Origin of the sequence: Halalkalibacter okhensis (genome assembly GCF_000787375.1) — a bacterium.
GTDB classification, from domain to species: domain Bacteria; phylum Bacillota; class Bacilli; order Bacillales; family Bacillaceae_D; genus Halalkalibacter; species Halalkalibacter okhensis.
The window spans coordinates 57,672-115,342 of the sequence record NZ_JRJU01000011.1; the positions used below are offsets into that span (position 1 = coordinate 57,672).

At 37.3% G+C, this 57,671-nt stretch carries 51 protein-coding genes and 1 pseudogene (2 of these 52 cut by a window edge); 4 read left to right on the top strand and 48 right to left on the bottom strand.

Annotated features, from left to right (window positions below; all coding sequences use genetic code 11):
• From LQ50_RS09965 to LQ50_RS09975, 3 genes are all read right to left on the bottom strand, one after another.
• On the bottom strand, window positions 1-1,083 hold the 5' portion of the coding sequence (locus LQ50_RS09965) for a S8 family peptidase (RefSeq protein WP_034628755.1). Its footprint begins 237 nt before the window's first position; 1,083 of the gene's 1,320 nt are visible here — the first part of the coding sequence; it begins with the start codon at window positions 1,081-1,083; its stop codon lies off the left edge, out of view.
• A gap of 165 nt (window positions 1,084-1,248) precedes the next feature.
• Entirely contained in the window at window positions 1,249-3,852 is a 2,604-nt protein-coding gene (gene adhE / locus LQ50_RS09970; protein WP_034628757.1) for a bifunctional acetaldehyde-CoA/alcohol dehydrogenase, read from the bottom strand.
• A gap of 50 nt (window positions 3,853-3,902) precedes the next feature.
• Window positions 3,903-4,130, bottom strand: coding sequence for a hypothetical protein (locus LQ50_RS09975; RefSeq protein ID WP_034628759.1), 228 nt, complete (start codon window positions 4,128-4,130; stop codon window positions 3,903-3,905).
• Window positions 4,131-4,361: 231 nt separating this feature from the next.
• Here LQ50_RS09975 and LQ50_RS09980 point away from each other — a divergent pair, with 231 nt between their 5' ends.
• On the top strand, window positions 4,362-4,712 hold the full coding sequence (locus tag LQ50_RS09980; protein WP_034628761.1) for a hypothetical protein: 351 nt from the start codon (window positions 4,362-4,364) through the stop codon (window positions 4,710-4,712).
• A gap of 50 nt (window positions 4,713-4,762) precedes the next feature.
• On the opposite strand, the gene LQ50_RS09985 is transcribed toward LQ50_RS09980, so the two are convergent.
• The 4 genes from LQ50_RS09985 to LQ50_RS10000 form a co-directional block, all read right to left on the bottom strand.
• Window positions 4,763-7,462 (bottom strand): hypothetical protein, encoded by a 2,700-nt coding sequence (locus LQ50_RS09985; RefSeq protein WP_034628763.1) that lies wholly within the window; start codon window positions 7,460-7,462, stop codon window positions 4,763-4,765.
• Between the two features lie 229 nt (window positions 7,463-7,691).
• Window positions 7,692-9,134 carry a carbon starvation CstA family protein gene (locus tag LQ50_RS09990; protein WP_034628765.1) on the bottom strand — a complete coding sequence of 481 codons (1,443 nt, stop codon included), beginning with the start codon at window positions 9,132-9,134 and terminating at the stop codon, window positions 7,692-7,694.
• 206 nt (window positions 9,135-9,340) lie between these two features.
• Entirely contained in the window at window positions 9,341-10,075 is a 735-nt protein-coding gene (locus tag LQ50_RS09995; protein ID WP_034628767.1) for a LytR/AlgR family response regulator transcription factor, read from the bottom strand.
• Window positions 10,072-11,826 (bottom strand): sensor histidine kinase, encoded by a 1,755-nt coding sequence (locus tag LQ50_RS10000; protein ID WP_034628769.1) that lies wholly within the window; start codon window positions 11,824-11,826, stop codon window positions 10,072-10,074. The genes LQ50_RS09995 and LQ50_RS10000 overlap by 4 nt, the downstream gene beginning before the upstream one ends.
• Before the next feature lie 419 nt (window positions 11,827-12,245).
• On the opposite strand from LQ50_RS10000, the gene LQ50_RS10005 reads away from it, so the two are divergent.
• Entirely contained in the window at window positions 12,246-12,452 is a 207-nt protein-coding gene (locus tag LQ50_RS10005) for a hypothetical protein (RefSeq protein WP_152608195.1), read from the top strand.
• 80 nt (window positions 12,453-12,532) lie between these two features.
• Here the strand turns inward: LQ50_RS10005 and LQ50_RS10010 are convergent, their stop codons facing one another.
• From LQ50_RS10010 to LQ50_RS10055, 11 genes are all read right to left on the bottom strand, one after another.
• Window positions 12,533-13,771: a Zn-dependent hydrolase gene (locus LQ50_RS10010; protein WP_034628773.1), complete on the bottom strand. Its 1,239-nt coding sequence runs from the start codon at window positions 13,769-13,771 to the stop codon at window positions 12,533-12,535.
• Between the two features lie 244 nt (window positions 13,772-14,015).
• On the bottom strand, window positions 14,016-14,114 hold the full coding sequence (locus LQ50_RS24920) for a YjcZ family sporulation protein (protein WP_084138710.1): 99 nt from the start codon (window positions 14,112-14,114) through the stop codon (window positions 14,016-14,018).
• A 238-nt stretch (window positions 14,115-14,352) separates the two neighbouring features.
• Complete coding sequence (locus LQ50_RS10015; RefSeq protein WP_034628774.1) at window positions 14,353-14,682, bottom strand: hypothetical protein; 330 nt, start codon at window positions 14,680-14,682, stop codon at window positions 14,353-14,355.
• Window positions 14,683-14,788: 106 nt separating this feature from the next.
• On the bottom strand, window positions 14,789-15,457 hold the full coding sequence (locus LQ50_RS10020) for a hypothetical protein (protein WP_034628775.1): 669 nt from the start codon (window positions 15,455-15,457) through the stop codon (window positions 14,789-14,791).
• A 272-nt stretch (window positions 15,458-15,729) separates the two neighbouring features.
• Window positions 15,730-16,443 (bottom strand): gamma-glutamyl-gamma-aminobutyrate hydrolase family protein, encoded by a 714-nt coding sequence (locus LQ50_RS10025; RefSeq protein WP_034628776.1) that lies wholly within the window; start codon window positions 16,441-16,443, stop codon window positions 15,730-15,732.
• Window positions 16,444-16,601: 158 nt separating this feature from the next.
• A complete protein-coding gene (locus LQ50_RS10030; RefSeq protein WP_034628777.1) occupies window positions 16,602-17,519 on the bottom strand; it encodes an NAD(P)/FAD-dependent oxidoreductase in 918 nt (305 codons plus the stop codon).
• Window positions 17,520-17,599: 80 nt separating this feature from the next.
• Complete coding sequence (locus LQ50_RS10035; RefSeq protein WP_034628779.1) at window positions 17,600-18,037, bottom strand: peptidylprolyl isomerase; 438 nt, start codon at window positions 18,035-18,037, stop codon at window positions 17,600-17,602.
• A 156-nt stretch (window positions 18,038-18,193) separates the two neighbouring features.
• Window positions 18,194-18,829: a bifunctional 4-hydroxy-2-oxoglutarate aldolase/2-dehydro-3-deoxy-phosphogluconate aldolase gene (locus LQ50_RS10040; protein WP_034628780.1), complete on the bottom strand. Its 636-nt coding sequence runs from the start codon at window positions 18,827-18,829 to the stop codon at window positions 18,194-18,196.
• A gap of 47 nt (window positions 18,830-18,876) precedes the next feature.
• Window positions 18,877-20,400 (bottom strand): tagaturonate reductase, encoded by a 1,524-nt coding sequence (locus LQ50_RS10045; protein ID WP_034628781.1) that lies wholly within the window; start codon window positions 20,398-20,400, stop codon window positions 18,877-18,879.
• Between the two features lie 37 nt (window positions 20,401-20,437).
• Window positions 20,438-21,934: a UxaA family hydrolase gene (locus LQ50_RS10050; protein ID WP_034628783.1), complete on the bottom strand. Its 1,497-nt coding sequence runs from the start codon at window positions 21,932-21,934 to the stop codon at window positions 20,438-20,440.
• A gap of 101 nt (window positions 21,935-22,035) precedes the next feature.
• Window positions 22,036-23,004, bottom strand: a complete 969-nt coding sequence (locus tag LQ50_RS10055; RefSeq protein ID WP_034628784.1) for a bile acid:sodium symporter family protein — start codon at window positions 23,002-23,004, stop codon at window positions 22,036-22,038.
• Between the two features lie 103 nt (window positions 23,005-23,107).
• Between LQ50_RS10055 and LQ50_RS26255 the strand changes: the two are divergent.
• Both LQ50_RS26255 and LQ50_RS26260 read left to right on the top strand, forming a co-directional pair.
• Window positions 23,108-23,245: pseudogene (locus LQ50_RS26255) on the top strand (LacI family DNA-binding transcriptional regulator); the annotation flags it as partial.
• Between the two features lie 162 nt (window positions 23,246-23,407).
• Window positions 23,408-24,106 (top strand): substrate-binding domain-containing protein, encoded by a 699-nt coding sequence (locus tag LQ50_RS26260; protein WP_373279187.1) that lies wholly within the window; start codon window positions 23,408-23,410, stop codon window positions 24,104-24,106.
• 155 nt (window positions 24,107-24,261) lie between these two features.
• Here LQ50_RS26260 and LQ50_RS10065 read toward each other — a convergent pair whose 3' ends face one another.
• The 30 genes from LQ50_RS10065 to asnB form a co-directional block, all read right to left on the bottom strand.
• Window positions 24,262-25,215: a sugar kinase gene (locus tag LQ50_RS10065; protein WP_034628787.1), complete on the bottom strand. Its 954-nt coding sequence runs from the start codon at window positions 25,213-25,215 to the stop codon at window positions 24,262-24,264.
• 29 nt (window positions 25,216-25,244) lie between these two features.
• Window positions 25,245-26,528: a Gfo/Idh/MocA family protein gene (locus tag LQ50_RS10070; protein ID WP_034628788.1), complete on the bottom strand. Its 1,284-nt coding sequence runs from the start codon at window positions 26,526-26,528 to the stop codon at window positions 25,245-25,247.
• 78 nt (window positions 26,529-26,606) lie between these two features.
• Window positions 26,607-27,266, bottom strand: coding sequence for a YesL family protein (locus LQ50_RS10075; RefSeq protein WP_034628789.1), 660 nt, complete (start codon window positions 27,264-27,266; stop codon window positions 26,607-26,609).
• Window positions 27,267-27,293: 27 nt separating this feature from the next.
• Window positions 27,294-27,827 (bottom strand): hypothetical protein, encoded by a 534-nt coding sequence (locus tag LQ50_RS10080; RefSeq protein WP_034628794.1) that lies wholly within the window; start codon window positions 27,825-27,827, stop codon window positions 27,294-27,296.
• Window positions 27,828-27,946: 119 nt separating this feature from the next.
• Window positions 27,947-29,056: a glycoside hydrolase family 88/105 protein gene (locus tag LQ50_RS10085; RefSeq protein WP_034628795.1), complete on the bottom strand. Its 1,110-nt coding sequence runs from the start codon at window positions 29,054-29,056 to the stop codon at window positions 27,947-27,949.
• Between the two features lie 31 nt (window positions 29,057-29,087).
• Window positions 29,088-30,653: a glycoside hydrolase family 43 protein gene (locus LQ50_RS10090; RefSeq protein ID WP_034628797.1), complete on the bottom strand. Its 1,566-nt coding sequence runs from the start codon at window positions 30,651-30,653 to the stop codon at window positions 29,088-29,090.
• A 20-nt stretch (window positions 30,654-30,673) separates the two neighbouring features.
• Window positions 30,674-31,687 carry a dienelactone hydrolase family protein gene (locus LQ50_RS10095; RefSeq protein WP_034628798.1) on the bottom strand — a complete coding sequence of 338 codons (1,014 nt, stop codon included), beginning with the start codon at window positions 31,685-31,687 and terminating at the stop codon, window positions 30,674-30,676.
• 33 nt (window positions 31,688-31,720) lie between these two features.
• Window positions 31,721-33,247 carry a glycoside hydrolase family 28 protein gene (locus LQ50_RS10100; RefSeq protein ID WP_052144684.1) on the bottom strand — a complete coding sequence of 509 codons (1,527 nt, stop codon included), beginning with the start codon at window positions 33,245-33,247 and terminating at the stop codon, window positions 31,721-31,723.
• Window positions 33,248-33,273: 26 nt separating this feature from the next.
• Window positions 33,274-33,588 (bottom strand): cupin domain-containing protein, encoded by a 315-nt coding sequence (locus tag LQ50_RS10105; protein ID WP_034628800.1) that lies wholly within the window; start codon window positions 33,586-33,588, stop codon window positions 33,274-33,276.
• 15 nt (window positions 33,589-33,603) lie between these two features.
• Window positions 33,604-34,803, bottom strand: a complete 1,200-nt coding sequence (locus LQ50_RS10110; RefSeq protein ID WP_052144685.1) for an MFS transporter — start codon at window positions 34,801-34,803, stop codon at window positions 33,604-33,606.
• A 22-nt stretch (window positions 34,804-34,825) separates the two neighbouring features.
• Window positions 34,826-35,935: a prenyltransferase/squalene oxidase repeat-containing protein gene (locus LQ50_RS10115; RefSeq protein WP_034628803.1), complete on the bottom strand. Its 1,110-nt coding sequence runs from the start codon at window positions 35,933-35,935 to the stop codon at window positions 34,826-34,828.
• Window positions 35,936-35,974: 39 nt separating this feature from the next.
• Window positions 35,975-36,850, bottom strand: a complete 876-nt coding sequence (locus tag LQ50_RS10120) for a carbohydrate ABC transporter permease (RefSeq protein WP_034628805.1) — start codon at window positions 36,848-36,850, stop codon at window positions 35,975-35,977.
• A gap of 80 nt (window positions 36,851-36,930) precedes the next feature.
• On the bottom strand, window positions 36,931-37,824 hold the full coding sequence (locus LQ50_RS10125) for an ABC transporter permease (RefSeq protein ID WP_373279189.1): 894 nt from the start codon (window positions 37,822-37,824) through the stop codon (window positions 36,931-36,933).
• A 516-nt stretch (window positions 37,825-38,340) separates the two neighbouring features.
• Window positions 38,341-39,879 (bottom strand): extracellular solute-binding protein, encoded by a 1,539-nt coding sequence (locus tag LQ50_RS10130; RefSeq protein WP_084138717.1) that lies wholly within the window; start codon window positions 39,877-39,879, stop codon window positions 38,341-38,343.
• Window positions 39,880-40,283: 404 nt separating this feature from the next.
• Complete coding sequence (locus LQ50_RS10135) at window positions 40,284-42,587, bottom strand: AraC family transcriptional regulator (protein WP_034628809.1); 2,304 nt, start codon at window positions 42,585-42,587, stop codon at window positions 40,284-40,286.
• A 286-nt stretch (window positions 42,588-42,873) separates the two neighbouring features.
• Window positions 42,874-43,710 (bottom strand): sugar phosphate isomerase/epimerase family protein, encoded by an 837-nt coding sequence (locus LQ50_RS10140; RefSeq protein WP_034628811.1) that lies wholly within the window; start codon window positions 43,708-43,710, stop codon window positions 42,874-42,876.
• A gap of 15 nt (window positions 43,711-43,725) precedes the next feature.
• The gene (locus LQ50_RS10145; protein WP_034628812.1) at window positions 43,726-45,279 is read right to left on the bottom strand and encodes a glycoside hydrolase family 28 protein; all 1,554 of its coding nucleotides are present in this window, start codon (window positions 45,277-45,279) and stop codon (window positions 43,726-43,728) included.
• Complete coding sequence (locus LQ50_RS10150) at window positions 45,279-45,965, bottom strand: rhamnogalacturonan acetylesterase (protein ID WP_034628814.1); 687 nt, start codon at window positions 45,963-45,965, stop codon at window positions 45,279-45,281. Before LQ50_RS10150 ends, LQ50_RS10145 begins: the two co-directional genes overlap by 1 nt.
• A 202-nt stretch (window positions 45,966-46,167) precedes the next feature.
• Complete coding sequence (locus LQ50_RS10155) at window positions 46,168-46,911, bottom strand: NAD-dependent epimerase/dehydratase family protein (RefSeq protein WP_034628815.1); 744 nt, start codon at window positions 46,909-46,911, stop codon at window positions 46,168-46,170.
• Between the two features lie 175 nt (window positions 46,912-47,086).
• Window positions 47,087-48,490 (bottom strand): glucuronate isomerase, encoded by a 1,404-nt coding sequence (gene uxaC / locus LQ50_RS10160; RefSeq protein ID WP_034628817.1) that lies wholly within the window; start codon window positions 48,488-48,490, stop codon window positions 47,087-47,089.
• A 43-nt stretch (window positions 48,491-48,533) separates the two neighbouring features.
• Window positions 48,534-49,364: a 5-dehydro-4-deoxy-D-glucuronate isomerase gene (kduI, locus tag LQ50_RS10165; protein ID WP_034628819.1), complete on the bottom strand. Its 831-nt coding sequence runs from the start codon at window positions 49,362-49,364 to the stop codon at window positions 48,534-48,536.
• 22 nt (window positions 49,365-49,386) lie between these two features.
• Window positions 49,387-50,145 (bottom strand): 2-dehydro-3-deoxy-D-gluconate 5-dehydrogenase KduD, encoded by a 759-nt coding sequence (gene kduD / locus LQ50_RS10170; protein ID WP_034628820.1) that lies wholly within the window; start codon window positions 50,143-50,145, stop codon window positions 49,387-49,389.
• A gap of 111 nt (window positions 50,146-50,256) precedes the next feature.
• Window positions 50,257-51,030: a DeoR/GlpR family DNA-binding transcription regulator gene (locus tag LQ50_RS10175; RefSeq protein WP_034628822.1), complete on the bottom strand. Its 774-nt coding sequence runs from the start codon at window positions 51,028-51,030 to the stop codon at window positions 50,257-50,259.
• A 150-nt stretch (window positions 51,031-51,180) separates the two neighbouring features.
• Window positions 51,181-52,500 (bottom strand): diaminopimelate decarboxylase, encoded by a 1,320-nt coding sequence (gene lysA, locus LQ50_RS10180; protein WP_034628823.1) that lies wholly within the window; start codon window positions 52,498-52,500, stop codon window positions 51,181-51,183.
• A 307-nt stretch (window positions 52,501-52,807) separates the two neighbouring features.
• Window positions 52,808-54,295 (bottom strand): spore germination protein, encoded by a 1,488-nt coding sequence (locus LQ50_RS10185; RefSeq protein WP_034628825.1) that lies wholly within the window; start codon window positions 54,293-54,295, stop codon window positions 52,808-52,810.
• Window positions 54,279-54,854, bottom strand: a complete 576-nt coding sequence (spoVAEA, locus tag LQ50_RS10190) for a stage V sporulation protein SpoVABEA (RefSeq protein ID WP_034628826.1) — start codon at window positions 54,852-54,854, stop codon at window positions 54,279-54,281. Before spoVAEA ends, LQ50_RS10185 begins: the two co-directional genes overlap by 17 nt.
• Before the next feature lie 8 nt (window positions 54,855-54,862).
• A complete protein-coding gene (gene spoVAE / locus LQ50_RS10195) occupies window positions 54,863-55,216 on the bottom strand; it encodes a stage V sporulation protein AE (RefSeq protein WP_034628827.1) in 354 nt (117 codons plus the stop codon).
• Entirely contained in the window at window positions 55,209-56,222 is a 1,014-nt protein-coding gene (gene spoVAD / locus LQ50_RS10200; RefSeq protein ID WP_034628829.1) for a stage V sporulation protein AD, read from the bottom strand. Before spoVAD ends, spoVAE begins: the two co-directional genes overlap by 8 nt.
• A 14-nt stretch (window positions 56,223-56,236) precedes the next feature.
• Complete coding sequence (spoVAC, locus tag LQ50_RS10205; protein WP_034628830.1) at window positions 56,237-56,701, bottom strand: stage V sporulation protein AC; 465 nt, start codon at window positions 56,699-56,701, stop codon at window positions 56,237-56,239.
• Between the two features lie 181 nt (window positions 56,702-56,882).
• Window positions 56,883-57,671 carry the end of an asparagine synthase (glutamine-hydrolyzing) gene (gene asnB / locus LQ50_RS10210; protein WP_034628832.1) on the bottom strand. 1,110 nt of this gene lie beyond the right edge of the window, so only the last 789 of its 1,899 coding nucleotides appear in the window; its start codon lies off the right edge, out of view — the gene reads right to left on this strand; the stop codon is at window positions 56,883-56,885.

A 57,671-nucleotide genomic window follows, 5' to 3' on the forward strand; every position in this document is an offset into this window, starting at 1 on the left:
GCTTGGTGCTCGTAGTGAAACGATATTTACTCCAGGAGCAAGCACATCCGGCTTTTGTGCTCCATAGATAGTTGGCCCGCGACTCGAAAAGCTAGCTACATCATCATCGCTACGATCGACCGTATTACGGTCATCAAGTGCTCCGACCGTTATTACTTGTTGACTTACCCCTGGACTTGCTATCGTTTGTGCTTCTGGCCCCTCATTGCCGGCTGCAACGCAAACAACTATTCCACTTTGCCAAGCCCTCTCAACGATACGTACCATTGGATCCTCACTTTCGTTTCCATAACGCTGAGCAGGCGCTCCTAATGACAAATTTAAAATATGAATGGGGCGATCTGGATTTCGATCATTATAATCAATACACCACTGAACTCCTTGCATGACGGTTTCCAATGACCCTGAACCTTGCCTATCTAAAACTTTCACCCCTATTACATGCGCTCCTGGTGCTGGCGCCATATAAACTCCGCCAGAGGAAGCCCCATTACCAACAGCGTCTCCAGCACAATGAGTACCATGACCATTATCGTCATATGGTTCACTTCTTTGATTAATAAAGTCTACAAAATCAACGATTCTTCCAGAAAGATCATTGTGAGGATAAACACCTGTGTCAATGACCGCTACGGTAACCCCTTGCCCCGTCAATTCTGCATCATTTCGAATCACGTTTCTAGCATTTGCAGAAACAACTGCTGTGTCGAGTAGAGCATGAACCTCATAATTTAAGGACACCTTTTTAATTTGAGGACAGTTCATGAGTAACTCCTCTAAAACTGCAGGTGTAAGATCGGCACTACAGCAAGAAATGCCTGTAAACTCACTTCTCAATTTACACCCATAATGATGGTTGAATACTTGATTCATATTCAGGCACCCTTCTTTGTAACAACCTTCATCAAATTCTATGATCACTCTCATTTTTCTCGTTCTTTTTAAAAAACCTTCAAATATAGGATGCAAAAAGCAAGGTGTCCATTTTAACGGCTTATACAAATGTAAAACTTTATCACGTAATGTTTTATCGAGTTTGTGTGAATACGTTCTCACCATCTTTACCATTTGAAAACCAAACACATTGAAAACCTCCTTAGATTAAGATCCTACTAATCTATGAAGGGGAAAGAAACTTTGATTTGGTACCTGTCTCTCTTTCTACTAAAATATGCTAGTATCTATACAACCAAAAAGGCGTTCCATTAGTCTAGAGAGACCTTTGGAACACCTAGTTTCCTATTGAATTTACACACCTTTATATGCCAAACGATAAACTTCTGCTAATTCACTTACTAAAGGAAGCTTCGGATTCGCAGTTGTACATTGATCTTCAAAAGCACGCTCGGCAAGGTAATCGACTTTGCTCTCGAACTCTTTCTCATTTACTCCATTTTCTTTTATGCTCATTGGTATATCCATTTCTTTTGCTAGCTTAATAATGGCTTGAACGAGACTCTCTACCCCCTCTTCTGTCGTAGTAGCTGGTAAGCCTAGTATTCTAGCAATCTCGGCATAGCGCTTATCTGCAACAAAAGATTCGTACTTTGGAAATGCAGCAAATTTGGTTGGCTTTTTCGCATTGTAACGAATAACATGAGGCATTAAGATTGTATTTGAACGGCCATGAGCAATATGGAACTCAGCTCCTAATTTATGAGCCAAACTATGATTAATGCCAAGGAACGCATTCGCAAAGGCCATTCCTGCAATGGTTGATGCATTGTGCATTTTTTCACGCGCTACCTCGTCACTTCCATTACGATAAGCACGAGGTAAATATTCAAACACTAGCTGAATGGCTTTAATTGCAAGACCATCTGTATAATCATTAGCCATAATAGACACATATGCTTCTATTGCATGTGTTAACACGTCCATTCCAGTATCAGCCGTTACATGTTTTGGAACTGTCATAACAAATTGCGGATCGATGATGGCCACATCAGGAGTTAACTCATAATCAGCTAACGGATACTTGATGTTTTGATTTTTATCCGTAATAACAGAAAATGATGTCACTTCAGAACCGGTTCCAGACGTTGTAGGAATCGCAACAAATTGAGCAAGATTTCCTAACTTTGGATATTTAAAAACACGCTTTCGAATGTCAAGAAACTTTTGTTTCAAACCAAGAAAATCAGTATCTGGGTGTTCGTAAAATAACCACATTCCTTTTGCCGCATCCATTGCTGATCCTCCACCAAGAGCGATAATGCAATCCGGCTCAAAACTTCTCATCATGGCTGCCCCTTTTTCTACCGTTTCGATAGATGGATCAGGCTCAACTTCAGAAAAGATCTCGCAATGGACGTAGTCTGTTCTTTGACGTAAATAATGCAAGATTCTATCGACGTACCCAAGCTTCACCATGCCAGGATCAGTGACAATGAATGCTTTCGTAATATTAGGCATGACTGCTAAATATTGTGTTGAATGTTTCTCAAAATACACTTTCGGTGGAATTTTAAACCATTGCATATTTGCATTCCTCCGAGCGACTTTTTTTACATTTACTAAGTTAACTGTCCCAACATTTGAAGATACAGAGTTCTTCCCATAAGAACCACAACCAAGTGTCAGTGATGGCAAAAAGGCGTTATAAATGTCGCCAATCGCCCCTTGTGAAGAAGGAGCATTTGCGATAATCCGGCAAGCTTTCATTCTCAGTCCAAACTGTCTAATAACATCTTCATTGTTTGTGTGAATGACCGCAGAGTGTCCAAGACCACCAAATTCAAGCATTTCTTCTGCTCGTCTCATCCCTTCTTCAGTAGATCGAACACGGTAGCAAGCAAGAACTGGACTCAACTTTTCTCTAGATAATGGATATTTTGGTCCAACTCCTTTTAATTCGGCAAGTAATATTTTCGTTTCATTAGGAACAGTGACTCCTGCTAAATTGGCAATAAAGGCAGCTGGCTTTCCAACGATATCAGGATTTACAGCGCATGTTGTTTCATTAATTACCAGCTTCTCTACTTTGGCACGCTCCTCTTCATTTAAGAAGTAACAATTATTATTCGTTAATTCTCGTTTTGCCTCTTGATAGATGGCGTCATCAATGATAACCGCTTGCTCAGATGCACAAATCATTCCATTGTCAAATGTTTTAGATAGGATCAAATCATTCACTGCTCGTTTGACATTTGCTGTTTTTTCTATATAGCAAGGAACATTACCTGGACCAACTCCTAGCGCAGGCTTCCCAGTACTATAAGCTGATTTCACCATTCCAGCGCCTCCTGTCGCTAGAACTAATGCTATGCCATCATGATTCATTAATGCTTTCGTCGCTTCAATAGAAGGTGTTTCAACCCATTGAATACAATGCTCAGGTGCACCAGCTAAAATTGCTGCATCACGTAACACTCTCGCGGCTTCACTACTACAATTTTGTGCAGAAGGGTGAAAGGCGAAAATAATGGGGTTTCTTGTTTTAATTGCTATGAGTGCTTTAAACATCGTCGTAGATGTTGGATTGGTGACAGGTGTAACGCCGGCTACGACTCCAACAGGTTCAGCAATTTCAATTAAACCATCATGCTCATTTTCATGAATAATACCGACCGTTTTGTCATATTTAATGTTGTGGTACACATATTCTGTAGAGAACAAATTCTTAATAATCTTATCTTCATATACCCCACGATTTGTTTCCTCAAAAGCTAACTTCGCTAATTCCATATGATGTTCAAGTCCAGCCAAAGCCATTCTTTTAACAATTTCATCCACCTGATTTTGATCAAACGTTAAAAATTCTTTTAGTGCCTTTTGTCCATCTCCAACTAACTGATCAACTGCTTTTAATACATCCGACTTTTCAACTAATTTTTTTTGATCTACAACCATGTTAAAACCCTCCATTTGTGAAGTATTTCACATATATATTTTTAAAAAAATTATGAACAAACTGGATTTCGAGGAATCTTTGTAATAGAAATATCAGCAATCATTCTTGTATTCTTCTTTATAATACATACATAATTGACTGTCCAAATATAAGCAGGGATCTCTTCGTCATCCTCAAACATCATTGCATCAAATTCATCATTGACCAACTCCTCAAAGTCAGCCTGAGAATATGTTTCGGTATCAGTTTGGAAGTCTTTCCATTCACATAAAATCATTTCCTCCTCATCTCCTATCTTTTACAAATCGTTTCTCTTTCTAAAATAATCATACTCCTAAACATTTACAATGAAAGTGATCTTTATCACAAATATTTAATTTTTCAAAAATAATTTACAACTTATTTTAAACCATGATCAAATTAGGCATAAGCCCTGTCAATTAAAGGGTTTCTACATAGGCTGTAAAAGTGTTATCTAGACTACTAAACTACAGAGGAGAGCTGCCGTATGAATCCATATCACTATAACTCTCGATATGTTCAGCAACCAAACGAGTCATCATCTTATGCCTATCACCAAACTCGCCAACAACCACTTTCTCATTACAGGCAACCAACACTTGAATCAAGAGTGGGCCAATTAGAAAACCAAATTCAACAGCAAGTAACAGAATTATCACGTCAAAACGAAGAAATTCAAAGACTAAATACCGAAATTGGGCGAATCAATGAAGAGATCATTCGTTTAAACCAAAATGATGAGCGTCATTTTGATCGTATGACCCGACTAAACCAACGTTTACGTACAGTCGAAAACAATCTTAATATCCCATACACACCAGGAAACGATGGATTTTAATAAACCCAAATAAGCAGGAGCTCCAAGCTCCTGCTTTTCTTTTATAAAACTTAATTTAAAGCCACACTTTCTTGGTTTCTGCTTAAACCCATCTGCTCCATTAACTCGTATTGATGAACTCGGACCTTAAATAACGTTAACGGGTCTTTATAAATTTCTGGATTGGCTCTTAACGACTCTAACGCATCATTATGTCCTTCAATTTCTGATTGAGCTTCTTGAATAGCTTCACTTAATACGCTAAACGGACTCCTGTAAAATAAGTTCATGTCTCTTTCTATTGACTTTCCAAATAAATCAAACTGGAGCATGTACTGATTCATAATCGTTTCAGTAACCTGCTTATAATCTTCATTCTCTATAAATTTTCTATACATTTTAAAAACAAGGGCTTTATTTGTCGGAAGCACACCAAAAAATTTCCCAGAGCTTTTTAATAGCAATTGTGAAGGAGTTAATCGTAACAAAATATTGATGTTTTCTAAATGAACTCCATTTGTCATTCGATCAATATCTCGGTACCAATCGTCGAGCACACGGAAATCACATTGCAATTTAAAGCGTTCCCTCTCATATAATCGATTGAATCCATCAGTCATTTCCTTTAAATAAGACTGACTTTGAATAAATTCTACATTACAAACCTCTAGCCATTCTTGCAATACATTTGAAAATTTCGGAATAAATGTCTGTTCTAAATACGTAGAAATTTGTTCGTTCATTTTCCTATTGAGTTCAACATGGATATTTCTGAAATCACTATCTTCTTTAATAAAGGTAGAGCACTCTTTCAATATTTCTGGTATATTTACTCGTAAATTCTGTTTCATTTCATCCGTCATGACGAGGTAGGATTGTTTAATTTCTTGTGTTTTTTCTTTTTCTATATCAACTAATTGATTATTAGCACCCGTCAATTTTATAACCGCTTCTTCATTCCATGTAACGGAATCCATTAAGGACCTTTCCATACTTACTCGTTTCCCAAGAAGATGGCTTATTGTTCTATGAATCACCTTTAATAGTCTTTCGTGGCGTTTGCTTTCTACTACTTTCCTTTGAAATAAGCCACTTATTTTCTGACTAAAGTCATTTAATCGTGACTCTGTTGTGTATACTTGTGCAGTTGGAAAACTTTCGCCTATTGTTGCTTTTGTTTCATCAATAATTCGTTGAACCTCTTGTTCATTATAAATTACATTCATCTTATTAATAACAAAGTGAATAGTTAGGTTAGAAAACTCTTCTTGGATACGACCAAGAACATCGTAATCAGAGTTTGTTATTCCTGTATTTGCATCAATGATAAACAATAATGCATCAGCCATATCTACATGATCATTTAATTCTTCAATCCGCTCAAGCGATAGAATAGAAAGCCTATTCTTCTCTAAGAATGGAGCAGATAAACCATATTCAAACATCTTACTCTGAAGTTCTAAATCACTTAATTCTTCATTTACAGATTGCATGTGGCCTTCTTCGGTAATTTCTTGAAGTAGTGTTTCAGTCGAGTGTTTGAACAAAAACGTTGCAGGAAGCTCTTCACTTACGACTTCATGTCCAAGTAAATGATTGATTATCGTTGATTTGCCTTTAGTATCTGATCCTGCAACAACTAAATAATTATTATCATAATCAAGCAGTTGTTGAATCTTCCATTGAATACGATCTCCTACTTCTAAATCATGCTCCTTTGCCCAACGAATGATAGATTCATATAGCTCAAGACTTTGTATAATTCCACCAGTTTTTGTCTGAGAATCAGCAAGAATGATTGATTCTGCCTCATCTACAACATTTGTATCAAGATTGGTTAGAAATTGATGCCATGAAAGAACTGCACTTGCGGCAACTTCGGCTTGAGATATAGTTACAATCTTTATCCAGTTAGATAGGAGATTAGGGACTATATGGTTAATATCTTTAATGAAGTGTTTACCAGTAGTTAAATCAAAATACGTCTGTGCATATAAATTGGAAAGAGTATCCCAAGAGATCGATTTATCTATCTGAAATTGTAATAAGAGTTCGTTAAACTCAGTCAACCATTGAAAATACAATTCTTCATTACGATAGCTTATCCACAGGGCTCCTGCTAGTTGTTCAAACTTCTTGCCATCCATGAAGTATAACGTCTTTAGAGCCTGTAAAAAATACGGTGGCTCAATCGTTCTCGTTAACCCTTGTTCAATATATTTTCGAACAATTTCAAACCAATCAAGAGACTCTGTTCGGATGGCTTCATTTATTGCTAAATCAATGGCACTATCCCAATCTCGATATTCTTCAAAAAAGGAACGAGCAACGTGAGTAACATCTAAATAATCTGGATTTAAAGAAACAACATTCTTAATCACTTTAGCCGCTTGATCTAATTGTTGTTGATCCATATAAAGTGAAAATAGTTGTAATTCTATTTCAGTTCTTAAAATCAAGTTCTCTGTATGTATGGCTAAAAACCCTTCTTCAGCTTGTGAGGTTGCACCTAATTCATAATAACTATCAGCAATGTTTTTCATAGCCCATGGTTTTAAATCATTTTGGACTTTTTCCCATTTAAAAATCGCTGCTTCGTAGTCTTTATTATGATAATAAACTTCACCTTGGGCATACCGAATCGACGAGTTCTTTTCCTCATCATTATCTTCTAGCATTGCATCAGCAAGAACGGCGATCGGATGATTCTTTCTATGTTCTACAAAATGTTTATAGTAATGCTTTTTGATCAGTTCACTCTCTTTTTTCATATGTCGCATCCTTCCCGGCTGTAGATATGTCTAATCAATACTATGAAATTACTTCAAACAATATTTCAACTATTATAACAAATATTGTTTGTTTCCCCATGTCAGTTTGATTTCATTTGAACGACAAAATTATGTAAAATATTTGATCAAACTAGATCATTTTACATAATTTGTTTTTGAATTATAGAAAAAACCTGCATCCTCAAGTAGATACAGGTCCTTTCATTTGTTACGCTGCCTTGCTCTCGTCTTCGTCTAATTCAAAATTGGCTTCGGCGCGATTTAATTTAATTTTGTAAGCAAATAAAGCTAGAATAATAACTGTTCCAATCGTCGCTGCCACATAAGATGTGCCCATTGGAAGTCCAAATCCGATTGGGGCATTAAAAATAAATGTTAACGAAACCATCGTCATAAATGTTGCAGGGATTGTTGCAACCCAATGAAATTTATATTGAATGGCTAAATACATAGCTCCTACAAATAAAGCAATTGCACTTATAGCCGCATTGGTTACACCAAAGTATCTCCATAATAGGGTGAAGTCCATTGTCGTAAGGATGAACGAAATCACGAATAATGGTAACGCAATCCATAGACGACTAGTTATTTTCAACTGTGGAACTTTAATATAATCAGCAATAATCATACGAGCCGAACGAAAGGCCGTGTCACCAGATGTAATTGGTAGTACAATAACACCAAGAACAGCCAACGTCCCCCCAATTGCTCCTAGCAAAGTGAAAGCAACTTCACTAACAACAAGACCAGCACCACCTGAATCAATTAATGCAGCTAAATCCGTCCCGTAAAACAGACTCATTGCAGCAGCTGCCCAAATCATTGCGATAATCCCTTCCACAATCATCATGCCGTAAAACACTTTACGACCATTTTGTTCATTTTGAAGTGTTCTTGAAATAATTGGCGATTGTGTTGCATGGAACCCTGAAATCGCACCACATGCAATGGTAATCATTAGAATTGGAAATACGGCCGTCCCTGCTGGGTGCATATTCTCAAGCGTTAATTCTGGAATAGGTGCACCAGTAAAGATTAACATCCCTCCAATACCAATCGCACTAATAACTAATAGTGCCCCTAAGATGGGATAGACTTTTCCAATGATTTTATCAACAGGAAGCATCGTAGCTAAAATATAATATGCAAAAATAACAGCCGTAATAATTCCAAGTGCAACTACACCATCCATTAAGTTAAATAAAAGTCCAGCCGGCGCCGTTACGAAAACGGTTCCAACAAGTAATAACAAAAGAACAGCAATGGCATTGACAATATGCTTCATTGATTTCCCTAAAAACTTACCAGCCAATTGTGGCAGATGTGCCCCTTTGTTGCGAATCGAAATCATGCCTGTTAAATAATCATGAACTGCCCCTGCAAAGATACAACCAACAACAATCCAGATAAAGGCTACTGGACCATAAAGCGCTCCCATAATTGGTCCGAAAATTGGTCCTACACCTGCAATATTCAACAATTGAATTAAAGAATTTCGATTCGTTCCCATTGGAATGTAATCGACTCCGTCTTTCATACTATAGGCAGGAGTTGGTCTAGCTTCCTTAACTCCAAACATTTTTTCAATGACTTTACCATACGTGAAATAAGCTATAATTAATAGTGCAATTGATAATAGAAATGTAATCATTGAATAACACCTCTCTTTTTTTGAATACGCTTTCATTATAACTTTTCGCCGCACGTTTGTGTCAAAATTGTGATGACGTGTATAAAGTAGCAGCTAACATGTTTAAAATCATGTCTCACGTGCATAGTTTGTTAGATGAGTGTTTCAATCCAACAAAATCCAGAAAGGAGTATACGGTCCCCTTATGTATTCTCCCTTCTAAACTTTTATAACTCTAGTCGTTCCCTTAGTGCTTTAACATAGTTTCTACTAACTGGAATTTCTTCTTTTTGTCCGACTACTTTTAGTTGATAAGCCCCATTAAACCATGGAATTAATTGCTCAACCTTGTCTAAATTGACTAAGTAACTTTTATGGGTCCTAAAAAAGGGAAATTCTTTTAATTTTTCCTCTAGTTCCTTTATTGGTGTTCTCGAGCTGTATTTTCGTTCATTCACGCATATAATCGTTTCACGATCTTCTCGAAATAGGTATGTTATGTCTTTTGGAGAAAGATAAACAATCCTCCCTTCATCCTCTACTGCTAATTTTCCAATCCCTGTAATAGATTCTATCTCGTGTGAGGACGGAGACATTCGTTCATTAATCCTTTTTATCACTTCATCTATTTGTTCTTCATCAAAAGGTTTCACTAGATAATCTAAAGCTTGAACACGGAATGCTTTTACAGCGTAATCTGCATAAGCAGTTGCAAAAACAATCAATGGGATGTGTTTCATATTTTGAAGAGCTTTTGCTAAATCCAATCCAGACATTTGTGGCATTTCGATATCTAAAAACACAACATCCGGATCTTTCCGCATGATAACCTCTAATCCCTTTTCGCCTGAATCCGCTTCGCCGACAATGTCTATTTCCTCATAACGCTTCAAAAGAAAGGTTAATTCATCACGACTATAATGTTCATCATCAATAATGACAGCCTTGATAGTTTTTTTCACTTGCTCACCTCTTTTCTGTTTACAGGCAATGAAAATGTAACGGTTGTCCCTTTTCCAATTTCACTTTTCATGCGTAATGTTGATTCCAATCCAAACATCATCTCCAGCCTCCTATTAATATTAACTAGTCCAATCCCTGTCCCTGTTTTGGACTGTACCTTTTTTGTACCCAATACTGGTAAGCGCTCCTTTTCGATTCCTTTTCCGTTATCATAAATTGAAATATGGACAACTTCTTTTTGTTTCTCGATCGTTATTGATAAAAGACTATCCTGCTGAAGTTGTTTCAACCCATGCTTAATAGCATTTTCTACAATCGGTTGCAATGTCATAGGCGGCAACCTTACAAGGAGTGCCTCTTCATCAATTCTATACTGCACAGACAATTTATCAGAGAAACGAGTTTGTTCAATTTCAAGATAAGCTTTCACATGCTTTATTTCTTCCTCTAAAGATGTTTCAGTTGCAGTCGTTCCAGCTAAATTTTGTCTGAAAAAGTGTGAAAGGGAAATCAACAACTTTCGCGCTTTCATCGGATCCGTTCTCACCAAAGCAACAATGGTATTTAAAGCATTAAATAAAAAGTGTGGACTCACCTGAGCTTGTAGAGCTTTAATCTCAGCTTGCTTAGCGAGTTCTAAGTGGCGATCTACTTCAGAAAGCTCAAGCTGATGACTTAATAACGTCGAGAGTCCTTTGCTTAATTCAATCGTCGTTGGTGAAGGACCTTTTTCATTTTTAAAATAAAACTTCAACGTACCAATCGTTTGTTCCTTGACTTTTAAAGGGGCAATAATGGCTGCCTGTAACAAGCAACGATCAACTCCACAGTCAATTTCCTCTTTATTGGCTATGACGAGATTCCCTTCTTTTAACACACGCTTAGTAGCGATCGTCTGTACTTCTGTATTCGGTAAATGATGATCCTCACCTACGCCTGCAAATGCGAGGATTTTCTCATGGTCAGTTATGGAAACTGCATCAACTCGCACTTCTTTCAATAGAATTTGACAAGTAGGAGAAGCTGATTGTTCTGTTAATCCTTTTCTTAAATACTTTAAAGTTAAATCAGCTAGCTTTAATGCCTTTTGTGCTTGAATTGAGCCCATTTTTTCTTCTTCTTGAATAACATTACGTATGATTAATATAAAAAGGGCCGTCCCGATGCCATTTGCTATGATCATAGGAATACCTATATCTTGGACGAGCAGCAATGCTTGGTCAAATGGGCGTGCGAGTAGCAAAATGACACCCATCTGGACAGATTCTGCAAGCATTCCTACAACTAACGCTGTTTGCAAAGAAATGATGCGACTGTTTTTATTTCGTTTATAAAAATAGCCTGCCATTCCCCCGGCAATAATTGTCGATAAACCACACGCAAAGCCTGTAAAGCCACCAAGTAAATAGCGGTGAACTCCCGCTATTAGCCCTGCACCAACTCCAACTTTCCATCCGCCTAATAATCCTGCTACAACCACTCCTATCACGCGAGAGTTGGCAATGGCTTCGCCTTCTCCTAAATTAATCACCCAGCGAAAATATGTAGCTTGTTCAGGGTTAATCTTTAGTCCTGTATATGTACCAATGATTCCAAACAACCCAAAAATAACAATGACGCTGATCCTGGACCGTTTAGAAATTTCACGGCGTTCGATTAAATGACGAATGAATTTAAACCGCGTCATCACAAAAGCGACAGTTACAATGATTCCTAACCTCTCAAGCATGACTAAAATTAGTTCCCACATAATTATTTCTCCTATATTGTTAAATGACTTCAGTGACCAAAACATAATAGCTTTACTAATTATACTCTATATCCATCTCATGCATCCTCCTAATAGAGACGAATTATTTCACTTTCTACGTACAATTGTTTATGAAATAGACTGAGTCAATAAGGACTCTGAAAAAGAATGGTTTCTCTTTTATGTGCTCCTAATTCAGCTCTCTTGCTAATTTTAAATTGGGTGTTTGGTATAAAGGCAAACACCCTGCCTCTATTAGTCAATTTGCATAGACTAATAGCGGAAAGGAAATAGGGAGGAATAAAAATGAAAAATTTGAATTCGAATACGATCTAGGAATTGACCTAGACAAACTTAATCAAGATGTTGAATTAGTTAGTGATTTTAATCAGAAGTTCATGGAGCTTTGTCTTCAAAGATTGCAAAAAAAACAACTAAAGAGAGCAGCAAACACCACTCCTAGTGAGCAATCTGAACTACAAGACCCAGCAACATTAGAAGTGAATGAGCCTCAAGATCAACCTAATGCTTCTAATGAAGAAGGAACTGCCGAAGAATTAGCTTTAACAGACAAAAAGAAAAAGAAGAAGAAAGATAAGGATAAGAAAAAGAAGAAGAAGAAATAAATCATGTGATAAAAATGAATGCAACTAGAACAAAAACATACACATCTCCTTTAATGGATTTGTGTATGTTCATTTTCAAATTATTTGTCTCTCAATATTGTTAATACCGCCTCTAATAAAACATTAGCCCCTTGTTCACACTCTTTCCATGAAGTTTCTTCCTCTTCACAATGACTCTTACCATTTTTGCTAGGTGAAAAGAGCATGACGGAAGGAGCTATTGTATGAATAAATTGAGCATCGTGTCCTGCCCCACTAATCATTCTCTTATAAGAGTAGCCTAATGACTTCGTTGACTTCTCTAGCAATTGGACAAGATTTTCATCAAACCAAACTGTATCTCGTGACCACATTTTTGAAAGTTCAACCTGACACCCCCCTTGCTCTGTCATGAACTCAACTTGCTCCAATAAATGTCGTTCTACGTCTGCGATCACCATTTCATCCTTATGCCGTGCCTCAAATGAAAACACCACTTTATTTGGGATCACTGTATGTATATTTGGCTTCACATTTACCCTGCCAATTGTGTACACAAGTTCTCCATTTAATAAGTCCAGCTTCTGTCGAACATTATGAATGAAATCATTCATTGCAAATAGGGCATCTTTTCTCATTGACATTGGAGTTGTCCCTGCATGGTCGGACTCACCTGTGATTTCAATTTCATAACAAACCATACCCATTACTGCCTCCACCACCCCTATAGAAAGACCTTCACTCTCTAAAACCGGCCCTTGTTCAATATGAAGTTCTATAAATGCAGCTGCTTCCTCTAAGCGATTTTCAATTGAGCCCTCATAGCCACTTTTTTTCAATGCTTCCTCAAACGTAATTCCTGCTATATCTACCTTTTTAAGCATTTCCTCCTTATTGAATTTTCCTGATAACACACCAGAAGCCATCATAGAAGGCTCAAATCGTGCTCCTTCTTCATTCGTAACATTAATAATCGTAATTGGGATCCTTGGAGTAATGTTATGCTCCACTAATGTGCGAACGACTTCAAGGCCAGCTAGGACCCCTAAAACACCATCAAAACGCCCACCTTTTTTAACTGTATCTAAATGAGACCCCATAACAATGGGAGGCTTATTCTCTAGTCCTGGAAGAGTCGCATATATGGAGCCCATGTCATCGACTGTTATTGTCATCCCAAGTTTTTCACAACAAGAACAAAAATAATTACGCGCTAAACGATCTTCTTCTGAAAGAGCTAAACGTGTTACACCATTATTAGTTGTCCTACCAAAGTCTGCAAATGTTTCTAGCTCTTGTTTTAACCTCTCACCATTCACCAACAACTTCTGTGTTTGCATCGTATCCGCTCCTTTTTACATTTTCAAATACCCTTTCCAAGTATTATCTCTTATTGTACTGTTCATTTTATTGATCCTTCATCTAGTTCGTAAACATATGTAACAACCTTTTTCGCGACTTAACCTTGTTCGTTTTACAACCCTATTTCCTTCCATCACGAATGTTTTCTTATGTATTTTAAACAACTGCCCCAAACCATCTAACGATTTGGAGCAGTTTTTCACCATTTGTTAAAACGTCATATTAGTAACCGTAACCTACATATGACGCGCCGATAATAATTAACAAGATGAACAATACGACGATTAACGCAAAGCCACCTCCGTGTGCATATCCTGACATGCTTAACACCTCCTTCACGTTAGGTCAAATAGCAGAAATTAACTACTATTCTTGGTACTATATGCAAATGATTTTCAACTTGTTTGGGTGAATGCAGGTTTTTTAGAAATATCTATAATGTTATGAGTCTAACAATACTCAGCAAAAACAAAAAGAAATAGTGCATAACTCAGCACTATTTCTTTTTTATTAGTCGTTTATTTGTAGGATAAAAAAAGTAATTCGTAACATCTCTCAACTATATCCATGAAAATCCTCTATGGGCTTTACCGTCCTCATCAGGGTTAGATTCCACTTTTCTAGGAGGACCAAATAATAGTCTTGCCCACGGGTCAACAACTTCTTTTTTCTTGGGCGGTTCTTTCTTGTCATCAACTGGCGTTTCTGGCTTTTTGTCCGGCATTGGTTTCTTGTCCTCAGGCTTACAATCATCAATTGGCTTTTTTACATCCTCAATCGGCTTCGTAGGTTTAGGTCCTTTTCTGTCCTGTAGAGGCTGTAGTGCGACAGGGCTCCTACGCTCAGCTAACGGCTCTAATTGCTCTAAAGGCTTTTGCTTTTCTGTCATTTTCTAATCTCCTCCAAAGTTTTTCGATATGGTATTACCATATGGAGAAATGACACGAAATGACTGGGTATATGTGTATTTTTTTCCATTTAGCAAAATTTAACCTCTACAGAATCATGACATTATCCAAAGTGTGAAAAAAACGCTTTGATTGAAACGGTTGTGATTCAGCATCACGACTTAATTGAAGAAACTCTTTAACATTCATGTTCACTTCTTCTTCAAGTGAGTTAATTCCAAGTACCGGCTCGTTTTCATATTCATGAACTAGCCAGCTAGCAAGTCCGCTTGGAGATCGAAGGATATTAAATGACGTAACAACCTCTTCTACATTTATAGATTCAAGTAATCGTAAGGCTCTTTCTAATTGAAAAAAGGTTCCTTCATCCTCTTTCGACCAGGTCGTTTGTATGAGAGTTAGAACATTTTGCATCGTTTCTTTTGTAGTTGGATCAAACTGTTTCCGTAGCGGTAGTTGGTCAATTAATGAGGAAAACGTACCATCCCCTAGCTTAATTGTCTTCGGATCCATTTCATGAATCGAAAAATAACCAATAAAGGCCGTTGGTAAAAAAATATATTGTAAAAACCCTGTTACAGCTTTAATGTTTGGAAAAAGCAAACGAATGGATTCATGTTGTCCTGAATGAATATTTAAGATTTGTCCTATGAAAATTAAATCATTTTGTTTATAAACTTGCGTAGATGGGGATAACCATTTATCACTATGTTTCGCCTTTTCTTTCCAGTATTCAGCATAACGGTATTTACTCATCTTGCACCTACCTTCTTAAAAATGATACTAAAAAAGACAGTCCTTCTACTTAACTAGGACTGTCCAACGTTGTCGTATAAACTGATATATTTATATGATTAACAAAATAAGACATTTTATACAACCACATTTAATTTTTATTTGATGATCTCTTTGGAAAAGGAAGAGGAATGTAGTTAGTCATGTTTTATTCATTATATCAACGCTCATTCCCCTCTACAATAAGCAATTTATTTTGTTATAGTCTATCTTCCTATACTAAATAATCATCTTTAAACGTCATCATTCTTACAAGCTCGTAAAAAAGATTCAAAGACTGACTTTGCATAATAGTCCCCATTTGGTAACATGCCTTCAGGGTGCCATTGAAGTCCTAACACAAACGAATGAACTGTACTTTCAATTGCCTCTATAACCCCATCACTAGCAATTGCACTTACTTGAAAATTGGTTGCAACCTGACGATTTGCTTGATGATGATAACTGTTTACTTTAAACTTCAATTCATCTGTAACTCGATGCAACAAACTTCCATCTAGAACTCTGACAAAATGAGACCCATGTGTCATCGGTGCGACTTGTGTATGTTGTAAAAGCTCCTTATCCTTTTGACTATAAATATCTTGGTACATATCACCACCAGCAGCAATATTTAATATTTGACACCCTCTGCATATTGCTAATATTGGTTTATCTCTTTCTAAGAACTTCTTAATCATACACATTTCAAATTGATCACGATCAGGACGTATTAAACCAAGCTTAGGATGAGGTTCTTCCCCAAACAAAGTCGGATCAATATCACCACCACCTGAAAGCAGAAGTCCATCAAGTCGTTCTACAAGTGGATCTAGTTCATTATGTTCAACAATATTAGGAAGGACAATTGGGATTCCGCCTGCTCGTGTAACAGCTTTTACATACTGGTGAGACAACATACTTTCATTATTATTTTCTGATGTGGAGATTCCTATCAATGGCCTCATTTTGTACCAACTCCTTCAGCTTTGTTTCACTAAGGTAACGCAGAATAATAGGTTAATCCAATAGAAGTTTCTTATAAGGGGATATAACAAATATTTATTACAATGTTTCATCCTTATACTAAAAAGCCTGCAAAACACCCTGCAGGCAAGATCACAATTTATTTTCTCAACCAATCTTCTTCAACAAATTCATGATTCATATTCACGCCGGTTTCATAACCTTCAGCCGCAGCCCCCATTAAACCTGTAAATCGTTTCGCTGCATCCCCAATAATATAGAGCCCATCCACACTTGTCTTGCCGTGATCTTTTGTTTCAAATGCTCCATTATCTCCTAAAGATACACCCAGTTTTCTTGGGAGCATTGTCGCTTGTTCAGCACCAGTATTTACAATAAAAGCCGCTTTCCTGTTGAGCGTTTCTCCGTCTGTAAACATAATTTCTTTTAAAAAGCCATTCGTAGAATTTAATTTTTCTATTTCCGTTTGCACCAGACGAATGCCATGTTGAGCGATCTCTTCTTTTTCCTTTTCTTTAAGCTTAGCAGGTCCATTAGTAGCGACGACTAAATCTTTACTCCAATTATAGATCAAACGGATATAGTGAATGAGGTCTTTTTGATTTCCAATAACAGCAAGAGGTAAATCACGATGCTCCCACCCGTCACAATAAGGACATGAAAAAATGGATTTACCATACGTTTTTTCTAATCCAGGAATACTTGGTAAGTGCTCTTTCAATCCAGTAGCGAATATAATTTTTCGACTAGAGATGATCCTTCCTATTTGAGTCGTTGTAGTAAAATGAGTCTTCTCATTTTCAACGTCTTCAACTAGGTCATTAACAATCGTGACGTTTTCATACTTCATCATCTGCTTGAGTGCAATCTCACGTAGCTCAAATGGCTTGATTCCATCACGCGTTAAAAACCCATGCGATTCATATGTTACTTCATTTCTTGGATGACCTGAGTCAATCAGTACAACACTTCTACATGATCTACCAAGTACCAATGCTGCGCTTAATCCACCAGGACCACCACCGACAATTGTGACATCAACCGTTTGATGCTCCATCGCTATTCTCCCTTCTGCCTTTTTTTCTTGAAAAAGAGCAATAAAAAAGGCAGACCTAGTCTGCCCCTTTTTCTTGCATATTACTCTTCATCCCAAACTTTTACTTCTTGCATTGTATCACCTTGTTTAATACGGTAGACAGAATCAAGTCCTTCTACAACTTGTCCAAATACTGTATGAACACCATCTAAGTGAGGTTGCGGCTCATGTACGATGAAGAATTGGCTACCACCCGTATCTTTTCCTGCATGCGCCATTGAAAGAGTACCTGCCACATGCTTATGTGGATTTCCAGCAGTTTCACATTTAATTGAGTAACCAGGACCTCCTGTACCATTTCCAACTGGGCAGCCACCTTGAGCAACAAACCCTGGAATGACACGATGGAAAGTTAATCCGTTATAGAACCCTTCATTCGCTAGTTTTTCGAAATTTTCAACGTGACCTGGTGCAGCTTCTGGGTAAAATTCAATAACAAGCTTTTCACCGTTTTCAAATGAAATAGAACCTTTTTTCATATGTATAGCCTCCAATTTGATTTAGATTCACTTTATTGTACACGATTCAGATTCCAATGTGAAATTGAAATGATTAGCGATAACAATTAATTTCTTGGTCAGTTTCCGACTCTATTAAAAAAAGCTGTTGAAAAGTTCTTTCAACAGCTTTCATTCTTATTCTCTTGCTTGTTTAACCATTGTTACAAATTCTCTTGCCTTATCTGTTATCGAGAGAAGGGACTCTTCATTAATTGTAGTTGGTACAAGTGTACTTCCAACTCCAAGACCTACAGCTCCCGCTTTAATGAATTCAGCAGCATTCGTTACATCAATGCCTCCTGTCACCATTAAAGGAATATGAGGCAATGGACCTTTAATATTTTTAATATATGATGGACCAACCGCATTTGCTGGGAACACTTTAATGAGGTCAGCACCATGTTCATAGGCAGTTAAAATTTCTGTCGGTGTCAATGCGCCAGGAATACTAAGCACGCCATATCGTTTAGACATCTTTATTGTTTCTACATTAACCGTTGGAGAAAAAACAAATCTTGCTCCAGATAAAATAGCTGCGCGTGCCGTTTCTGGATCTAATACCGTTCCTGCCCCTACGATCACATCTTCATTATCAAGTTCTGTTGCCACCTTTTCAATAATCGACATGGCTCTTGGTGTTTCTACTGTAATTTCAAGAGCCTTAACTCCTCCTTCGCTTAAGGCCTTTCCGATTTCTACGATATTTTCTGGCTTTGAGCCACGGATAACTGCAACAATACCACTTTCTGTAATTTGTTCTAATAAATTCATTGCTTCCTCCTATCGCTACTACCTTACGCCAACGTTGTTATGTTTCGTTAAACGTTTGCTTTTGTAAATTTTTTTACACTTTCTTTCATACCATCCTGCAATATCCTAGATACATTACCTGCTACCAATTCAGTAAGTCCTTCTATTTCATTTAATTTTATACCCCAAAGCTCATTATCTTCTAGTATTGACCTGGTTAAACGGGTGACATCTTCTCCACCATTCTCAAATTGCTCCCACGCATTTGCTAACACCTCTAGAGCTACTTTATTATCACGAATCGTATATTCATCATTTCCTCGTCGTCCAATGAGAAAATCTCCTTCCTTTCTGGTAGGTCGATAATAAACAATTAGAGCCGCTAGTGAAAACAAAATTGATTGTGGCAGCTTATTCGTATGCCGAATATAATCCAACAAAGAAGGTATCAGTCTTGATTTGTATTTATAAATGGCATTCATGCCAATATCAGCTAAAAAGTGCTTGTTATATGGATTTTCAAATCTTTCTATGACTGATTCAACAAATGCTCTCTTTTCTTCCTCCTCCATCTTCACTGTAGGAAAGATCTCCTCAATCATACCAGTTTTCACAAATTCACCTAATTCAGGATCTTGTATCGCTTCTAAAACCGTATCAACACCAGCTAAATAACAAACCGAAAACATCATTGTATGTGGTCCATTTAATAATCGAACTTTAAGCTCACGATATGGCGTTACCGGTCCCCACTTCACATTTAGGCCAGCTTGGTGAAACGGCAAGCGCTTTGTGACATCGTCCCCTGCCTCAATAGCAAATAAATGATACGGTTCTCCAGCTGTTAAAAGAACATCTTCATACCCAAGAAGGTTTCTATATTCACCAATATTATCTTTAGGATATCCTGTCACAATCCGGTCGACTAATGTATTGCAAAACTGATTATCATTGTTGATCCAAGTAATAAAGTCCTCAGGCATTTTCCATTCTTTTGCATATCGTAGAACAAGCTCTTTTAATAAATCACCATTTCCTTCTACTAATTCGCAAGGGATTAAGACTAAACCTGCATCAGGTTTTGCGTTCATCACCTTATAACGATGATACAAAAAGGCTGTAACCTTTCCTGGAAAAGATAAAGGCGATTTTTGCTCATCATATGCTTCTTCTAAGTAGGTAAGACCAGCTTCTGTGGTATTAGAAAAAACAAACTGAATATCAGGTGATTCCGCTACCTTTAAAACCTCGGCCCAATTGCTATATGGATTAATTCCTCTAGAGATCGATGAAATAATTTCGTTCCGTTCAACGATCTGTCCATTTTCAATCCCTCGTAAAGCTAGAGTGTATAACCCATCCTGGGCATTAAGCTTTGGTACAACTTTCCCGTGTGGTGTAGGCTGGATTGCGACTACTTTCCCATTAAACAACCCTTGTTTATTTAATTCATGAATCATCCAATCCACGAATCCTCTTAAAAAGTTCCCCTCACCAAATTGAACAACTTTTTCTGGCCAATGGTCTTGATATTCATACGTAACTTGAGCAGGAAGGTTTTTTAATTTTAATGAACGGCTTAATTGTTCCATCTAAAAATCACTCCTTAGTTGAGTTTGCGAAAAAGAATTATAAAATAACACCATCTTTAAAGATAGAAATCTCTTTAAATCCGTTCTTTTCATTATTAGTACGAACGTTTCCTGAGGCTAATTCAATAATGTAATCAAACAATTCATCTGTCAGTTCATCCATTTCCTTTCCATAAATCAGTTCACCAGCATTAAAGTCAATCCAGTTTTTCTTCTTCTTAAATAGATCGCTGTTTGTTGACATTTTTACTGTTGGGACAGGTCCACCAAACGGAGTTCCTCTTCCAGTTGTAAAAATGACAATATGCGCTCCGGAAGCGGCTAACGCTGTAACCGATACAAGATCATTCCCAGGCCCTTGAACTAAATTTAGCCCAGGTTCGGTTACGCGTCCTCCGTATGGCAACACATCGTTTACAGGTGAGAATCCGCCTTTTTGAACACAGCCTAGTGACTTTTCTTCTAATGTGGTAATGCCGCCTTTTTTATTACCTGGTGACGGGTTTTCATAGACTACTTGGTCGTGCTTAATAAAGTAGTCTTTAAAGTCATTGACCAAATCAACAATCATCCCGAAAACCCTTTCATTTTTTGCCCGGTTCATGAGAAGTGTTTCTGCTCCAAACATTTCTGGTACTTCTGTTAAAATTGATGTACCTCCATGTTCAATTAATTTATCCGAAAAGGACCCAACAAGGGGATTCGCTGTAATGCCTGAAAAGCCATCAGAGCCTCCACACTTTAACCCTACTTTTAATTTTGATACAGGAACTTCTTCACGTGTGAAAGTTTTTGCATAGGATACAACTTCATCAAGTAACTCTAACCCTTCCTCTAGCTCATCATCCGCTTCTTGTACGCTTAAAAATCTCACTTTACTCTCATCAAAGTCACCAATCACTTTTTTGAATTCAGCAATATGATTATTCTCGCAACCTAATCCCAGTACTAGAATTCCTGCTGCATTAGGATGATGTACGAGGTCACTTAAAATTTTCTGAGTATTGTAAAGGTCATCGCCAAGTTGGGAACAGCCAAACAAATGCGGGTAATGATATACTCCATCAATGCCCTCCCCTCTATATTGACTATCCGCTGTCTTCGCTAATAGTTCTGCGGTTTTATTAATACAACCTACTGTGTTTATGATCCAAATTTCATTCCGAATTCCAACTTCACCATTTGCACGAACATACCCTTTAAACGTTCTTTCGCTTATCTGATTATTTGAAAGAGAGGCTTCATTAGGAGCAAACGTATAATCTAATGTTCCCGATAAATTTGTTTTTGTGTTATGAGTATGGACCCAATCTCCTACTTCAATTGCTTCTGTTGCATGCCCAATTGGAAACCCATACTTCATTACATCTTGATACTTTTTTATTGGTGCAATCGCTACTTTGTGCCCGGTCGGAACAGCCACCTTTAAAGAAATATTTTTATCGTCAAATTGCAAGGTCTCCCCAGCTTCATAATTTTTAAGTGTGACAACTACATTATCAGCCTTGTTAACTAAAAGATAATTTGAGCTCATTTTTGACCTCCTCTTTATTATTTTCATAGGGTTCAAGAAAAATAACAACGTTGTTATTTTAATTTTATAAAAGAGTAGGATAAAAGTCAATTAAGAAAAAATTAATTTACTAACTTATACTCATTTTGACCTTTCTCTTTCTTACGTAAGTAATTTGAAAGGATTTTACCATAAAATGCTGCCAATGTTTGTTGAAAAAGCGTTCCAAGGACAATGGGTACAGAAGCAGGAGCCGGAAAATATAAAATCGCAATCGTTGCCCCAACACTTATATTCCTCATTCCGCTATTAAACAATAAACTTATGATTACATCGTTTTCAAATTTTGAGAGCTTCCCTAAAATAACCCCGAGTATATATCCTAAAGAGGCAAGGAAGAAGACAACCACGGCAATAGCAACGAGCTTCCAATTTAAGCTTAAAACAGGTGCTGCAACGGAACTATTGATGGCGATAACAAAAAACAGGCCAACTTTTGAAAATGGCGCAAGTGTCCCTTTAACATCTTTTTTCTTTAGCATTGGAATATAATTTAACGCAATTCCTAACAATGACGGAATGACAATCATTAAAAACAAGTTCAACATCAAACTCCATGTATGAACCTCAATACTCGCTCCAACAAACAGCTGCAAAGAAAGCGGGATTACAATTGGAGCTAAAAGTGTGTTCACTAATACAATTAATAAAGAAACTGAAGAATTCCCTTTATAAATAGAAACCCACATCAAACTGATGACCCCTGTAGGAATGATAAAGGCAATAATTAAGCCTACAATGGTTAAATAATCGTTTGGAAAAAATGCGTTTCCTAACAAAAAGGCCATACATGGCATGAGAATTTGAATGATACCTAGTGAAAGAAAAATCGGTTTAGGGTGTAATATTGCCGTTTTTATCTTTTCTATTTGCACCCCAACGCTGCTCGCAAATGTTATAAAGGCAAAGATCCACGGGACTAATATAACCCAAGACTGAATATATTGAGCTAAAATCAATCCTAACACAACACTACTTGGTGTAATAAAAGGCATAGCTTTTTCTAAATGTTTATTTATCGTCTGGATCATTTTCATACTCCTTACTCTACAACACAATTACGTATCTCTTATAAATCTTACTTTACTTTGGTATAATAAGTAAATAGATTAACAACGTTGTAAATGGAGGAAGACTATGGGGGTAACAATAAAGGATATAGCTAGACATGCAGGTGTAAGCTATTCAACGGTATCAAAGGCTTTAAGAGACAGTCCATTAGTGAAAAAACCGACGAAAACAAAAATTATCAAAATAGCAGAGGAACTAGGCTATCAACCAAATGTAGCAGCAAGAAGCCTTGTGCAAAAAAAATCGTTTACAATCGGAGTCGTTTGGCCAAGTGTAGAAAGAGTGGCTCCTTCTATATTGATCACAAAAATAAATGATTTTTTAGAAGAAAAATCCTATACGACACTTTTGTCTATTAACAAAGTGGAATCAGCCATTGCGACATTCAACCGATTTCAAGTAGATGCCATTTTAGTTTTTGGTGAAAATAACAGTGTACTGAGCGACACATCTATCCACACTACCGTTCCAATTCTTTATTACGGGCTAAAAGAAAACTCAACGTATCCAACAATTGATGTTAACCGAAGAAAAGCAATCAAACTAGCTGTGAATTATTTAGAAGAAATTGGTCATAAAAAAATTGCTTTTATCGGTGACTTAACTGATAAAGACCCACTACAAAAAGAAAAAGCAATCGGTTTTTTTGAAGCCATGAATGTTAAAAAAGCTTCTGATTTACCAGAATTAGCCATACCCACCAACGGTCTGGAGGTACATGATGGATATCACGCTGCCAAAGTGGTTCTTGCCAATAACAAAGACATTACAGCCATTATTACTGGAAGTTACGATCTAACACGTGGGGTTCTTCGAGCAGCAAATGAGCTTTCTCTTGACGTGCCGAAAGATCTTTCCATTATTAGCTACGACAATATTCCACAGTCGGAAAATTTAGGAGTAACTTTATCAACGGTAGGTGTCCCAGTCACCAGAATTGCTAAGCACATTAACGAGACCCTTCTTTCGATTATTGAAGGACACAACATTCAAGACTCTATTATTTTAGACCCTGAGCTAAATATTGGTACCTCTTGTGCCCCCTTTGGGTGGTATGACTAAATCCTGCAAAGTCTAGAACATTATTGACAATGGCTTCGTTCACTGCTCGCCTTGAAAATGACTCACTCCTGCTCTCTATTAAAAGATGCAGCAACTAAGCTCATTGCTTCAGGGGTGTCTCAAAAGGTCAAAATCAGACCTTTTGAGACACCCCCTTATCTGCTAATATCTTCTAGTTCGGTTGAGGAAAGAAACTGATGGATTTCCGTTCTACTTGGCAATCCTTCAAAATCTCCCGGAATTTGTACCGCCATTGCTCCAACTGCGTTTCCACGTTCAACCGCTTGATACATTGGTAAATGATCCAATAAGCCAGAGATGACCCCAGCCGCAAAGCCATCTCCTGCTCCAACAGGATCAACCACTTGATCAACATGGAAGCCAGGTACTAGCTCACTTTGTTCTTTTGTAAAATAATACGCTCCCTTTTCACCGACTTTCATCACTACAAGTGAAGCACCATGTTCTAAAAACTTCTGTCCTAAAGATTCTATATCTCTTTCTCCAAACATAAACTCACCTTCTGAAATACCAGGCAAGACAATATCTGATTTTGAAGCTATTTCAAGTAGGACTTCTCTTGCACGTTCTTCAGACCACAGTTTTTTTCGTAAATTAGGATCAAATACAACCTTAATGTCGTTGTCTTTTGCAATCTGAATCATTTTCATCACGGTCTCATAACAGCTTTCGCTTAGAGCTGGCGTAATGCCAGTTATGTGAATATATTTTGCTTGTGCGATATACTGTTCATCTAAATCGGTAACTTGCAATTGACTTGGTGCTGAACCTTTACGATAATATTCTACCTTTACATTGCTGGCATTTCTTACTTCCTTAAAATAAAGGCCTGTTTGCGCTATCTCATCAACCTTAACCTGGCTAACATCAATTCCTTCTCCTCGAATAAACGAAAGCAACCCCTTCCCTAATTCATCGTTACCAACTTTGCTTATCCACCCTACTTCATGACCAAGCCTTGTTAGACCAATCGCTACATTTGATTCAGCCCCACCAAACTTTCTCGAGTAGGTTGCTGCATATCTCATTAAAGGCGATGACTCAGGACTAAACACCGCCATTGACTCTCCAATTGTTATAACATCCATCCTAAATTCCTCCTGTATGAATTCTAAACTTATTCATATATATAGTTTTCTAGTAATTGATCAATTCGAATCGGTTGATTCTGCTTGCTAGATTTCCATACTCCTTCACCAACAGCAATGGAATAAGCTCCAGCTTCAGAGCCTGCTAAGATTTCATATGATCTATGAGGATCTATTCCTAGAAAGAGATCTTCTTGGATCAATGGATCCCCCCCACCATGACCGCCCTCATTTTGGACAACATGGATGCTTTCCTTTGACCCGAACAAAGGAAAGTAATCAATCGTTTGCTCTGGAACTGGGAAGGGGATCCGACTAAGTTCGTGAAATTCCTGTGTTTCAATCCTTCCCTTTGTTCCATTTACAGCTAGTCGATATCCTTCATAAGGCAATGAAAAGTTAATTGAGTAGCTTAACAAAGCACCTTGATCGTATTTCACTGTGGCCACATATGTATCTTCAATTTCAATTTCATGATCGAAAATACATGCATCAGGCCGATAGTTCGTATACTTTTCTTCCACACCTGCTTTTATATGGTTGTCTTTCACTTTTACTGAATTCGTGCGGTTGTTCCAGCGATTATAGTAATTACATATTAACTTCTCTTTACATGTACCACAGTAGCGGTTATCAATTTGACTTGGGTTTTCTTCTCCATTTTTTCCATAGTAATGTAAATCGCCGTATGCAAAGACCTCGACCGGCTTTTGATCAATCCACCAATTCACTAAATCAAAATGATGAGTAGATTTATGAACAGATAACCCTCCCGAATGCTTCCTCATTCTATTCCACCTTTTAAAATAACTCGCTCCATGATACGTATCGATATACCAATTCAAATCAATAGATGTAACCTTTCCAATTTTCCCTTCTAGAATTAGCTCTTTTATTTTTCGGTGAAATGGATTATAACGATAATTAAAAGCTACAGTTACCTTCCCCTGACTGGTCTTTTCAGCTTCCATAACTCGTCTCGCATCATGACTAGTAATAACCATTGGCTTTTCACATATAATATCTAAATCAAATTTGAGACCTTGTAAAATATAATCAACATGTGTATCATCGCGACTCGTAACAATTACTGTAGTTGCTTCTGTTTGAGCAATCATTTCAGGAAATTGCTCAGGTCTGTAGCTAGGAACACTCGCTAATTCTGGAAACATCTCATAGAGGAGTTCTACTCGTTTTTCATCTAAATCTAATAAGCCAACGATCTCATTTTCTTGTGAATATTTCGTTAATATGGGTTTAATAAACATTTGCATCGCTCGATTGCTTAGTCCACAAACAACAATTCTATTCATTTTCTCACCCCTTAACAACGTTGTTATTATTATTTTTTATAAAGGGTGAATTCTATTACATGAATCACCCTTATCAAACTATATAACCTCTACTTCTCTTGCAGCTTGTTCCTCTTCATACTGTTGATTCTTTTTCTCAACATTTTTAAAGACAATATTCATAACCCACGTCAATACATAGCAAATTAAACTAGCTGCAAAAAATGGAATTAACCCTGGAAGGAACATCATTACCCACTGTATTCCTACAATTCCAGCAACCATTAAAACAACATATTGAGGATAAGCTAGACCTAGCAATAACGATGTCTTTAGGTAATTAGTTCCTTTTAAATTGAGTTGAACATACGTTGGGAAAAAAGTGAGCAATGTAATAAGATATACTATGCTAATAACAAGGAAAATATATCTTAATACCGTCATCCAAAGCACTTGTTCCGGCACTAGGATAAAATTCATATAGAGAATATAACCAATAAAAACAAAGAAAACTCCAAATACGTTCGACTTAACGATTTCTGATTTATAATAGCCCCAAAACGTTCTAAAAAGCGGAAAATCTCCTGAACCATTGATCCATTTTCTCGTAACAGCAAACATCGCAACTGTTGCTGGCATAAATCCAAAAATAACTAATCCCATTAAGGTAAACATGATCCAGAGTATATTAATATAGGCCAGCCTCGAAATAAATACGCTCGCTCGATAAAAGCTGCCCATAAATCCGTTCATTTCCATCATGTTTCCTCCTTTCTTTCTAGCAAACTAGTTTGTCTCTATTATATATCGAAGCAGCTCTTTTGAAAACGCTTTATTTTCACTGTAAATAGGTATAATAGCCACCAAAGGCTCGTCTAGTGTTACTCCTAATCTCTTTAAAAACGGAGATTCATTATTAATTGGTAATGCATGAACATGCGTTTTCCCTGTTTCTTCATGAACATTTTTATAATCATTTGGAATCTGATCAAACGTAGCTTGATCAATTACTTCATCTAATGGAATGAGTCCAACTGGATCATACGCCGCTGACATAAGCTCTTCCTTCAAAAATAGAAGATCACCGTTATGTCCTGCAATTTCAACAACTAATCTTTCATATGTTACCGGAAACATCAATAATTCTAAATCAGCCCTTTCAATATCAATAGCCTCATTGACGAGTGTCTCTATATTTTCATGAACTGATTCCGGCATATCAGAGAAAAAAAGTACTTTATAGTTTTCTTCATTGCTATTGCAACCAATGATCATCATTAAACATGTAAATAGAAAAATAATCTTTCCTAAAACCTTCATTTATATTTCCCTTCCTTCCTTTAATGAGCTATCTTAACTATATCATTAGTCATCTACTAGTAGAGAGCTATTTTTTGTGCTCTCTACTAGTAATTAATTAGAAGAAAGGTGCTGATTTTCTACTTTGATTCATGTTGATACATTTGCATACTTGCTAAGATAAATGCCCCTACCCCGTGCAAGTCATTTTCACTCGTTTCGCGCCCAACATAATAATCATACACTCCGATTGATGTTCCAATGCAAATCCCAGTTAAAGTAACTTGATCTTCCTCATCTACACGAATTGAATGTTGAATAATTCCTTCATAGCCTTTTTGGGCATTTTGAAAATACTTAGCATCGATGTAGCCCTGGTTAACAGCCTTAGCAATCGTATAAACAAACAAGCTTGAGCAAGAGCTTTCTAACCAGTTATCTTCAAGATGGCCTTTATCAATGATTTGATACCATAACCCTGTCTTCTCATCTTGATAACGAACCAAGTTTTCAACCAGATTTTGAATGACTTCGATCAACTCTGCTTTCTTCGGATGGTCATCAGGGAGCATACCAATCATGTCTACTACCGCTAACCCATACCAACCTAATGAACGTCCCCAAATTTCAGGTGCTGTATTAGAACCTGGAACATGCCAGGGTGTCTGACCACTTTCATCCCATCCATGGAAATAAAGACCTGTTTTTTCATCCCTTGTGTTCTTTCTCATTAACTGTTCTTGATATAAAACTAAATCTACTAATTCTGGCTCATTAAACTGCTGACCATACTGCAATGTAAAAGGTCCTGCCATATAGAGCCCATCAAGCCACATTTGATAAGGGTACTTATCTTTATGCCAAAACCCGCCTTCTTTTGTTTTGTTAATTGTATTTAGAAGATTACGAAGCTTAGTAGCTGCTATTTTATAACGTTCTTCTCCCGTTTGATTATATAATGGTAGAAGTAGTAACCCCGGTTGAATGGCATCTAGCTCATCTCTAGCAAAGTAAAAGTTCCCTTGTTCATCAACAAGCTTATCAACATATTCCTTGAAATAATAGAAGTAATCTTCATTCCTTGTTTCTTGCCAAACACTATGAACACCACACAAGAAAACGCCTTGATGATAATGCCATCTATCTGCTGGTGGAAGCTTGATTGGTTCATATTGACTCATTAAACTTTCACTTGCTCTTTGTGCCCATTCTAATGCGCTCTTTCCATTAACCGCTACTTGATTTGCCATTGTTCATTCCTCCTAAAATTTTGTTTATTATTTAAGAAAGACCTACATATTCAAAATAATCAAAGTCAGCAACGTTTTGGCTCTCTGTTCCGTTGCTGCTTGCATACATCCCAATGTACGAACCTGTAAATCCGCCTGCAACTTCCGTACTTAAAATTCGCCCATCAACGTCTTCATATAGTACATGCCACTTTTCCGGCTCTATAGCATAATAAAAGTGGTAACTCTGGTTATACGCCTCAACCTTCAAAAACAATCGTTTGGTCTCTACTTCTTGAACTGACCAAGTCTCATCCTCACCTGCTACTCGTTTTAGCAAACGAATAACAGAGTGGTCATTCATTTGTGTATATTCCATCCTAATTTGAAAATCGCTATTTTGTAGCAAAACAAGACCAGCTGATTCACTATCTGCTTCAGGATAGAAATCCATAACGGTTCTTACAGCAAAATCAGCATGTTGCTGACGTCTGCCAATAAAGCTAGGATTCACTTCTTCCGTAATTACTTGAGGTCTAACCTTAAGTCGTAAATACCCTGGTCTTTCCGTAAGAGAATAAATTTCCCCCCTAGGTGTCCGGATGAGGTTCCATTGATCACTTAATTGGTTTGAATCGAAATGATCGCATGCCGGTGTCGTTGACCATCGATGCAGAGCTAAATTCGGTCTTTTCATCTCTTTTTCAATCACGCCTTTTCCAGGGTTCACAACAGGCCAATCATCTTCCCAAATGAATGGAACAAGAAAGGTCTCTCTACCTAAGTTGCTAAAGTCTCCTCCATATGGTCGTGATCCGAGGCAAACCATCCACCACTCTCCTGTTTGGGTTTGCACAATATCTGCATGGCCAACATTGATAATCGAAGCGTTTTTTCCCAAATGTCGATGCGTTAGTATCGGATTGGTTTTACATACTTCATATGGACCCGTTACCTTTTCACTTCTAGCAATCGTGACAGAGTGAGTGAATCCGGTTCCACCTTCTGCAATTATGAGGTAGTACATGCCACGTATTTTATACAAGTGTGGAGCTTCTTGGGCATGAATTTGCTTTAAGGCTCCATCCCATAAACTCACTCTCGGTCCAACCAATTGTTTCATCTCTAAATCCAACTCTTGTAGGTAGATTTCCATATGTTTTGCATATTCCTGTCCGCTTGGTGGAACACGATTAGCCGTAAAATAAACTTTGCCATCATCATCAAAGAATAAAGATGGATCAATACCAGGTGCACCTTCAAGCCAATTTGGGTCGGACCAAGGTCCCGATGGATCTGTTGCGGTTACATAGAAATTTCTTCTTGCACCTGTTTTACTAACGACGAAGGTTGTGATCATATAAAACACCCCATCATGATAGCGAATGGTTGGTGCGTATATGCCCTTAGAACAAGGCGTATCATCCAAATTTAACTGGGAAGGCCGATCCAGCACATGACCAATTTGTCGCCAGTTAACTAAATCTTTGCTGTGAAAAATCGGTACACCAGGAAAATACTCAAAGCTCGATGTTACTAAATAAAAATCATTCCCTGCTCTACAAATAGAAGGATCAGGATAACATCCTGGTAAAATCGGGTTTCTAAAAACATCCATTCTTTTCCCCCTTAACTGTTTCAATCTTCATTTTGTATGAGAGCACTTACTAACCAATTAAATGATTTGCTGCCACTTACTTCATGCCCACCTTCAAAAACATCATAAGTAAAAGCATCTTTTGCATTTTGTGATTTATAGATTTTTTTAAGTTTGTGTACGGCTTCCTGTACTCCATGAAACGGGAAGAGGTGATCATTGATCCCTGACTCAATACATAACGACCTTGGTGCAATTAAGCCAATTAAATCTGGCAGTTCGGCGTTTTGTAATATGCCAGGTAAATAATTATCAAGACAATGTCTCCTAGCCATAATGCTGTCTTTAAACGTGTTTGCATATCCACTAATCACCGTAGCTTTGATCCTCTCATCGATTGCAGAAGTAAATGCTGCAATCAGTCCCCCACCGGAAAACCCCATGCATCCAATTTTATCGTTATCAATGTCGGGCAATCCATTTAAGTAATCTAATACTCTCGTACACTCATATACTCTAAGTCCAGCGAGTGTTTTCCCATGTAATAGGAGTTGGCTTGCTAGTTCAAAGCATGAGTTATCAGTAGTCGAATCCGTGGCGGCAAGCTTTCTATCACCAAATCCTAATAGCTCTGGAGCAACGACAATCACTCCTCTTTGGACTAACTCAATTGCAAAATTTTTATGAATACCTGGAACCCCTAAATTAGGAAGCCCGCCTGGATAGAGTCCTACAACTTCCTTGCTTCCATAGCCATGACCATGAATAGCAAGAACGGCGGGAAGTGGAGATGCCGATCTCATTTTAGGTATTAGCACATATACAGGCATTTTGAGAGATTGACAAGTTTGCATTTCAAGACGTATTCTCTCATAGGTATCGTATTCAACCCTCTCAATGATCTGTGGTTGCAACTCTCCTTCAAGGCTCGTAAAATCACCTAACGCCTCTATCAAAAAGTCCTTTATATGTTCTCTATTTCTTCTCGTATCTACAACATGTGTTTGTACCGTATCTTCGTATAGCTTCTGTAAAAATGGATTAGGAGACCACATCACCACTACCTCCAACAAAGTAAGCTATGAATATTAGTTACCTGCAAACGTCACTTCTTCACTGTTGCTATCTACAAAGTCTGCATAAGCTTCTTTCATCTTTGCTGCTTGACGTCCGAAAATATATACATCATCCACCTTAGTCAATTTGACTACAGGTGTGTTAACATGCGACTTTTTCATCCCAACATGATTAAGCTCAACATCTTCTCCTTGCTCAACAATCACAGCAGGTCCTTGACGTGTCTCAACTTGTACTTGATGAAATTCAATTCCACGAACATGTTTGCAAAAAATCCCTTCCCCAGCCATGATTACTTCTTCTTTCACCATGTCCGGTTCACCACCTACCTCGTTTGCATCCATTGTCATTTCAACTTTCATATGTCGTATTGAAACATCTTCAATTGGCAATTCAGGTAGGCCGTAAATGAAACCGGCAGCAGCCAAACAGTTTTTTGCTGTTACATTACTAATTTGAATATTTTTTACTCTTGGTGTTTTTTCTGTTACAGGGATTGCCTTAGCGCAAGTCATTAGTGGATCATCCTCATCAATTCCATATCGATAAAAAGAATTTATAGCTAGTGGACAAAAGACATCTTGCATATATATGTTATTAATTAAAATGTTCTCAATGTAAGCACCTCTAGCCCGATTCGTTTTAATCCTAATGCCACGGTCTGTTCCGATAAATACACAGTTAGAAACCGTTATGTTCCGTATTCCACCAGAGTTTTCACTTCCGAAAACAACACCTCCATGACCTCGGGACATCGTACAGTTTGTTACAGTTACATTCTCTGTCGGTCTTCCCACTCTTCTGCCATCTTCATTAATTCCAGATTTCAAACATAAGCAATCATCCCCAACATCAAAATGACAATCCGACACACGAACATTGGAACAAGAATCAAGATCAAAGCCATCACCATTTGGTGTATCAGAAGGGTTTTTAAACGTTACCCCTCGTACGTTTACATGATCACAATAAACGAGATGTGTGTTCCAAAATGGCGAATTTTGGAACGTTATACCTTCAATTGTTACACCATGGCAATTGAAGAGCTGCAACAATGGTGGTCGTAAAAATTGTGTGTTCCACTCAACTAAATTTGTTTTCATGCGTAGCTTTTCTTCATTTAACTTAGCGAGCTTTTTCGTTACAGCTGTTTCAAACGATTTTCCTTTTTTAATTAAGTGATAAATGTCCCACCAAGCTGATCCTTGCCCGTCAAAACAACCTTCTCCTTTTATTGATACATTTTCAAGTCCATTTCCATAGATAAGCGGTGAAAACCCGTAGCATTCATAGCCAGACCACCTTGTTTCTACCGGATAATACGCATCAAAATCATTCCGAAATAATACGAGGGCACCTGCTTCTATAAATAAGGTCATATTGCTTTTTAGTACAATCGGCCCTGTAAGGTATGTTCCAGCTGGAATTCTGACTGTCCCTCCCCCATCTTCAGAGCAAGCTGCGATCGTTGCAGCAATTGCCTTCGTATTATCCGTGACACCATCACCTTTGGCGCCAAATTCTGTAATGTCTCTCATGCAAACATAGCCTCCTTCACTAACGATTATTTCAATAGATCTTCCCTCAGTGGAGTAAATGTATCTAACAAAGTCCCTGCCTCAAGTGCGGTTACACCATGAACAGCATTACTCGGTATATAAAGTGTTTCTCCCTCTTTCACTAACACTCTTTTCCCATCAACATGAAAATCAAATGTTCCTGCTAAAACATACGTAAATTGCTCATGCGGATGACTATGCTCAGCACCTACCCCTCCTAATTCAAATTCTACTTCCATCATCATGATTTGTTTTCCTGGTTGATGAATCTTTCTCTTAATCTTCGCATCGACTACTTCCCACTCTCCAATTTCTGCCACCTGAAACGCCCCTTTCTATTGATCTTTTGCTAATAGAGGAATGATTAATTGAATAGCCATAACAAAGACTAGTATCCAAGGTATTGTAGCCGGATTAATCTCGGTTGAAAAAACCATAAAGATTACAATCCCTAGTCCCCTACCAATATTAATAATGGCTTCCCTCAACACGACTGATTCCACACGGAAATTTTCCTTTAAAGGTATTTTATCTAGCCATGTAAAATAGTACGCAGCATATGTGTTTCCTTGAAGCGGCTTAAAAATAGAACTAATTGCCATAAATAAAACAACGGTCCAAATAGAAATCTCCCAAATTAAGAAAGTAGCTGAAATAAGCATCCCTATTGCTGCAACTAATAAATATATTTTCGTAGAATCAATATTTGCAAAACGAGAAATTGCATAACTAGCTACAATTGACAAGCTTAAAAACAAAACATTCATGTACCCTACAAAGCTCTCATCTGGAAAAATCGTAAAAAGTAAAATCGGTGGAATATACATGAGAATCCCTTGTGGGAATCCAATAATAAACCAGCCAAATAGAGCCTTTTGAAAGTTCGGCTTTTTCTTTACTACTAACTTTAAATACTTCATGTAATACTCTTTATGGTGAGAATGCACTTTCTTAATTCGAAAGCTTCCAATCGTGGCAATGATAAACATTAAAAAAGCAATGGAAAAAACAATGATATAGCCGGTTAGCTCTGTATACAAAGTGATGACAAAGCCAGCCGCCGCCGGACCTACCAGATTAGCTAGACCCATTAACATTTGGTTCCAACCAAGATATCGATGCCGATTTAAATTGTGTGATACTTCATGCGCTAATGTAAAATAACTTAGCCAATAAGCGGCCTGAGAAATCCCTCTAACTAAGGCAAATAAGTAAAAATACTGAACCATGTTTTCTTGTGTAACAACGATACAGAGGTAAAAGAAAGCCGTTAAGAAAATCCCATAACGATAGATCGCTAAATGTCCTTTTTGTTTGGCCATCTTACCAATAAGTATCGTTGCTACTGCTTGAGAGAGAATAGCTGTTAAATTAAACAGTCCATTAATCAGTAGGCTTTCGGTTAACCGCCATAAATACAGGTTGATAAAAATAAGTGATAACGAATTGCCAAACTGAAAAATTGTATGGTTCACAAGCGTTATAACCGCTTGCTCCGACAGCCGTTTTTCTTTAGGCATTTTTAGTAATCTCATTTTCTTGCAACACTTCTCTCACTTATAGAAGTTTATAAAATTCCTGAAAACCTTTAATTGGTTTGCTTTTTAGTCCTGCAAGGCTATAACATTTCAGTCGAATCAACGTTGCTTGTGTACTTGCATTCATATCTCCCTCATACAATCCCTTACCTAAACAAACGGGCTCAGGCATGTTTGGATAGTATTCTCCCTTTTTTACTTGGGCCACATTGGGAGCAGGTGGCGAATGCTCCATTTCCCTTGAAAATCCGCCATCTTCTCTCTTTAATTTACTAATATTGGCCGCTGTTATTTCTAATATATCGAGCAATTCATGCTTTGGAATCGAGATATCGATATAGGAGAGCAGATCAATAGGATTTCGAATATAGCACATATCGATAGCTTCTTCCGTTTTCAAGCATGTAAGAATACTTTGATAGATTCGATCTGGATTTGGCATTGGAATTTGGAACTTACTATAAAAAGTATGAAGTTTAAATGTTCCCGAAATGCGAACGTATAGACTTCCTCCGCCCCATAGTCCTGTTTCTGGATCTTGAATGGAAGCTAAATAATTTTCAGCCTCCTGTAAAAAAGGGGCGCACTCCTCTTCTGTCATTTCTCCCAAATACACGCAAGATGTTGCAAGCAAATCACAGCCTCTCCAACTATTGCTCAAGTCAATACTGCGCCATTTTTTTAAATACTCCTCAGGTGACTTTACATAATCAGGTGCACTTTTTGCTTCAAGTGGTAAAGGAAAAAGTGCGTTACCACCTAATCTTTCTAACGAATTTACTGAATAATTGATCGCACGATGAACCATAACTTCATCTTTCTTCATAGATGGATGATCATCGTAAAAAAAACCTGAGTCTTCCTTTTGCTTTGATTGAAAAAAGCGGATCATTTGTGTTCTCATCTGTTTTGGCATGTCATCTATGAGGTTATTCCGTATTAAAATGTTTAACGCTTGTGCAGTTGATTCAATATCAGGACTAAAATAATGATCATTGATCGAACTTCTAGCGTAATAAAATCCTCCTGTCGAAGGATCATATTGACCAGCAAGCCAACGGAAGAACCCATCATATTGATCGTCCAACTTTTCTAAGACACTAGCAAAGTCCTTTGTATTTTGAACCATTCATTCACCTACTCTATGAATATTTTCACATGACAGATCTTACCCTTTCATCGAACCGATTAATGCACCTTTTGCAAAGTATTTTTGTAAGAAAGGATAAACCATTAAGACTGGAATAGTTGCGACTACGATAACAGCCATTTTTATTGTGATCTCCGGCGGCGGAACATCTGTAAATTCTGCCCCGTCATAATTAAGTCCACTTGCAAGTACAACGATTTGTCGCAAAAGTACTTGAACTGGCCATTTCGATGAGTCACTTAAATACAAGATTGCGTGCATATATGTGTTCCAATAGGTTACAGCATAGAACAAAGAAATCGTCGCAATGGCAGGCATTGAACATGGAATGACAATTCGGAATAAGATCCCAAAATCACTACACCCATCAATCTTAGCTGACTCTTCTAATCCGTCAGGGAGGTTTTGGAAGAAACTTTTTAAGATAATCATATTAAAAGCATTAATTGCAACTGGAACAACTAAGGCTGCAAGTGAATTCAATAAACCGGTTTGTTGTACTACTAAGAATGTTGGGATCATTCCCCCATTAAATAACATTGTAAATACGATAAAAAACATGATAAATCGTCTTCCTACTAAATCTTTACGTGAAAGACCGTAAGCTGTTAAAGTGGAGAGGAGCATACTAAAGACCGTTCCTCCTACGGTAACCCCAATAGAAATCATCATGGCTCGCATAACCGTATCTGTTGAAAAGATGTAACGATACGCATCTAAACTCCATACTGTCGGAATTAAAACGAACCTTTTTTCAGCCAATTCAGCACTTGTTGTAAATGATGCTGCTAAAACATGAATAAATGGTAAAACACAAAGCAATGCAATAATCGCAAGAAGTGTAATATTTGTAATGTTAAATAAGCGGCTGCCTAATGACTTGTCTCCAACCATGATTGTTCCTCCTCAAATGTCACATTCGTGTATAGTGATCTCCTTCAATCTGAAGTAACTGACTATATGATATAAATTATTTAATAAACACCTTCCTCACCAGCCCTCTTCGCTAACCAGTTAGCAAAGACTACAAGGATTAACCCGACGATTCCCTTGAAAAATCCTACCGCCGTTGCATAACTAAATTGACCTTGTTTTAAACCGGCCGTATACACATACGTGTCAAAAATTTCCCCTACTTCACGGTTTGAAGCATTTAATAATAAGTAAACGTGTTCAAATCCAAGCTCTAAAACATCTCCAATTTTTAAGATTAATAGAACGACGATCACACTTCTAATTGCTGGAAGCGTGATGTGCCAAGCTTGACGTAAACGATTCGCTCCATCCATTTTTGCTGCTTCATAGAGTTGAGGATCAACTGCAGCAATTGCTGCTAAGAAGATAATGGTTCCCCATCCAGCTTCTCGCCAAATAACTTGGAGAATGTACATCGGTCTAAACGTGTCTGGATTCATCAAGAAATTAATTTTCTGGAACCCCATCATCTCTAACAAGCTATTAATAATACCACCGTCTAACGTCAACATAACAAAGCTAATGGAAACAATTACAACCCAAGACATAAAGTGTGGGATATAGATCAATGTTTGAACACTACGTTTAAACATTTGGTTCCTCACTTCATTTAACATTAAAGCGATAATAATAGGGATTGGGAAAAAGACAAGTATTTGTAAACCGAATAATGCCAATGTATTCCTAAAAATCATCCAAAAGTCAGGACTCGTAAACAACCGCTCAAAATGCTGAAATCCAACCCACTCGCTTCCCGTAATACCTAAATACGGCTTATAATCCTGGAAGGCAATAATCAATCCATACATCGGAATGTATTTGTAAATGAAAAAATACAAGATCCCCGGTGCAATCATTAAATAAATCCACTTATTCTTCTTAATCCGTCTCATTAGTTCAGCCCGTTTGTCAGGCTTTGGTAACGGCGTATTTGATTTTTCCAACGCGACGTTATTTTCCATACTCAACTTCCTTTCTCACTTGTTAATTGTTGTTTTTTTGTAACCGCTTTCTAACTCTTATCCTACATGTAAATATGGAATTACAGCTATAATCATCACGTTATAAGTGACTGAAAACACTGGATTTATCAAGCTTTTTCTAATAACCGGAGATTTTGATTATTCATGAACAAAGAGTAGGAAAATCATTAACTTAGTCATAGGTGCTTGCAAAAAAAATGATAATAGAAGATGGAAACAAATATTAGGTATTCGTTTGTTAAATCGTTTGTTAAATACCATTGATCTCGTTTAAATTCCTCAATCTCTCTTTGAGAATTTCATGTGCTAATTTCTCCTCTTCAATCACAGCTGTTTTATCCAGACATTGCACCAGACCAACATACAAAAAAAAGAGATTGTCTTAACAGGATTAGCATCCCCAAGACAACCTCCACTTTTATGTTTTTAGTTTAACTCTTCGTAAGATGCATTAAACTCCTCAATGATTGCATCTCCTCCTTGTGATTTCCAGTTCTCAACCGCAGCTTCGAAACCTGCTTCATCTGTTTGGCCAAGAATATAACGAACAGTTGCATCATCAATCATCTGTTTCAGTCTATCACCATCACGAATATAGGTTGGTGAATCCAATGTTAGTGCTAAATTATTAATAAGATAGTCGTTGTTTTCTAACACCATTTGATCTGCTTTTTGTCTCACTTCATAATCTGTGTAAATAGAGTAACGGCCACTCGTAGCTGGTTCTCCAACTTCCATTGTTAAATAAGGTCGAATTTCTCTATCGATCTTTTGTTGATCATCAGTAATAGCTGCAGCTCTTCCATCTTTTACTTCGTAGTGCTCACCTTCAATACCCCAGTACAAAATGTTTGCAATCTCAGGATTCATTAGTTGATCATAGAAACCTAAAATTTTAAGAAGCTTCTCTTCTGATTCAACAGACGATTTAGGGAACATCATTAATTCACCAAAACCAGGAATTGCCCATACACCAAATTCCCCATGAGGTCCTTCAACGTAATTTTGAACATCAAATTCTAGATCCGGATTTAGAGCGACTGCATCATTGTTTAAACTAGTTACATCTTCCATCGAACCAACGTAGACACCAGCTGTCCCATTTGTTAATAGCGCTGTTTGATCCCCTTTACTTGTTACAGGGAAATCTTGGTTAATATAACCGTTTGAGTGCATTTCACGATAAAATTTTAATGATTCCATATACTCAGGGAACATAAATTCAGGAAGAAGTTCACCGTCTTTTAACCCCCATTCATTTGGAGTACCAAACCAAGAAGCAATTGTTTTAAATCCACCATAGATTAAATCGCTACGGTCAGCAAGGCCAATCGTATCGTTTCTTCCTGTTCCATTTGGATCATCCTCTGTAAATGCTCTAACCATTTCCATGAATTCTTCCGTCGTAGTCGGAGCTTCAAGCCCTAGATTATCAGCCCAGTCTTTACGATAAATAATCCCTTGACGAGATAATGGTCTTCCTTGATATACCCCATAAAGCTTACCGTCAACAGCAGAGTTCGCTAAAATTTCTTCATTTAAATTGCTTAAATACTCAAATTGATCTAAATAAGGACCAATTTCCCAAAACTGATCGTTTCTAATTGCATCCTTGAACTGATTCAATTGCGCAAAACTTACTCGAACCGCATCCGGAAACGAACCTGTTGCAAAAGCAGTATTTAACCTTTCCTCATAACTACTGTCTGGAACCCATTGGATGTCTAATTTGTAATTTGTTTTTTCTTCAATTAACTCTTGAATTTTTGGAGCTGGCGTTTCTGGTGTGTGCAAATTAGTCATAATTGAAAACTCAAAAGGCTCTTCTGTTTCTACTGAATCCGTTCCTTCTGCAGGAGAAGGCTCATCACTTGAAGCGCTTTCATTTTTATTGCAAGCAGAAAGCAGTACTAGTATGAAAGCAAACATACAACCTAAAATAAATAACTTATTAGACTTACCCATGTACAAACCCCCAATTTCTTCTTCATTTTAATAATACCGTGTAATAAAAGAATTTGCTGACTTTTTTCAAAAAACCTTTAAAGAAAAACTACATTCTAGTTGGCTCAATTCTCTCTTAATCGGTTTCTTTACGACTACCATGAATCACCCCCACTACTTAATTCAAGTAACAACGTTGTAATTCATTGAATGAAATTAAGTTGTTACGATTGATATTAAATTAAGTAGTAAGTTAAGTATATAATCAAAAGATCATAATGTAAGCACTTACAACGAAGGTATACCAAGGGATCCACGTATACCTGATATAATGATTATACATATTAGAACGATTAAAAAATGGAGACACCCTATAAAATGGCGCTATCCTGCTCACCCTTTTATAGTGATGTCTCCTATTTAGCCTATGATGTTTTTTTGTATTTTTCTCGATATTGTCCAGGTGTCATTTCCTCTTGTTTTTTAAACGATCGAATAAAATTCTGTGAGTTTTTGTATCTTAAATGATCAGCGATTTCTTTTACTGTCATATTCGTGCCTGTTAACCATTCTTTTGCTTTTTTAAAGCGATACATCGCTAAGTACTCACTAAAAGTATAATTTGTTTCTTGTTTAAAGACACTACTTAAATAATTTGCGTTATAATGAAGCTTTTCAGCACACTCCTCTAATGTAATATCTTTGTCAAAGTTGTGATGAATAAGGTCAATGATTTTCTCCGATAAATTTTGGAACTGGGAATCACGTCGATCACTAAATACCGTTATTAACGGGATGATTAAACGATCCTGAAACCATTGTTCTATCTCTTCTTTCATTTGTAATTTCAACAACTCTTCGTAAAGGGATGCGTGAAACACCTCTATTTGCTGAAAGCTAACTCCACCTTCTTGTTTAAGCATTAATAAATTATTTAATAACCGCATCATCGATATTTGATACTCTCTAGGTGATTGCGTGTTTTTAAAGGCTTTTTCCATCCAAATTTTCAGCTGCTCTACTGCTTTTTCCTTATCTGCTAATTTCACAGCGACAAGTAATTCCTCTTCTGTTCGCTTCGGATAATCAAAGATAACTGTATGTTTGCCTGAATTAATACTGCTAAAATGGATAATTACTCCTTTTCCAAGCTTCATCCGGTGCTTTAATGCCTCCATGCCTTCCTTGTATCCTCTTTTGGCTTCTTTCAATTCATGGAATGATAAGCTTATGCCGATGCTAACTGACACATTCAAGGCTTTTTTAATTTTGCTTTGAATGGTTTCGGTTAATTCATACATCGTATCGGAAATATCATCCGGTGTTTTGCCAGGGAATCCAATCAATGTGACCAGTGTTTTTTCTACCCAAACAGACTGTAATTTATTTTCTTTTTTAATCGTGTCTTCTACTATACTTTTCACTGCAAAAGCTACTTTTTCAATATCCGTTGATTCATAATTAGACTTATCTAAAGAATCGATATGCAACGTAAAAATAACCATCTCATTCCACTTATTCACTACAGATTGAAGTTGAAAATAATTCAGTTTTTCTTCAATTTCAGTGGACTTATAATTACCGGTAAATAGATTATGAATAAAGAGCGATTTCACTTGTTGAGTATGTTCTCGTAGCTCATTTTCTAAATTCGCCTTTGAAGAAAAAAGATCATTAATATGCTCCTCAATAATTTCTATCTCATTTTTCTTCTTTCGATCTTGATCGGGCCAATTGTTTTCAATGTAATTCACTAATTTATTTACAGGTGAATAGAGTTTCTTACTAATGATCCAAATATAGAGAATACAAGTTAAAACAATAAATGTAATCATAAAAAAAGTAAACCAGCCAATTTTTTTGCTTTCAGCTGTAAGCATGTCTATTGAATTAAATGAAATATAATTCCAGTTATTAAAATCTGACTTGTAATATGTTACCGTAAAAGAATTCTCACTAGAGTCTGTATTAAACTGTCCTGACTTTTCTGTAAATTTTTCTAAAGAGTTTATATACCCAGCGTCAACAAGTGATTGACCAATCAATTCCTCATTGCGATGTACAATTATGCGGTAGTTCTCATCTGTAATGACGACCTCGTCAGAAAGCCCATTAACATTGATCATGTCAGCTAGACTGCATGTAGGTATATTGGTAAAAGCTAACCCAAATTTCTCACTATATTTTGCTGGAAGCTTCTTTACTAAACTAATCGTATTTTCACAGCTCCCATAGGCAAACGGCTCTACAAATTCTCGGTTGTTCAATAATAGCCATGTCGAATCATGATCAGAATTTAAATATGATAGATATGCCTCATGATCATCATGTTCGCTTAATCGAGATAACCCAGAGTTGTTTACAATCCAATTCTCTTGAAAATTTAATAGAATCACTTCTTCTACTTTCGTATCAAATGACCTAAGATTACTTAAGTTTTGTCTTAGTTCTCTATAAATAGAAAAGTCCTCGGCAATCAACGGTCTCCTAATAACATCCTCCATAAGAGGAGATTCAATTGTGTTTGTGGCACTGTGATGAATCGTCATCAACACTTGTTCAATATTTGAGTGCACCTGCCTTATAATTTGAACCTTTTCATGATTGACTTTTTCTTGGATATGTTTAGAGGATTGCACATAGGAGAACACGCCAACTATTACTACGGGGATAATGCTTATAATGCTGGCAAATACAATTAATTTCGTTAGCAAACTTTGACTTTTCATTTGAAACCTCCCCTTTAGTAGACCGAACATTTGAATCTAATCTAGTAACGCTTCTCCAAGCTTTACATCCATCTAAAAACACCTTTTTTGTAAAGGCTTACAAAAAACTAATCAAAAAAAATCAAATCATGAATGTAAACGACATACAATTGTCAAAATCTCAAAGAATATGTAAGCATTATACCATAATAGCACATACTTTGTTCATAAAAACTAAAGTAAAGTTCAAATATCCAAAAAGTCTATTTTCCAAGGTTGCATCATTAGGAAAATAGACTTGGTTGCATTATTTTATAGTAGAAACCTGCTCTCTTATTTGTTCAAGAAATTCCCGCGTTTCAATCATTTCATCTGGATTTGTTGCCTCCAAAATAATCTCACAATTTGGCTTAGCATCATGGAGTAATGAAAAAAACAGCGGATAATTTAGTAAACCTCTTCCTGGAGTGACCGTCTTAATCTCTCCGGCATCGTCTATAATTCGATCTTTTGCATGACATGCAACAATTCGATCTCCAAGTAGTTCAAATGCTTCTTCTATTATAGTATCTTGATTATGAATATTTTCTTTTGTAAGTAAATTACCTGGATCTAATACAACCCCTATATGATTGGAAGGAACCTCGTCTATAAACTCTTTTAACTGTTTAGCTGTACCAATTAAATGCTCATTCGCAGGTTCAATCCCAACGATTACTCCCCACTTTTCTGCTTCTTCAATTAACTCTATAAGTGAGGCTTTTAATGCTTTCCTATCCTCTTCTGTCGCAGCCCCCTCTTGAATTTTCCCTACCTCACATGCAACTATTGGTGCATGAAATAAAGAGGCATATTTTATTAGTTCCTTAAACCTTTCTACATTCGCATTCCGCTTCTCTACATCTTTATCAAACAAATGGAGATAACAAGCCAGAACAGAAATAGAAACATTATGCTTTTGAAACTCTTGATAAATGTCTTTAACTAAACCAGGATTTAATGTCCCTGCTTTCTGAAACTCGTAATCATTAATTGCTTTCCATAATGCTAATTGAACATGGCCAAATCCATATGCAGCAACTTCTTTGGCGAGCTCTTGGTATGGCTTTTTTCCAACTAAATGAGCTAATACACCTATAGACATCATTATTCCCCCTACTTAGAATATAACCTGCGTCTGATCAACTTCCTCTGAGATCTGAACAACTTTTTCCTTGTTTTGCAAAAGACATCTTACATTTTTCGTTTTCTCTCCAGACACTTTTACATGTATGTCTTTGTTGCTTTTACTTTTGCTTTGTAGATTACTAAGATTAGCATTTACTATATTTATAAGATTGAATAAGGCTCCCTCTTCCACATTTAACGTTATGTTGGTAAATTGAACATCTTCACACTCTGAGCCAAATACTCCAAATTTGGAGACAATGGATACATCTTCGAATAGAAGGTTTGCAAGAGGAAGTTCCGGAAGTCCTTTTAATACAATTGCTTGTTGTGCTCCCATGCATGTAATGTTTTTCATAGCAATATCTCGAAAAACCGGTGTTTCTATAGAAACTTTATCCTCTTTGAAACTTTCTTCATCCCCTTCATGTTCATAATACATATGAAAAACAATCGCTTCGCCAGATATATTAGTCATTCGAATGTTCTCTATTGAAATGTTTTCAACAACTCCTCCTCTTCCTCGCTTGCTTTTAAACCGTAATCCCACATCTGTTCCGAAAAAAGAACAGTCCCTCACAGTTATATTTTTAACACCACCTGACATCTCACTTCCAATTACAAAACCACCATGTCCACTATATACTTGGCACCCACGAATCAGAATATCCCTACAGATTTTTCCGAGTTCCCTGCCTGCCTCATCTTTCCCAGACTTAATACAAATTGCATCATCACCGACATCAAACACACAATTTTCAACTAGTCCATACCGGCATGATTCAATATCTAGCCCATCACCATTTTGCGAATACCAAGGGTTTCGCACTGTAATATTTTTTATTGTTATATGTTCACAAATCCACGGATGAAGACACCATGCCGGTGAATGTTGAAATGTCGGTCCATCTATTAATATAGACTCGCAGTTTCGTAAACTTACTAAGTTCGGACGAAGATAATCTCGAATTGGCTTGTAATCATTGATACGTTTTGAACCACTATTTTGAAGTTCCTGTATTAAGCTCTGTCCTTCTAAAGCTTGCGTACTTGGCCACCATATCTCTGATTCTTCATCCACAATTCCTCCTGATTCGATCAACTTTCTCCACTGAACGTCAGTCATTTTAAATTTCTTAACCGGTCTCCAAGCTCCACCAGATCCATCTATCACTCCTTTTCCTGTAATCGCAATATCATGTATATATTCACCGTCTATTGGAGATTGGCACCTTACCGTTTCTTCCCCTTCAAAACTTGATAAGATAAGAGGATACGAGTTGAAATCCTTCTTAAATAGTAAGATTGCTCCCGCTTCAATATGTAAATTCAAGTGGCTAATTAACTGAATCGGGCCAGTTAACCATACACCAGCTGGAATGATGACTTTTCCGCCTCCTGCATTTTTGCAAGCATTAATCGTTTGGGCGATGGATTCGGTATTATCAACCACCCCATCTCCCACTGCGCCATAATCGGTTATGGTGAATATTTCATTCGGAATTATTGGCATGGTAATATCAAGCTTAGAGATCGTTGATGACATTATGCTCCTCCTCGTATATTAATGTAATTTGCTAAAGGCAAATCTAGTTCTATAATCCCTTCCACTACAAGCTTAGCTATTGTTCTAGCTCCTGTTTCTGAAAAATGCGTATCATCTTGAATACCTTCTAAATAATGAGGATGCTCGGCTGGTTGGAGCCATAAAAAGAGCTCTTTCGTTCGTTCTGGTCCTAAATCATCAAATAATTCTTTGCTTTTTTTCGTTAAATCGATCATTGGAACAGCAAGTGTTGTTGCCAATTCCCTTATTGCTTCAGGGTAGCGACCGTGTGTTTCCTGAAGTTCACCGAACTCGTTAAAGCTTCTTCTTTGTACAGGTGTAACAAGTAACGGATAGGCATGGTTATTTCTTGCCACATCAATATATAATGATAAGTAAGATTTAAATGAAGTATACGGCTCTGTATACCTTTCTTTATCTACCTTTGAGTCGTTATGTCCAAATTGAATGAATAAATAATCCCCTTCGGTAATGGTTCGTTCAATCAAGTCTAATCGACCTTCATCGATAAAACTTTTTGAACTTCTTCCTGACGCCGCTTCATTTTGTACAATTATTTCGTCTTTCATAAAATTTTGTAATGTTTGTCCCCAACCAGCTCTTGGTGCTCTATTCTTCTCATAATTAGAAACTGTTGAATCTCCCGCTAAATAAATCGTTACCATTTTATAATATGACCTCCCATAGCAGGTATTTTTCTAGATTATAAAAGGAGTTCTTCAGTACGTATATAATCATTACATTAGGTTCTCACACAACCTACTAACGCTTACATTTATGCATAATCATTAGATCAGAATACAAAAAAACTGTTAAGGTCTCTCAACAGTTTTAAGGAATTGATTCTTTTAACTTGTTCTACGGCTTTTACAAAATATCGCTTGTATTTTCTTCTGATTTATACCCTAACTCTTTTTTTGCATTTTCCATATCCCATGGTTTATTAAGATTATCCGACACACCGTAATAAGTTCCAAATGGAATATCTGATGCAATAGCAGCTTGAAACAATGAGACAAGATCTGTATCTGTTAGCAAGGTATGCTTTAATCGTTCACTGTTCTTTATATCTTCTCTTGTCACATCTTTTGGTACAGAACCGATACGTATGTTAATAACTGACATTCCTTCCTCCTTGGAAAACAAGGACCCTACTTGTTCAGATGCAAATTTTAAAACCCCATATAAACTTTTGGAGCAAGGGTAGTCTTTTACTGTTATTTCTCTACCTAAAATGGACTTTCCTTCTTCCTCATAACAGTCGGTTACATGATTCGTACTTGCAAAGATTACCTTTTTTATATCCTTTTGATTCGCAGTATATAAAACGTAATAAGTAGATTTAAAAAAGATACGTGTCATCTGTTCAAAAATATCCACGTCTTCTAGTGCATGCTTGGTTTCTGTATTTAACAGGTTAATAAGTACGTCCGCTTTCGGTACCTTTTCCATAAGTTCCTGTAAATGGGTAGCATCAGCTTGAACGAAGTCAATCTCTGAATCAAACTCATTCTGTTGATCAACAACCGTGATATAATGATATTTTCTTAACCCTTTAACTAGTTGCTTACCAACTGTCCCCGCACCACCAATAATGACGATTTTTTTCATGTTGTTGTTAGTCCCTTCACTAATAAGTTCTTACCTTAACGTTCGTCATTTATCCAAAATTTATGTACTGTAAGTGAGGGAATGGTGTATTTTTACACCGTAAGGGATTATGATTGTTTTTTTACAATAAAAAAGCCCTACTCTTTATCAATACCTAGAGTAGGGCTTTGGTATATTACTTCATTTCAAAGTAGTGATTTGCATTGTTGTAGCTAATATTTTGAATCATATTGCCTAATAGCTTGTAATCTCGAGGTGCTTCACCAGCTTCTACCCATCCCCCAACTAAGTCACATAGCACTCTTCTGAAATATTCATGACGAGGGTAAGAAAGGAAACTTCTCGAATCTGTTAACATTCCTACAAAGCTACTTAATAAACCTAGATTTGCAAGATCTGTCATCTGCTTAAGCATCCCATCTTTCTGATCGTTAAACCACCAGCCAGAACCAAATTGAATCTTGCCATTCGCTTCACTTGATTGGAAGTTTCCAATGGCTGTTGCAATCACATAGTTATGGATAGGATTTAAATTATAGATAATGGTTTTAGGTAATTCATTCTCTCGATCTAATTCATTTAAAAATGAATTCAGTGGCTTTGCTAAATCAAAGTCATGAATCGAATCAAAACCAGTGTCTGGCCCAAGCTTCGTAAACATTCGCTCATTATTGTTCCGGATCGCGCCAATGTGTAATTGCATCGTCCATCCAAGAGAGCGATACAATCTACCTAAAAACAGAAGGGTAAATGTTTTATATTTCTTCTCTTCTAATGAATCTATAGACTCTCCTGCCTTAGCTTTATCAAATATTTGAGATGCTTCTTCAAACGAAACTCGCTCAAATGGCAACGTCTCGATACCATGATCAGAAAGGCGACAGCCATGTTCATGAAAATAATGCGCTCTTTTTTCTATCGCTTTTAAAAGGTCTTCAAATTTCGTAATCTCTAGTTCGGAAACCTCTGCTAATTTTGCAATATACTCATTAAATTCGGGCCTTGTGAGTTCAACAGCTTTATCCGGTCTGAATGCTGGTAATACTTTTGTCTGAATTTCTCCATTTTGTTTAATCGCTTGATGATGTTCTAATGAATCAACCGGATCATCTGTCGTACAAACAACCTTCACATTAAAATTCTCTAAAATTTTTTGAGTCGTTAATCCACTTTGTAGAATATGGTTACAATGGTTCCAAATTTCCTCACTCGATTCCTCATTTAATAAGATATCCACGTCAAAATAACGTTTCAATTCCATATGAGTCCAGTGATAAAGCGGATTTCCAATTGTTTGTGGAACCACTTTTGACCATGCTTGAAACTTTTCTTTATCATCCGCATCTCCTGTTATGAGACGCTCATCTACCCCTAACGTTCGCATCGCCCGCCACTTATAATGGTCTCCGTGTAACCAAATTTCCGATACGTTTGCAAAAGACTGATTTTCTGCAATTTCTTTTGGAATGATATGACAGTGATAATCGTAAATTGGCATCGCTTTTGCGTAATCATGATATAAAATTTTTGCCGCTTCACTATTCAAAATAAAGTCATCGTGAATAAATGGTTTAGTCATGTAATCCTCCTAGCTCAATCTTATGACAACGTTGTCATTCTTTTTACTTTAAATCTTCCATTTTCACAAAGTCCATATCCTTAAACGTGTAGTTTTCACCAGCCATCGCCCAAATAAATGTGTAATTCTTCGTACCGACACCTGAATGAATCGACCAAGGTGGTGAAATAATGGCATCTTCATTTTTTACAACGAGATGACGAGTTTCACTTGGTTCACCCATGAAATGAAAAACTCTTGATTCCTCATCCATATCAAAATACAAATAGACTTCCATACGGCGATCGTGAACATGTGCTGGCATCGTGTTCCACATATTATTAGGTTCAAGCAAAGTCATACCCATCATTAATTGACAGCTTTGCAGTCCACCATCATGAATATACTTATAAATTGTACGATTATTAGATTCACTATCTGACCCTAGTTTTGTTGGTTCAGCATCTGCAATCGGAAGTACTTTCGTTGGATACTCTTTGTGTGCTGTAGCTGATACTAGGTAAAAGCGCGCTGGGTTAGTTGGATCCACACTATGGAATGTCACTTCCTTCTTCCCTAAACCTACATATAAACAATCACGTTTATTTAATTCATACTCTTCTCCATCAACAACCACTTTTCCTTTTGGCCCAATATTAACAATACCGATTTCTCTTCTCTCAAGAAAATAATCCGTTTTTAATGCATCTCCAGCGTCTAAATTTAATGTTTGTGTTGTAGGAATGACTCCACCTACAATGACTCGATCATAGTGCGAATATACCATATTGATTTCTCCAGCTACAAATAGAGATTCAATTAAAAATTCGTTTCTTAGTTGCTCTGTTGTATGTTGTTTAATTCCCACTGGGCTTGTTGCATGTCTTATTTCCATTTTTCATCTTCCCCTTTCTAAATTACGAACTCATCCATCCACCATCAACACATAACACATGTCCATTTACATAACTCGATGCCTCAGACGCTAAGAATACAACTGGTCCTTTCAAGTCATCCGGCTTCCCCCATTCTCCTTTTGGGATTCGTGAAGTAATAAATGCATTTCTTTCTTCATTTGCACGTAATGCCTCTGTGTTATCTGTTTCCATGTACCCCGGCGCGATAGCGTTTACATTTATTCCTTTACTAACCCATTCGTTCGCAAGTGACTTCGTCAATCCTGCTACGGCATGCTTACTTGCTGTGTAAGCTGGGACTCGTAAACCACCTTGGAATGATAGCATTGATGCGATATTAATAATCTTTCCAGAACCATTTTCAAGCATGTGATTGCCTACTTCTCTACAAAGTTGGAAAACAGAATGTAAGTTAACGTTTATGACAGCATGCCAATCTTCATCCGAAAACTTCTCTGCATCAGATCGACGGATAATTCCAGCATTATTTACTAAAATATCAATCTTTCCGGCTTCCTCAACAGCTTTTAATACTAAATGTTTCGCTGCATCTGGCTCGGATAAATCAGCTTTCAACTCATAAAATTTTCTACCAAGTGCTTCAATTTTTGATTGTGTTTCACTCATGTCACTAATACCCGCACCAATCACATCAGCACCAGCTTCAGCAAGACCAACAGCCATTCCTTGTCCTAACCCACGGCTTGCGCCAGTGACAAGTGCCACTTTCCCTTTTAATGAATAAAGGTCATTCTTCATAATCGTACCTCCTTTAATGTTTATTTCTAACTCTATATGTTCGTTTTTGTTCGTTACAGTTCGAGTATAGCATCAGTCTGAGGAAGTGGCAACATATCTTTTAAAAAATAATTACAATTTCATCTTAGCCAATGTAACAGAAATTCCAGTCTTCTCTAGTCTTGACTGTATCGTTTCATTTAATTTATCATCGGTAATAATCGCATCGACATCATCTAAAGTAGCAAATTGGATCAATCCTACTTTCTCAAACTTAGTTGAGTCTGCAACAAGAGTTACTCGATCAGCACATTCCACAATTTTTCTTTTCCACTCAACATGAAAACTATTAAGCACGGTCAAGCCATGTTCAATAGAAACTCCTGTTGCCCCAAAGAATAATTGATTAACTCGTATTCGGTTTAATAAATCAATTGCTTGGCCTCCATAAAGGGAAGATGAGGTTCCGATACGCGATCCACCTAATACCATAAGCTGTACTTTTTCTTTTCCAATTAATTCATGAGCAATTTTTATATCGTTTGTGATGACACTTACAGGAAAGTTACCTAACAATTTTGCCATTTGCAAGGTTGTGCTGCCGCCATCAAGTAAAATAGTATCATCACTTTTAATACATTTAATTGCCTCATATGCAATCGCCATTTTACGTTCATTATTCGTTGATTGTCTTGCATCAACCGGAAAAATTCGGTCTTCTTTTTCTTCTAATAATACAGCTCCACCATGAATTCTCCTAAGTAACCCCTTTTGTTCAAGCGTCTCTAAATCTAGTCGGATCGTTTTTTCCGTAACACTTAAAGAACGACTTAATTCTGATACCTTCACTGCTTTGTTTTTATCTAATTCATCAAGTATTTTTTCATAACGCTCTACTGAAAGCATATTTTACCTCCTTAGTCCATTCACTATCTTTTAATTATCGAACAAAAACAAACAATTGTAAACATGTAATTATGTACGCACAAAAATCAACAAAAAAGAAGACTTTCACCCATCAGGTTGCCAGTCTTCTTTCCAATTTCAGTACACTTATTATTTTGCTACTTTTTTAACAAGTGGTAAATCTAAACGAACCAAATCTTCAAAGCGTTCACGTCTAATTACTTCCAGTGCCTCTCCGTCCTCCACAAATACAACTGCTGGTCGTGGAATACGATTGTAATTATTAGCCATTGCATAACCATACGCACCTGTACAAAATACAGCTAAAATATCTTCATGGTTTGCTTTTGGCAAAGGTAAATCCCAGATTAACATGTCGCCACTTTCACAACATTTACCTGCAATTGAGAAAGTTTCAGTCGCTTCTTCATTGGCCCGATTAGCAAGCACTCCCTCGTACTCTGCTTGATACAATGCTGGACGCAGGTTATCACTCATCCCACCATCAACAGCAAGGTAGTCACGGACATTTGGAATATGTTTTTTAGACCCAATTGAATAAAGTGTCGTCCCTGCATCCCCAACTAGCGAACGGCCTGGTTCAATCCAAATTTCTGGCATGGTCAAGTTCGCTTCAACTGCTTTTTGCTTAACGACTTCAATCATTTTTGTTACATATTCGCCAGCTGGAAGCGGCGTATCTCCTTCAATATATCGAATTCCAAAGCCTCCACCCAGGTTTAAAACGGTTGGAACAAAGCCAAAGCGCTCTTTCCACTCAATGACTAGCTCGAACATCTTCTCAACGGCCATCACAAAACCTGTTGTTTCAAAAATTTGAGAACCAATATGACTGTGTACACCTAACAGTTTCAACCACTCATCTTCATACGCTGTTTGTACAGCCTCATGTACTTGGCCACTTACTAGATCAAAACCGAACTTTGAATCTTCTTGCCCGGTTGAAATATAATCATGTGTATGAGCTTCGACTCCTGGTGTAATACGAAGAAGAATATTCATTTTGTAATTCTTTTCTTTACAAATTCGACTTAATTCAGCTAACTCATAAAAGTTATCAACTACGACACAACCTATTTGTGCTTCCACTGCCATTTCAAGCTCTGCTAAACTTTTATTATTGCCGTGAAAATGCACACGTTCCATTGGGAAATCAGCTTGAATGGCTGTAAATAGTTCTCCTCCAGAAACAACATCCAAGCTTAACCCTAATTCATCAGCAAGTTGAAACATCGCCATACAGCTAAATGCTTTACTTGCATAAGCAACTTGGTATGGGACATTTTCCTTTTTAAATGCTTGTTGGAATTGCCAAGCCCGTTCACGAATAAGTGCAACATCATAAACGAATAATGGTGTTCCATATTGATTTGCAAGTTCGACTGTATTTACTCCACCAATGACTAAATGGCCTTGTTCATTAATTTGACTCGTTCCATGTGTATACATCTATGGTCTCTCCTTTTTTCTATTCAACAGAGTTGATTCATCCTGCAAAAAATGCAGCTTCCCCAAAAGCCCTTCTATCCTATAAAAAAGCAGCTAATGCTACTACACTAGCTGCTTAAATGGTTATCTTTTTACACTACGGTTTGCAGTGAACTATATACTATTAAATTTTGTCAGTTTAAATCCTTATAATTATATAAAATGAATGTGTATACTTTATCATAATAACGAAATTGAATCAAGGCTTTTTATACCCCTTGGGGTAGGTTTAAACCCCGCTTTATTTAACTAAAGCGGGGTCTGAAAATTATTCGGATTTTTGTTTGATTGGGTCTTGTGGGTGAAGAAAAGTTGGGCGAAATTTCATTGATGGTACAGATGAACGAACAAGAATGTGCCAAGCCGCTACTGGGTCAAATGGCAAGAATGGCCACAAATATGGTTTTGCAAATGTCTTTATAGCTGCTAAAGCAAGAATGAAAATAGTCATTCCGATAATAAACCCAGGTGCTTTAAATGCAGCAACGGCAATAAGAAGGATCACTCTAATTGCTCGTAAGGCAACTCCTAATTCATAACTTGGTGTTGCAAACATCCCAATTGCACCTATTGCGACATACAAGATAACTTCTGGTGTAAAATACCCAACCTCAATCGCAATCTCTCCAATTAATAGAGCTGCAACTAAACCTAGGGCTGTCGCTAACGGGGAAGGTGTATGAATCGCTGCCATCCTTAATAGTTCAATTCCTAATTCCGCAAATAGAATTTGTAAAAAGACAGGAATATTAGTCGTTTCATTCGGGCCGATAAAATCTAAGGCTGGCGGAAGTAGTTCTGGGTTCATCGTAAGCAAAAGCCAAAATGGCAAAATAAGCAACGAAAATATGATCCCAATAAAACGTGTCCACCGTAATGCTGTACCTATAAATGGTGCTTGTCGGTATTCTTCAGCATGTTGAACATGATGAAAAAAAGTTGTAGGCGTAATAATCACACTCGGCGATGTATCGACCATGATAAGTACATGTCCCTCGAGTAAATGATTTGCCGCGACATCCGGTCGCTCTGTATACCTAACAAGAGGGAAAGGATTAAATCCTTGTTTCACAATATACTCTTCAACTACTTTATCTGACATGGTCAAACCATCGATATTAATCGCTTGTAACTCTTTTTTTAGAATTTCAACCATTTTTGGATCTGCTACCCCATCAATATAGGAAATACAAATATCCGTTTGTGATCGTTGAGTTACTCGCATGATTTCATTTCTTAACCGGTCATCACGAATACGGCGACGAGTAAGAGCTGTATTAATAATAATGTTTTCTGTATAACCATCACGGGATCCTCGTACAACTCGTTCTGTATCTGGTTCTTCTGGTCCACGTGTTGGATAGCTTCTAACATCAATAACAATGGCCCGATCTTCACCTTCTACTAAAATGAAGACAAGTCCTGAGAGCATTTGAGTCGTTGCATCTTCTAGATTATCGGTAAATTCAACTTGTACATGCGGCAAATGATTGATGATGGCTTGCTGGACATTCGTTGTTTCATCTACTCTTTCTCTAGACTCTAACAACATTAATTCCCTAAGCTGTTCTATAATGAATTGGATGTCACATAATCCATTAACAAAATACATTTGAATATGCTTATCAAGAATGGTTAACGTCCGTACCCCTACATCAAACGATGTGCCAAAACCAAGTCTCTTTTTCAGTATAGCTTCATTTTCAACAATATTTCGTGATATCGGGGTCTCTTTCTTCTCATGTGCTTGACTCATGATATCCGCTCCGTTCCAAAATGATTTCCACTGCTTGCTTTGTAATAGGGGCACCTTTTTTTAATGAATCAAATCCGGCCATTTTCCCAATGTCCCCTACTCCGACCACAACAGGAATATCTAGTTCATCCAAAATATAAACCGTATCGCCATTTATTCTGCCTATTTCTAAATCTGGTATTCCTTCCTTATCTACTCCAAATTCTGTTAAATGACCATATCTGTCTATACTTACATCTACATGCGTCCACTCGCTAGAATGGGTTGAAGAAGCTACTGCAATGGCTCCGAGTACTTCAATTTGTGGGTGAGTCGCAACGACGTGCATGGCCTTTTCCCCGATTCCCTCATCTCGCTGACCACAATCATCGAACATGACGAGAACAGGATCATACGGGGTTTGCATAATAAGAGAGACGATCTCTTCGCCCTTAATTGGAGTAGGGTTTCCATATGAGTAACTTATACACCTTCCACCTATTTGTTCTGCTATAAGCTCGACTACTTGCTTGGCGTGCTCATCCCCATCGGTAATCAATATCACTTTTCGTCTCTCCATTTTTTTGCTCACCCCTTTGGTTTAAAGAAAATAGCTACTAAAAAGCTAAATAAAATCGTTGAAGAAATTCCAACCGATGTTACTTCAAAAACCCCCATACCAATTCCAAAAAATCCGTAACGGTCCCCTTCTGACATCGCACCATGAACAAGTGCATGTCCAAAGCTAGTAATAGGAACTGTTGCTCCAGCACCAGCAAAATCAATCAATCGATCATATAAATGAAATCCATCAAGCAAAGCTCCTGCTACTACTAGCGTGCTTAATGTATGAGTCGGGGATAATTTGCCAATATCCATTAGCATCTGCCCTATAAAACAGATAATTCCTCCTACGACAAAGGCTGCAAGATAATCAAACATGGTACTCCTCCCGTTCAAATGCAACCGCATGAGCAATGCTTGGAATGGATTCTTTTTGTTGAATCATTAGTGGACTTAAAAGTGCCCCTGTTGCCACAACAAGCATTCGCTTAATTCTTCCTTCTCGCATTTCTTTAAATAAATGTCCAAATGTAACAACAGCTGGACAAGCGGCTCCACTTCCACCTGAAAAAACTGGCTGCTCTTGATGATAAATCATTACGCCACAATCATCATACCGATCAAGTGTCAGTCCCTTATCTTGTATTAGCTTGCGTAAGATTCCACTTCCTACACGCGAAAGATCCCCTGTTACGATCACATCATAATAAGATGGTTCGCGTCGTGTCTCTTTTAAATGGGTAATGATTGTATCCGCTGCAGCCGGCGCCATCGCTGAACCCATATCAAATGGCTGTTTAATGCCATAATCCATAACCTTTCCTATCGTTGCATCTGTCACTTTAATGAAGGTCGGCTTCTTTCCAATGACGACAGCACCCGCTCCCGTAACAGTAAAGGTAGCTGAATCAGGACGTTGCCCAGCAAATTCAGTTGGGTATCGAAATTGGCGCTCAGCCGTTGCATTATGACTACTTACAGCAGTTAACGTTAAATCAGCTACACCTGTATCGACAAAAAGGGCCGCAAGTGCAATTCCTTCCATAACTGTTGCACAAGCAGCAAACAATCCAAAATAGGGGATATCGACTTCCCTTGCGTAATAATTTGATGTAACAATTTGATTGAGCAAATCACCAGCAAAAAAATAATCCATTTCGGAGCTTTTCTTCTCTGCCTGCTTTAATGCAACTTCTACTGCATCTTGCATTAACTGGCGCTCAGCTAATTCCCAATTTTCCGCTCCGGCATATAAATTATCATAGCTTACATCAAAGTAGGTTCCGAGGGGACCTTTTAACTCTTCAGGGCCGACTGCCGTTCCAGCCCCCTGCACGTATACAGGTTGATCAAAATGCCATGTTTGCTTCCCTCGTCTCTCCACTCAAAACACGCCCTTTACGAATTAATTAACATTTCAACAAGCAATCTTGTTAGCCCTACTAAATAAGCAGAAAGCACGCCAAACGCAATCACCGCACCAGTTAATTTGAACATATTTGCTCCAATACCAAATACTAATCCTTCACTTTTATGTTCTAGGGCTGCACTCGTCATAGCATTGGAAAATCCGGTCACGGGAACCAATGAACCTGCCCCAGCAAATTGTCCAAGCTTGTCGTAAATACCGAACCCTGTTGCTAACGCTGCCAATAAAATTAGCGTTGCTAACGTTGGACTCATCGCTTCTTCTTGAGTAATAGGTAAAAAAGTCATATAAATCCGACTAATCCCTTGTCCAATAGCGCAAATTAAGCCACCTATTAAGAAGGCTTTTACTCCATTTTTTAATACATGGCTTTTCGGTTGATAAAGCTTGATATTTTTTTGATACAATTTTTTTTGTTGTTCATCGATTGCCATACTTGTTTCCGCCTCCTAAATAACAATCGTTCCCCTCTTACAATAAATTAGCCAGATAATTGCACTGTATCGTTAGTATGACTGATGAAACGACATATCATTCTAGCAATGGCTTGTTTTTTAAGAAATGGTACAAAAAAACCGAACACGGAATTTTAATTTCCTTGTTCGGTCGATCCATTTAAATACTGATCTTCACACTTTCATCTTCGCTATTCCGTTCTTTTAACCAGTCTGTGTACTCGTATTTATGTTCCATATAAACTTGATGCCAAATCATAAATGATAAGACAGTCCAAAGCTTTCGACTACGATCTGCTTTACCTAAGCAATGTTCCTCATGGAGGTTGAGAACATACGCTTTATCTATATAAGCATCTGTCTCGCTTTCAGAAATTAGCTTCCTAACTTGGTCATACCACTCGTTTTTTAGCCAATGGCGAAGTGGAACTGGAAAACCTAGTTTTTTACGCATAAATACATGATCTGGTACAATTCCCTCAAAAGCCTTACGTAAAATGTATTTTGTTGTTCCATTCGTCGTTTTCCACTCTGCAGGGATATGAGAAGCTAGCTCAAACACTTCTTTATCTAAAAATGGTACACGTAATTCGAGTGAATGAGCCATCGTCATTTTATCAGCTTTTACTAAGATGTCTCCACGTAACCAAGTACATAAATCTAGATGTTGCATTCGATTGACCGTATGTTGATGCCTTGAGTACTCATAAATTTTTCTTGTAATTAATTCGTTTGAAAACTCATGATTGTAAGCAAAAAGAAGTTGTTTCTTTTCTGACTCTGAGAACATCTTTGCATTTCCAATATAACGTTCTTCTAAAGGGGTTGTCCCACGCTCGAGAAAACTTCTTCCTTTCATTCCTTCTGGAAGAATTCCTGCTAATTTCCGTAGTTTTTTCTTTAAAGGTGTTGGGACGTATTGAAAACAAGCTAGACTTTGCGGTTCACG

Coding starts and splice junctions, on each gene's coding strand:
- LQ50_RS10010 (WP_034628773.1), bottom strand. CDS start 13,771: ATGCAAACACAGAAGTTGTTGGTGAATGGTGAGAGGTTAAAACAAGAG.
- uxaC (WP_034628817.1), bottom strand. CDS start 48,490: ATGACTAAACCATTTATTCACGATGACTTTATTTTGAATAGTGAAGCG.
- LQ50_RS09985 (WP_034628763.1), bottom strand. CDS start 7,462: ATGAAAAAAGAGAGTGAACTGATCAAAAAGCATTACTATAAACATTTT.
- lysA (WP_034628823.1), bottom strand. CDS start 52,500: ATGTATACACATGGAACGAGTCAAATTAATGAACAAGGCCATTTAGTC.
- LQ50_RS10125 (WP_373279189.1), bottom strand. CDS start 37,824: ATGAGACGGATTAAGAAGAATAAGTGGATTTATTTAATGATTGCACCG.
- LQ50_RS10155 (WP_034628815.1), bottom strand. CDS start 46,911: ATGAAAAAAATCGTCATTATTGGTGGTGCGGGGACAGTTGGTAAGCAA.
- spoVAEA (WP_034628826.1), bottom strand. CDS start 54,854: ATGGAGAGACGAAAAGTGATATTGATTACCGATGGGGATGAGCACGCC.
- LQ50_RS10185 (WP_034628825.1), bottom strand. CDS start 54,295: ATGAGTCAAGCACATGAGAAGAAAGAGACCCCGATATCACGAAATATT.
- spoVAE (WP_034628827.1), bottom strand. CDS start 55,216: ATGTTTGATTATCTTGCAGCCTTTGTCGTAGGAGGAATTATCTGTTTT.
- LQ50_RS10110 (WP_052144685.1), bottom strand. CDS start 34,803: ATGAGATTACTAAAAATGCCTAAAGAAAAACGGCTGTCGGAGCAAGCG.
- LQ50_RS10130 (WP_084138717.1), bottom strand. CDS start 39,879: ATGGGTAAGTCTAATAAGTTATTTATTTTAGGTTGTATGTTTGCTTTC.
- LQ50_RS10075 (WP_034628789.1), bottom strand. CDS start 27,266: ATGGAAATGAACGGATTTATGGGCAGCTTTTATCGAGCGAGCGTATTT.
- LQ50_RS10095 (WP_034628798.1), bottom strand. CDS start 31,687: ATGTGGTCTCCTAATCCATTTTTACAGAAGCTATACGAAGATACGGTA.
- LQ50_RS10020 (WP_034628775.1), bottom strand. CDS start 15,457: ATGAGTAAATACCGTTATGCTGAATACTGGAAAGAAAAGGCGAAACAT.
- LQ50_RS10040 (WP_034628780.1), bottom strand. CDS start 18,829: ATGAATTTATTAGAACAAATTACAGAAAGTGGTATTGTTGCAGTTATC.
- LQ50_RS10070 (WP_034628788.1), bottom strand. CDS start 26,528: ATGAATAGAATTGTTGTTTGTGGACTAAGCAATCGAGCGATGCAAATG.
- LQ50_RS10090 (WP_034628797.1), bottom strand. CDS start 30,653: ATGGATGTTTTTAGAAACCCGATTTTACCAGGATGTTATCCTGATCCT.
- LQ50_RS10025 (WP_034628776.1), bottom strand. CDS start 16,443: ATGAGGCCATTGATAGGAATCTCCACATCAGAAAATAATAATGAAAGT.
- adhE (WP_034628757.1), bottom strand. CDS start 3,852: ATGGTTGTAGATCAAAAAAAATTAGTTGAAAAGTCGGATGTATTAAAA.
- LQ50_RS10150 (WP_034628814.1), bottom strand. CDS start 45,965: ATGGTAACGATTTATTTAGCGGGAGATTCAACAGTTTCTAATTATGAG.
- LQ50_RS10175 (WP_034628822.1), bottom strand. CDS start 51,030: ATGCTTTCAGTAGAGCGTTATGAAAAAATACTTGATGAATTAGATAAA.
- LQ50_RS10035 (WP_034628779.1), bottom strand. CDS start 18,037: ATGAAAAAAGGTTCTATTTCATTTGAAAACGGTGAAAAGCTTGTTATT.
- LQ50_RS10100 (WP_052144684.1), bottom strand. CDS start 33,247: ATGAGAGACATTACAGAATTTGGCGCCAAAGGTGATGGTGTCACGGAT.
- LQ50_RS24920 (WP_084138710.1), bottom strand. CDS start 14,114: ATGTCAGGATATGCACACGGAGGTGGCTTTGCGTTAATCGTCGTATTG.
- kduI (WP_034628819.1), bottom strand. CDS start 49,364: ATGGAAATAAGACATGCAACAAGCCCAGTGGGAATTAAACAACATACA.
- LQ50_RS10115 (WP_034628803.1), bottom strand. CDS start 35,935: ATGGTTCAAAATACAAAGGACTTTGCTAGTGTCTTAGAAAAGTTGGAC.
- LQ50_RS10055 (WP_034628784.1), bottom strand. CDS start 23,004: ATGATCCAGACGATAAATAAACATTTAGAAAAAGCTATGCCTTTTATT.
- LQ50_RS10145 (WP_034628812.1), bottom strand. CDS start 45,279: ATGTCATCAACGATCTCTAAGCTTGATATTACCATGCCAATAATTCCG.
- LQ50_RS09990 (WP_034628765.1), bottom strand. CDS start 9,134: ATGATTACATTTCTATTATCAATTGCACTATTAATTATAGCTTATTTC.
- LQ50_RS10015 (WP_034628774.1), bottom strand. CDS start 14,682: ATGACAGAAAAGCAAAAGCCTTTAGAGCAATTAGAGCCGTTAGCTGAG.
- LQ50_RS10030 (WP_034628777.1), bottom strand. CDS start 17,519: ATGGAGCATCAAACGGTTGATGTCACAATTGTCGGTGGTGGTCCTGGT.
- LQ50_RS10140 (WP_034628811.1), bottom strand. CDS start 43,710: ATGTCTATAGGTGTATTAGCTCATTTAGTTGGAAAAAAGCCATACCAA.
- LQ50_RS10050 (WP_034628783.1), bottom strand. CDS start 21,934: ATGAGCTCAAATTATCTTTTAGTTAACAAGGCTGATAATGTAGTTGTC.
- LQ50_RS10080 (WP_034628794.1), bottom strand. CDS start 27,827: ATGAAGGTTTTAGGAAAGATTATTTTTCTATTTACATGTTTAATGATG.
- LQ50_RS10120 (WP_034628805.1), bottom strand. CDS start 36,850: ATGGTTGGAGACAAGTCATTAGGCAGCCGCTTATTTAACATTACAAAT.
- LQ50_RS10045 (WP_034628781.1), bottom strand. CDS start 20,400: ATGGAACAATTAAGCCGTTCATTAAAATTAAAAAACCTTCCTGCTCAA.
- LQ50_RS09975 (WP_034628759.1), bottom strand. CDS start 4,130: ATGATTTTATGTGAATGGAAAGACTTCCAAACTGATACCGAAACATAT.
- kduD (WP_034628820.1), bottom strand. CDS start 50,145: ATGAAGAATGACCTTTATTCATTAAAAGGGAAAGTGGCACTTGTCACT.
- LQ50_RS10065 (WP_034628787.1), bottom strand. CDS start 25,215: ATGGATGTTATAACAATTGGAGAGTCAATGGCGGTGTTTAGTCCTGAG.
- LQ50_RS10135 (WP_034628809.1), bottom strand. CDS start 42,587: ATGAAAAGTCAAAGTTTGCTAACGAAATTAATTGTATTTGCCAGCATT.
- LQ50_RS10085 (WP_034628795.1), bottom strand. CDS start 29,056: ATGGCAAATCAAGTAGCGGTTAATGGAAAGAGCGCATTAGAATGGGCA.
- LQ50_RS10000 (WP_034628769.1), bottom strand. CDS start 11,826: ATGTGGGAACTAATTTTAGTCATGCTTGAGAGGTTAGGAATCATTGTA.
- spoVAC (WP_034628830.1), bottom strand. CDS start 56,701: ATGGCAATCGATGAACAACAAAAAAAATTGTATCAAAAAAATATCAAG.
- LQ50_RS09980 (WP_034628761.1), top strand. CDS start 4,362: ATGAATCCATATCACTATAACTCTCGATATGTTCAGCAACCAAACGAG.